The organism is Peribacillus sp. NPDC101481 (assembly GCF_044767165.1).
In the GTDB taxonomy this organism is placed as follows: domain Bacteria; phylum Bacillota; class Bacilli; order Bacillales; family DSM-1321; genus Peribacillus.
Map to the genome: position 1 here is coordinate 1955670 of NZ_JBIWNJ010000001.1, position 57671 is coordinate 2013340.

The following is a 57671-nucleotide window of genomic DNA, read 5'->3' on the forward strand; positions in this document are numbered from 1 at the left end:
CTGTTTTGTATATCTTCATTCAGCATGGCCTCCACTCCAGCAGTGTCTGAATGGACCCATTTAATATTTGGAGCTTTTTTTATAATGTTAAGATTATCATGAAGCCCCAGCGTATAAATGACATCAAACTTCGATAGATCAACTGTTGGTTGTGGTTCAGGTTCACCGAACTCCCATGGCTCGACAACAACTTCTGAACAAATCTCCTTAAACTGATTGATGTATTTTTCCGGTATATCGACCCTGATATAGAGTGAAGGTGCTGTTTTCTTAGAATCGGACATTATAAAACCTCCTCAAGAACCTACGATACCCTTTTCCCTCTTTTATGGGAAAACAATCCGTTGCAGATTAGACCATGCCTTGCTTTATGGTCACCTCAAGAAATCTGGCTGCTCTTTTCTGATTCTGTCCCAAAGAGGCTGAAAACTCAGCCATCCCTCATATTCCGTTCCCGTTTGTTCTGCCGTTAACTTTGCATACTCTTCTTCTATAAAAATAGGCTTACCTACAGACTCAGCCATTATCTGTGCTTGACATGAACGTTCCATCGTTATGAACCACCACGCAGCTGAATCTACAGACTGGCCTACAGTTAACAATCCATGGTTGCGGAGGATGACAGCTTTGCATTGACCTAAAGCCTTAGCAATGCGTTTCCCTTCTTCGGATGCGTAAACCACACCCGTAAAATCATCAAATAATGCATGATCTCTGTAAAATTGGCAGGCATCTTGCGTAATCGGATCTAACAATCTCCCTAAGGAAGACCATGTCTTTCCATAGACTGAATGAGCATGTGCCGCTGCAATGGCATCCGGTCGCGCTTTATGAATTTCAGAATGAATGGCAAAGGCAGCACCATTCACAGAATGTTCACCCTCTACAATATCACCTTTATGATTGACCAATATAAGATCCGAAACGGAAATTTGACTAAAATGCATCCCAAACGGATTAACCCAGAAATGGTCTGTAAATTTAGGATCACGGACCGTAATATGGCCGGCTATCCCTTCATCGAAACCAAACTTTGAAAAAAGACGGAAAGAAGCTGCCAACCGTTCCTTCCTGTGAATGCGTTCTTCTTCCAATGTATTGAATGTTGCGGGTTGCAGGGAAATTGTCTTTGTCATTTTTACTTTCCTCCTCAATTTTTCCGTTTTTTTGCCGGACCATCAATTAGCCATTGTGTCCATGTCCGCTTTGCCCTTTATATCTTGCTTCACTTCACTTTTGTTTCTGTGATCATTATTCGGACTTAGGAGAGTGATCGTAGTAATGACGACAAAACTAGTAGCGAGACCGTACAGGATTGGTTGAGTGGAGGAAGGTCCATTAATCACCAATCCGACAATAATAACGATCATGCTGGCCAGAATCGAGTAAAATGCCGCTGTAGCCGTGACCCTTTTCCAAAAGAAGCCAAGGATGATCGGAAAGAACACAGCACCGGATAAAATTGCGTAAGCTACATCCAATGCAACTAAAATATCTTGAATCCATATCGAAACGATTATGGTCAATACACCAATCGTTAAAGTTGTAATTCGGGATGTTTTTAAAAATTGACGTTCATTCATTCCCGGACCGATATATTTTTTAATAATGTCATTAACAACTAAAGTTGACGAAGCGAGCAAAGTTCCTGAAGCTGTGGACATTAGGGCCGAAACCACACTCGCAATGACAACCCCCAATAGGCCAGCAGGTAAAGTTTCCATCGCTATACTGGTAAATGCATTTTGGGGATCGCCTAAATCAGGAAGGATAATAAAAGCGCACATTCCAATGATACTGATTGCAATCGCATAAAAAACACTATATATTCCCGCTCCAACCGTTCCGCCACGAGAAACAGCTTTGGTTCGTGCGGTAAAAAGACGCTGCCAAATATCTTGGCCAACAACTACCCCTAGAGTAAATAGTAGGAAATATTGAAAAATTGTTTCTCCGCCAATGTTGCCTAACTCGAAATGTGAGGCAGGGAGATTTTCTTTAAGCGAGCCCCACCCTCCTGCCTTAGAGATGCTCATCGGAAGCATGACAAAGAAAATGCCGATCGTCATGATGACGAATTGCACGACATCAGTCATGGTGACTGACCACATACCTCCTAATATTGTATAAAATAATACGATCCCACCCCCGACTATCATGGAAACCGTTAAATTCCAGCCAGCCAAAACATGTAAAATCGTCCCCATCCCAATCACTTGCGTTACAGTCAGCATGAATGTATAGATAACAGAGACAAGTGCACTGATCAATCTTGTCTGAGAGTTGTAGCGCTTCTCAAGCATTTCACTGATCGTCAATACTTTTAAATTAAATATCTTATTTGTTAAAAATAACCCGATAGCGATTATGCCGAGGCCGATCATCACCACTAGCCAAATACCGGATATCCCAAACTGATAACCTAACTTTGCTGTTCCTAGAGTAGAAGCCCCCCCTAATATCACAGCAGCTAAACAGGATAAATACATAAAATGACCAAGATTACGTCCTGCCACAATGAAATCATCTGCTGTTTTTGCCCGTTTGGATCCGATTACTCCCACAATGATTAAAACAGAAAAATATAGAATCATGATCGATATATCCAAAATATGCATTTACACATCTCCTTTTGGGCTTGTATTGTTCTTTCGCTTTGTAAAGAGGGAAGAAAGGACTTCAACGATTCCTTCCTTCTTTACAGTTAGATGAAGGAACTAATTGTTAAGCTGGGTCTCCAAATCTCCGACTCTCTCTTTTTTCTCCAGTTTCCCTTTTTTTGCAAGAGCGATGAGTGTGATGAATTCATAGACAATATTAGCGGCTGCGGCAGCCGTGATTTGTCCGTGATCGTATGATGGTAAAACCTCAACAAGATCGAATCCAACAAAATCTATATTCGTCAAGCCTCTCACCAAAGCCAAGGCATCATCAATGCTGGCACCGGACACTTCAGGGGTCCCCGTTCCCGGAGCATAGACCGGATCTAAAAAATCAATGTCAAAAGATAAAAACACCGGACCATTCGCAACACGCTCATGAATGACCCCCAGCATCTTTTCAACCCCGAGACGTTTATAATCGTTTGTCGTATAAACGCCCAAACCTAAATCCCGGGCATCTTGAAGATCTTCCGGTCCGTACAGACCGCCCCTCATACCAATTTGAAGAGATCGCGATACATCGATGAGCCCCTCTTCTATTGCACGGCGAAAAACGGTTCCGTGATTATACTTTTGATCAAAATAACTATCCCAGGTATCAGAGTGAGCATCGAATTGAAGCAGGGCAACAGGTCCATGTTTTTTTACGATCGCACGTAACTCCCCTAGTGTAATGGAATGATCGCCTCCCAATGAAATGGGAATGATCCCTTTTTCAATGACGGGGGTAAGCTCTGCTTCGATTTTTTTATATGTTTCAGAAATATACCCCGGAATGATCGGGATATCCCCATAATCTATTCCTGATATATAGTCAAAAATATTAATATCTTGTTCTGGATTATAAGGACGTAAAAGGATTGAAAAATCGCGAATGGCCTCTGGTCCGAATCTCGCACCCGTTCTAAATGATTGCCCGGAATCAAAAGGAATCCCCGTAATGACAAAATCCATATGTTCATCTACCCGTTCAACAAATGGGAGCCGCATAAACGTACGCACTCCACAAAAACGGGGTGATTTGAATGAGTCTTTCGGTTGATACTTCATCATGTAACATCCTCCTAAATTCTAATTCTGCCATAATTTTTTTCACACCACTGCAATTGCAGCTGCCCTACAAACTTTCATCTTTTCTAATAGAATGGCTATGGAAATTCTATTTCTATCTATTACATAAGCAAGATTCAGGCCAACTATTTTGCTGTGGTATATAGGGCTTTTCGTCATTTTGTTTCATTCAACTGATTAAAAACTTAATCATTTTCTTGTTTTTTGATTTATTTTTTGATTATTTAGACTTTTTGATTTATATTTTAATTAAACAGCATCCCAAAACCCAAAGGAGCGGAACTTATGTACGATGATATGCTGGAGGAAGAACTAAATAAGATTATTGAAACATCGAATAATAACATTCTCATTACCGATCAAGATGGGATCATTTTATATTCCAACCCAAAGCTTTGGGAGATTTATGGTATGAAAAGTGACTCTTATATCGGTACCTCCGTCTATCAATTAGAAAGTGAAGGCCTTCTCACGCCTTCCATCAATGCGATCGTTTTAAAAGAAAAGAAAGCGAAGCGCATAATGCAAGAAACGAAAACGGGTCATGTTGTCATGTCGACTGGCTATCCCATTTTTAATAAGGAAGGACTTCTCGTTAGGGTAATCAGCTATGGTCAGGATCAAACCGAGATTTTGCAATTGCAGGATCAATTTGAGCAATTACAACGAAAAATAAAAGGCTATCAAACGGAAGTCGAGGATTTAAGAGAAAAGGAACTGGATTACCATTATTTGATTGCCAGAAGTAATGAAACGAAGCATATTTTAAAAACGATCCATAATGTTTCAAAAACCGATGCAACGATTCTCTTATTAGGACCTTCCGGTGTAGGGAAAAGCACTTTTGCCCGTGCTGTTCATGACCAAAGCAACCGAAAGAAAGAGCCTTTTATCGAAGTGAATTGCAGCACGATACCTGAAAGTTTGTTTGAATCAGAAATATTCGGCTATGAGCCGGGATCATTTACAGGGGCAAATAAACAAGGGAGGCAAGGCCTGATTGAGCAGGCTGACAGCGGGACGCTTTTCTTAGATGAAATCGGGGAACTCCCACTTGCCATGCAAGCTAAATTACTGAAAGTATTACAGGAAAAAAAGATAAAGCGCATCGGCGGAAAAAAAGAAAACCATATTAACTTCCGCCTGGTTGCAGCAACTAATCAAGATTTGAAGGAGATGGTAAGTCAAGGTAAGTTCAGATTGGACTTATTTTATCGTTTGAATGTTATTCCCATCCAAATACCGGCATTACATGAACGTAAAGAAGATATCCCTCTCTTAATTCAGCATTACTTACAGAAAACCAATGATAAATACCAGAAATTCAAAAAAATCCATCCATCGACTTATGAAATTTTGACTCATTATCATTGGCCCGGAAATATACGGGAATTAGAAAACTTAATTGAACGGCTAATCCTGACCATCGAAGAGCCCATTATATTTCCCGAACACCTTCCCCAATCCATCACAGGGCAAATAGAACAGCCTGAAGATTCCACCTTCCTGGCAATCGAACAGGAATGTGAAGAGAATTTCGATTTAAAGAAGACACTGGAAAAGGTTGAAATGCAACTGATTGCAAAAGCATGGAAACAATGTAAAACCACATACGAAATGGCAGAACATTTAGGCATCAGCCAGCCAACAGTCATCTATAAATTAAAGAAATACAAAGAGTATTTGTAAATGCATCTTACTAAAATCCCTGTAAACCATGAATGGCCCTTAGCTAATTAAAGCTAAGGGTGCATTTTGAAGCCTTATATGACAGCAATTCGAAGTGAAACTATGAAGATTATCGACAATAATACCAATAAAAAGCCCCTCAAAAAAAATCCACATTCAAGTTGAATGGGATTTAAAATATCACGTTTCCAAATTATTAAAGTTACCTCTCACATTAATTCAAACGGATGATCGTCAGTGAAGCCCCTTACCAACTGTTAGCGACCAGTCACAACGGTAAACACAGTGTTGGTTCCATTCACTGTGAATGACCTGAATTTTGGTTTCTTGGAAGCGTAAACCGATTGCCCCCACTTCACCTGTTGTACCGGTTGATCCAGTAGCTCATTATTCCCTTTGCTACGGTTGCACCTGTTACTTCCTGCTCCCTTTTCTTCACATTTCCATGATTGTCTCCATTTTAATGAAAATAAAAGATATTTTACTATATCAACAGAATTGGAATTACATATATCCTATTTTGAATTGAATAAAAAAAAGAGGCACCCATAATGGGAGCCTGAATTTTCAGTGAAGGTAAGCCATTATATGTAAACGGTAACCATTCCGCATCCTTATGCTAACACGATGATTGAGAAATGGGATATTCCACCCAGTAACTTAGGAAATATCTTTTCTATTGTACCGAAATTAAAACAGGCTAGCTTATAGTCGGTTATTTCACTGCCTTTTTTCTAGCTTTCACTTCATATAATGATCCTTCCGAACTGACGATATATTCAGGCTTTGGTTTCCCAAGGTTCGCTTTATGGCCTGCGATATGGGCTTCACTCTTTTCCCACTGCTTCCAATGCGCCTCCGACTCCCAATTGATCATAATGATGACCTCTTCATCCCCGCGACGCACTTTTTTCACCATCACACTTAAATCGATGAACCCTTCCTGCTTTTCTATGATCCCTTCCCCACTGAACCGTTTTACTACTTGTTCTGCATTACCTTCTTTTACCACCATTTTTCTCATCTGGACGAACAATCTGAACAACTCCAATCGATATACTTATAATGAATCATTTTATTCGATAACGATTCTCATTGTCAATTATTGAGACTTTGACTTAAGAGCACTACTTAAAACTACAAATCCAAAAACAAAATAAAAAATGGATCAGGAAGTTATGGCATATCTTCCTGATCCACTTTTTATTGTCATTCACCTTTTATCTTTAAGACTTTTGGGAACATAGTCATTCAGTTTATTAAATAAAGAAGTAATGTAGGAGCTGAGTTCGAAACGATCCTCCTGAACAAATTCAACTAACGACACTCCATTCTTTTTCATAACTTTTCCCCCTTTAGTTTTTATCCCGGTGCATAAACCTTTTCAGGGCACTAATACCAGTGAATTCTGCCATTTGCCGAAATCCATAACTTCTCTCCATTGTTTTCTTTATTTAATTATACAAGAAAGCGCTTACAATGTAAAATATTATAATACTAAAGATTGCTATTTAATTAGAATGTTCCAGTTATATAAAGCTACATATTTATATTTTTAATCTATGCTGGCCTTTTAGGTGCACTTTCTTAATCAATTACTACTTGTCTTGTTCACAGTGTATAAAATTTCATGAAATGCCCTTCAATATTTCAGTTAATCGCAGGAACTCTTCCTTATCACGATTTCTTAATGAGTGATCGATTTCTTTTTCGATTTGTGCTTTCCGGTAATCACTAAGGGCCTTTTTCAAAACCATTTCAGCCATCTCTTCAGGTTCAAGCGATGTTCCTGGCAATTGCTTCTCCATACGAAACCAACTCCTTAACCTTTTTTCTATTATACTAAATAACTTGGAGATTATTATTATTTATTAACTTCTCCTTTCCTCTTTTTTATTTCCTTATCCACATGATTTCCACTTTGCCACTCTTCCATACATAAAAAATACTAAATGATTTGAATTTAAAACTTTTCATTTTATCCGGGAATATCGAATCGTTTATTTCCATTACTTTAGAATTAATTATATTCCATAACAGGTGATTGGAGCTAAGTTATTCGCTTCATTTTTTCAGAAAAGTCAGAAATATATTGACCAGTATGGATAAGCCCTCTAAAATAATCTAAATAATCCAGTTTTTTACTTATATTCATTAACCATCATTTTTGTTCTTTTCGGCTTTATTATTGTTGAAAACAATTTTGATGAAAAACTTAGCATTAAAGGAGCATTTATCATGAAAAAAAGTCGAGTTCTTTTCGCAAGTTTAGCCGGTTCCGTTATTGAGTGGTATGATTTCTATTTATACGGGACAGCTACTGGCCTGGTTTTTACAACTTTATTCTTCCCCAATCATGACCCTGCCATTTCACTTCTTCTCGCCTTTGTCACTTTCGGGGCTGGTTACGCAGCCCGACCAATCGGGAGTATCCTATTCGGTCATATGGGTGATCGCATCGGACGGAAGGCAGCACTCATGTTCACCCTTATTGGTATGGGAGGGAGTTCAATGCTTATCGGTGTTCTGCCCACTTATGCCCAGGTTGGGTTGGCAGCCCCCGCCATCTTGGTGGTGCTGAGATTGATTCAAGGGATTTCCTTGGGAGGTGAATGGGGCGGAGCCATCCTATTGGCAACGGAATCTGCTCCAAAGGGTGTCCGTGGGTTATATGGATCAATTCCCCAATTAGGGGTCCCCATCGGTTTGGTTGCCGGTTCGTTCAGCCTGACCCTTATCAGTTCCTTGACAACCGATGCCCAATTTTTATCTTGGGGTTGGCGGATTCCATTCCTTTTAAGCGGTGTACTGATTGCATTGGCAATCTGGGTAAGGAGTGGCATTGAAGAAACGCCGGAATTCCAACAGCAGAAAGATAGCGGCGATCTTGCGAAAGTTCCCATTATTGAAACGTTGAAACACGATTGGAGAAGTGTGCTGCAAGTGATCGGACTAAAAATTGGGGATGGGTTCTTCAATGTATTCATCATGTCCTATGTTCTCGTCTTTACTACACTGTATTTTGGTTATTCCCAAGATTCAGCATTGACCGGTTTAACGATTGGCTGCGCTACAATGCTAGTAACCATTCCTGTCATTGGTTACATTTCTGATTTTATCAACCGAAAAATCATCTATTTTGGGGGCCTGATTCTCCTTTTCATCTTGGCCATCCCATATTTCACAATGATCGGGCAAGGAGCCGGCTGGTTCTACTTTATGCAGGCAGTTGTACTCGGCGTCATCTGGGGAGCCATTTTTTCTACACAAGGGACGTTATTCTCGGAGCTCTTTCCAGCCAAGGTGCGTTATACTGGATTATCTGTCGGTTATCAGGTCGCGGCAGCCATTGCAGGTTTCGGCCCGCTGATCTGGACCACGATGGCGGAATCATATGGCCCATCCCCTCTGGTATTTGGCGGATTCATGATGGCAGGTCTCGCAATTTCCCTGGCGCTTTGTATATTATCACCGCATTTCAGCAGAAGGATCAAAAGTGATCAAACACTCAATCCACAAGAGCTGGATTTGAACTGATTCTAAAATCCCAGGCATAAGTAATAACAGAGGCTGAACGTCCTTTCACTTGGACAACCGGCCTCTGTTTTTTAGAAAGCACATGCCTGTCTAAACTTCCTTAATTCCCACAATCTCCAAAAGATCGGTCAACGTCCGGATTTCATAGGTGGGGCTGATTCCCAGATTATTATCCTTTTGATGGGGATTGTACCAGCATGTATCCATTCCATAATTCAAGCCGCCCTGTATATCTGATGTCAAGGAGTCGCCCACTATCAACGCTTTCGATTTATCTGTAATCTTTAACTTCGTAAATGCATAATCAAAAATCCCTCTATCAGGCTTCTGAAACCCAGCCTCTTGGGAAACTATTAAAGTTTCAAAGGTATTGCAAAGGGGTGACCCATCGATTCTTGCTGTCTGCACTGTCGTGAAGCCATTAGTTATAATGGCCAGCCGGCATCCTCCAAGCTTCTCGCAAACCTCCAAAGCCCCGGGCAGAAGATGTATTTCCTTTCCCAAATGTTCTAGGTACCTACGGCTGAATGCATCCGCATCAATATCAAGCCCATGCTTCAGGAACAACCGCTTGAACCTTTCCATTCCCAGATTTGTTAAATCTATAAGCCCCTGTTCCAAATCTCTCCATAATACCTCACTGATTTCTTGATAGCATCCCGCATAATCCTCCGCCCCTGTAGGCAAACCGAACTCTAAGAAAGCTTCATGCAGTGCATTTTTTTCCGATATTCCAAAGTCTAGCAATGTATCATCAACATCAAATAAGATAATCTCGTATTTCATCGCTGCCTCCATTATCATTTTAGTCCAACTTAACACATTTCCTTTAATTACGTATAACTTATTAGATACATGCTAAATAAATACTGCAAGCTTGGAAAACTACAAAAAGGACAGCTTCAAAGGCTATCCTTTTTTGTATGGTTCTTTATGGAGGATGACTCCTAATGGCAAACTGTTATCATATTTACTCTGTCATGACCATGGCGTTTATTCTATGACGCACAGCTATCATTTTAAATACCAACAGAAAATAAGAGACTTCCCTTTGCGGGCAAGTCTCTTATTTTTATGAAGAGCCAACTATTTTCTCTCCTCTCGGCTTTGTACTATTTGAGTCTGGTTCTCTTGTGATGCCAATTTGATTGAATTTATCATTAATGGACAGTTTGTATGTCAATGATCCTGTGCCTGCATCATCAGGCTTGAAAGTTCCTGCATTAGTCCGCTTTCCATCTTTCAGCAACCAAACCTGATACACCTCGGACTCTTGAAGGCTAGGCAAATTCTGAATTTGCACGATTAACCGTCTTTCTTCTCCTTGCTGCAAAATGTATGCAGCACCGTCCGTATTCATATTTACAGCCGTCTTATCGACAGGCTGCAAAGATAGCGACGTTTTAACCTCCATTGGCAGATTGATGGCCGCAAGTTCTTTTTTCAGTTGAATATTGGAATATAACAGCACAAACGCCAAAACTAGCGCTGCCAACAAAAGACCTGAAGTTACTGGTGTAAACTGCTTAAAGAAAAAACGCCTCCAATTCTTTTCCCTTCTCACCGGAACTTCATCATCCGTCTCAAAGACAAAATTCATAACCTCTGATTTCAGGGAAGAAGAGGGTTCTTTTTCTTCGAAATCCCATTTCAATGACTTCCAGGCTTCCGTCATTTGTTCATACTCCCTAGTGCATTCAGAGCATTGTGTTAAGTGTTCCGCGAATGCTTTTTTTTCTTTTTCACCCAGTTCACCCGATAAAAATGAAAGCAGGTTAGCGCACTCTGTATTCATTTACAAACCACCTACTTCCAAATGCTTTTTCAATAATTTAAGCGACTGGTGAAGTCTGCTCTTGATGGTACCAATCGGTTCATTTTCAATTTTGGCAATTTCGGTTAACGAGTACCCTTTCCAATACAGTAAATCAATCAGTCTTTTTTGCGGCTTGCTTAACTTACTTTTTGCATTGGCAATTTCACTGTGTAATAGCCCATTTTCTATATCATTATTCGGATCTTCTATGTCAATTGGACGACTCATGTCCATGTGTTTATTATTCCGAATATGAACGCTGTCTTTACGGACATAATCCACACACACATTTCGTGTAACGGTCAAAAGCCAGCTTACAAAGTGCCCCTTTTCGGAATTGTAGCTGCTTTTTGTGGTCCAGAGCTTTAAAAAGACCAACTGCACAATCTCTTTGGTTTTATCAGGATTTCCATTTGTGAACTTAAAAATAAAACCATAGATTAATTTAATATGCCTGTCATAAAGCTCTTCCAGAGCAGGACGATGCTTTTTCATTACTAATGCCATCAATTCCTTATCAAGTTTTTCTTTCAATCGCACCTGCAACTCCTCACCAGTAAATTTGGAAAAAACGTGTAACAGGAACGACCATCAATGATCGTCCCTTTTTCTTATTTTGGAAAAACCGTCTTGTTATTTACAATATACCAAACATTTTTCACTCCTTCGCCATTGACATCTCCCGCTGCCTTATCATTCACAAAATAGTAGAGCGGAAAACCTTTGTACGTTACCTGCTCTTCCCCTGTATCTTCCCTTTCAATGGTTCCAAAGTCTTTTTCCTCAAATCCTTTTGGAACAGCAAAATCCCTTTCCATGAACGGTGGCCATTTTTTCAGACAATCACCGATGCAATTGCTTTTTCCTGATTTATCATTCTTGAAAAAGTAAAGTGACATTCCCCTCGAATCAGCCAAGTATTCGCCTGTTGTTTCACTTTCCATTAGTTTTAGGGTTTCTGCTTTTTCATCGGCAGTACCACTAACCACTTGATCATTTTGGGATGAATCATTAGCTTCATTTCCACATGCCGCCAAAGCTAGAACCATCATAAAAACTGAAAATACCATCCACTTTTTCATATACTCTCACTCCTCGTCAATTTACTTCCATCCCCATTTTTGAAATACTTGATGGGATTCTTCCGTTTTAAGATAATCAATGAATTGTTTTGCCTTTTTCTTGTTTTCACTCTTACTCGTTATGCTTATCGGGGTTCCTCTATAGAGCTTGTCTTCCTCAGGGAGCTGAACCAGGTCCGTCACATCCGCAAGACGGTAATGCCAGGATTCATATGTGATCCAAGCGTCCAATTTTGAATTTGCCTTCCATAGATCGATAGCTTCGGCACTGGACTTCACTGAAATGTCAATATTCCTGGTAATTCCAGGAATCAATCCTTTCCTTCCAGCCAAATCTTCCCATAGCCCCAGTTGCCCGGCTCCATTAACATCCACAATCTTTACGCCCTTCTTCGATAAATCCTCCAGGGATTGTATATTCTTTGGGTTTCCTTTTCTAACCAGGATGCCAGCTGACCGTGTATACAATTCAGTGCGGCTCTTTTCATTAATGATACCTGGATGATCATGCATAAAATCTGTTAGCATATACTCTGACCCTCCGTAAATGATATCCGCATCCCGTTTGGCTTGATCAATCCATTTTTCTTCGGGTCCCGCTGTTACTTCAACTTTTATCCCGGTTTCTTTGGTGAATTGTTCCGCCACTTCCTTGATTGGTCCAAGAGGTCCACCTGGTCCATATACTTTTACGACGTCGTTGACAGCTTGCCCCCGTTTCGCACCCATTTCCGATGAAAATCCTAACAGTACTAGCATCAATGATATCCACCCGACAATAAGAACCTTTTTCAAGTCTTTTCTCTCTCCCTTCTAAAAAGCCTTTGTACTATAGATAACGGGACAAACTTCAAAACGGTTTGAAAAAAATGTTAATTATTTATAACTTGCAGCAAAGCACACTGATGATTTCTAGTTTTTCACTTTTTCTCTCAACAAAAAAACCATTCGAAATCGGAATGGTTGCAGACTGTGGACAAACTCCTTAGTAATTGAGTTTGTCTACTATTTGGCTTATAAAAATTTGACGTTTTGGAATGTAGAGCCCTGCTTTCCACGGGCGATCCTCCCCACTCAGGTGTCTCGAACACCCGCTCAAATCACCTTTGTTTCAAAATTAAAATAGAGCTCTTTCTACCAGATTTCATGCACATACTCTTTCAAGTCTCTTAAAACAAGTGGCAGAAAAGGTTAGCTTGAATTGCTTCCCTTTCTCTGTCTTTTTCTTTTTCTTTTCCTTACAACAGCAATCACCAACAATAACAGAGGAATAATCGTTTGCATCAAAATTCCATGAAATGGGAAGGCGATGACATCATATCGACTGACAGCCATAGAGCTAGGATACGACCAAAAGCTGAATTCTACAATCAATATCCCTATCGGCCATACAACAGGACGATAGTCGGAGAGATTCAGCCACTGCGCGGTACCTAAAGCAGACGCATAATAAAACACGGAAATTTTGACAAACGCTCCTACTATCCATACAGCCATGATGGCGGACTCCAAATGTTCAAAAAAGTCGGCCAAACTGATGTACCGAGATACATTCATCACGGGATAATTCTTTGTTGATGTTGTTGCCCCGAGTATAAAAAGAACCATAAGATTCACCACAATTAACGTAATCATCACGGCAAAAACAGACATCATCCCGGATTTCATCCCTTTTTTCATATCGGTTAAAAAAGGGAGGAGAAAAATCATCAGAAAAAACTCGCTGAACCATCCACCCGGTACAATCGAGCCCTTGATTGGAGGCATAATTCCATTCCCCAAAATCGGGAATATATTCTTAAACTCAAGATCAGGGCCTAGGAGGACGATTAAAATTAGGATTGGAAAGATAAAAACGGGAACCAACAATTGGGCAGCTCTCCCCAACACTTCTATCCCTCCGCGTACGATAAAGGCACAAAGGAGTACCATCGATGCCATGATAACGCTAATCGGGGTTTTGACCAGAAAAGAGTCGACAATGAATTCTCCGTAACTTCTTAGGATTTGCCCTGTGATCGGGATATAAAAAAACAAGAATAAAAAACCGAGAATTTTCCCCGGAATCCGACCAATGATCTGTTCACTGAATTGGATAACCGTTTGTTTCGGATAAAGTTTGTGCAGTTTATAAGCGATATACACCGTCGCATACCCGATGAGAGACGCCAAAATGGGGGAAAGCCATAAATCAGTTTTAGCATATTTCGCTGTGATGCTTGGAACACCGAGAACAGCCGTTGCCACAATCGTTGGATACATCATGAATGCCATCTGTAAAGATGAAATTTTTCCTTTCTCCATCATCTTCCTCCTTTCCGTGATAGTATGAAAATTTGAAATCACAAAGCCCACTGATAGTTTTACTTTTTCATAAATTCTTCAATCGGCTTAAAAAAGAATTTCAATCCATTCGGCTGGTTTCGGTTCCTTTACGATTTCTTTTCCTTACAACAGCAATCACCAACAATAACAGAGGAATAATCGTTTGCATCAACATTCCTTGTAACGGAAAGACGTTGACATCATTACGACTGACTTCCATGGAGCTTGGCAACGACCACAAACTGAATATGACAATAAAAATCCCAACCGGCCATACAATAGGTCGATAGCCGGAGAGATTCAGCCACTGCGCTGTACCTAAAGCACATGCATAATAAAAAGCGGAAATTTTCACAAACGCCCCTACAATCCATACCGCCATGACGGCGGACTCTACATGTTCAAAAAAGTCGGCAAAACTGATGTATCGAGATACACTCATCAGTGGGTAAAGTTTTGTGGATGTGGTTGCCCCGAGTATAAAAAGAACCGTAAGATTCACCACAATCAACGTCATCATCACGGCAAACACAGTCAGCATCCCGGATTTCATCCCTTTTTTCATATCCTTCAAAAAAGGAAGAAGAAAAATGATCAGGAAAAACTCGCTGAACCATCCACCCGGTACAATCGCACCCTTGATTGGAGGGATTATACCATCCGCCAATACCGGGAATATATTCTTGAATTCAAGATCAGGAATCAGCAAGATGATTAAGATACAGATTGGAAAAATGAAAACAGGTACAAACAATTCAGCAGCTCTCCCCAACACTTCTATTCCCCCACGTACAATGAAAGCACACAGAAGCACCATCGATGCCATGATCACACCAATCGGGGTACGTACCAGAAAAGAGCCGACAAGAAAATCTGCGTAGCCTCTGACGAGTAGCCCCGTGTTCTGGATATAAAAAAACAAGAGTAAAAAACCGAGAATTTTACCCGGAATCCGACCAATGATCTTTTCAGTGAATTGGAAAACCGTTTGTTTTGGATAAAGCTGGTGCAGTTTATAAGCGATATACACCGTCAGATACCCTATGAGCGCAGCAAAAATGGGGGACAGCCATAAATCAGTTTTGGCATATTTCGCTGTGATGCTTGGAACCCCGAGAATGGCCGTTGCCACAATCGTCGGATACATCAAGAATGCCATCTGTAATGATGAAATTTTCCCTTTCTCCATCTGCTTCCTCCTTTCTGTGATAATTTGAAATCACGCAACCGACTGATAGACTCACTTTTCCATAAACTCTCCAAATGGCCTGAAAAGAACTTCAATCCATTCAGTGGGTCCTGACATCTGTGGGAGATTGAACATGGACATAGCCAAGCCAGTGAGGAGCAATGTAAGAAATGCCACTTTATCTTTTTTAGGATTTTGTTTCATTTTCGGCCATTCATACAAAATGATTAGCGTTACAATCGCAGCTGTAAACAAAAAGGCACCCCATCTCACTTGTCCTTCACCTCTTTCTCTGACAACCCCGCCGGTTTGTTTATATAGCCCTGTCTTCTAATATGGGCCGCAACATCAACTTCCACTTCCATTTTCGCGAATATCTCATCCCAGTGGTTATCTACCTTATTAAACTGTTTAGGATATTTCCTATAGAAATCTTTACCCAATCCTAAAATGTCCGCTTTCTTATCCTGAGTATGCATAAAGGCCATCTCGATGCGTTTTTCAATATCTGTTTGATATGCTCGTTCTGCAGCTTTTAGAGACTTTGGATTTGAAAGGTTCAAATTCGTTCCATTTTGTATAACAGCTCCATCTGTATTTATTTTAACCAGTAATTTCCATTTTTCGTTGATGATTTGCGGAATGATCTTGACTTTGGCTGACACTGGACTTAAAGATATTTTCCCTTTCACCCCTTTGGGTTGGAAGGTCACGGTGTATGATTCCACCTCATCCCTTAACCACAATAGCCCTCTGGTTTCCTTTTCAGTCATCGTCCCAGTCATTTTATCTTTTTTGAACACGGCTGTCCCAACAATGTAAGGAATTCCCTGTAATTTCGTTTGCCCTTTCCCCGGCGGCAATATTTTAACGATTGGAATTGCGGCCGCCTGAGGCCTACCGGTTAACATTTCATCTAAATCCTGCAGTGTGACCAGCATCCCAATATGTAAATCAGATAGTTCTCTCAGCACTTCCCCTGAATAATTTTCCAGGGGTGGCAAAGATTCAAGGATAGGCTTTGCATCCCCTTTGCTGACATACACATTTGCTTTCTCTCTTGGCTGCGGATGGCGCAGCAAAAAATCAAGCTGCTCTTGAATTCCTTCCTTCGCTAACTTTTCACCGAATACAAATACTTTACAATGTCCCCAAAATACTTTTCGCGGAAGCTTGCTTTGCAGCTTAGACAATGCATCTGAAATATTGGCGCCTTTTTCATATCTCACCATTGTCGTAGCCCCACTCCCCCCCTGACTGCTCCCTCCTTGACCGCCTCCACTAGTTATTGAACTTGGAATAAAGACTTGGACGGATAGTTCGATTTGATCATTACCCTTCTTATCGACGGCGGCGGCTGTGACAATCGCCAAGTCAGTGATTTCTATTCGATCCCAACAACCGCTTAGAAAAGTCGTGGTTCCACAAATAACGAGCAAAAGAAGGACGCTTTTCATGAAATGACGCCTCTTTCCTTTCTCTAATATGCTTTTTCGCCTCCAGCCATTATTCACTCCTCTTCACTCCCCCTTTTTGGATTTGGACTCTGTTCCGGGGCTTGACGGTATGCATTAGAATCCCCTGTTAGATGCGGGCGTGTATCCATCATCCACCAAGGAGCTCTCCACAGCACATCTTTCAGCTCTTTACCTTTTAACGGTGCCAGTGGCGTTAAGTAGGGAACGCCGAAAGAACGCAAGCTGCATAAGTGAATGACTATGGCGATGATCCCCATCATGATGCCAAGCAGTCCTAAAGTACCAGCAAGCAGCATCATCGGGAAACGCAGCATCCGGAAAGCAATTCCGGCAATATAGCGAGGCATCATAAAAGAAGCAATTCCCGTAATTGCAACCACAATGACCATTGGGGCTGACACCAAGCCCGCTTGTACGGAAGCTTGACCAATCACCAGCGCTCCAACAATGCTGACGGCAGAACCTACCTGCTTCGGCAAGCGAACCCCTGCCTCTCTTAGTGCTTCAAACGTAATTTCCATAGCCAATGCCTCTACTATTGCAGGAAAAGGGACCGATTCCCGGGATGCTGCTACGCTTAGCAGGAGTGCGGTCGGGACCGCCTCATGATGGAACGTCAAAATAGCAACATAAAGGGAAGGAAGCAAAAGAGATAATCCCATAAAAAAATATCGTAACCAACGGATAAAAGTGCCTGCCATAAAACGTTGAGCATAATCCTCTTGTGATTGAATCAAAGAAAAGAAGGATATTGGTGCAATTAAAGTAAAAGGGGTTCCTTCCACAAGAATGACAGCCCGTCCCTCCAGCAAGCTAGCACAGGCTACATCCGGCCGTTCTGTCGACATGATCTGAGGAAAAGGTGAAAACGGATTGTCCTCGATCATTTCCTCGATGTACTCGCTTTCTAAAATACCGTCTATTTCAATTCGTTCCAACCGAGTTTTAATCTCATCAATCAGTGTTTTATCCGCAAGTCCATCAATATAAGCAATTGAAACATTCGTCCTGGTAAGGGTTCCAATCTTCATCGATTGTATTTTAAGGGCAGGACTTTTAATAATACGTCGCAATTGGGACGTATTTACCTCTAGAGATTCAATAAATCCCTCTCGCGACCCCCTAACTCCCCCCTCTGCCACAGGTTCTTCAATGGCCCGCTTTTCCCATTTGGACAATCCTAAAGAAAATCCATCACTTTCCCCTTCATATAGAAGGATCGGGTTTCCAGAGGAAATCGATTCAATGCAATCCGCCAACATATTCACTTTCACCACTTTAGGAACAGGCATTTTATGTTCAATAAACTCATGTAATGGTTGTGGTTCTTTTGATGACTCCTGCATGAGTGGAGATAGCACATATTGCTCTATTGCCTCGATGTCCGAGAGTCCCGCAATGTAAATAAGCATCGCCCGCGTCTTTCCGAAAAGTAAGAACGAGCGGAACATGACATCCGAGGAATTATCATAAACTGAACGAAGTGTTTCTACATTTTGGCTGAAATTCACATCAAGTGCATCTGCAGGCTTGGAATCTAGGTAATTATTTTGCATCAGGGATTTTTTTACTTTCTTATTTTTTAATAATTTGCCTATATTACGAATCAAGCTGGTTACCCCCATTTTTTTGCAGGTCGCTCTAACTCCATTTTTCTATGTTTCTTCATTAAGGGTATTTTATACAGGAAATCCTGTTTCCGACATGAACTAATTTTCAAGGAAAAGCTATGTTATAAGTTGGCTTTGAATAAACCGTAAACTCTTGTGATATCCTGTTTGTAATTAATGACTAAGGGGTATATCAAAAACCGAGGCTATATATTAGTCGAAAACACTGTCTATGGCTAAGTATTGTATTTTGAATAAGTTACACAGGACCATAAAGTAGGGGTTACTTTTTAAAGGATGGATATTGCTTTTTAAACACCTCTGTTTTTTTATACATTGCATGGGCAATAGACTAAAACATTAGAAGATAAGGGAGATTCTATGTCATTCTTAATCACATTGCTCGGATTATTGGTGTCCACAATAATCGCTACAATATTAAATGCTATATGGCCTCGTATCCCACTTCCGATATATCAGATATCCATGGGAGCAGTGTTCTCATTATTACCATTTCAATTATCATTTGATTTTCATTCAGAATTATTTATGATCTGTGTCATTGCTCCGCTGCTTTTTACAGAAGGAAAAAATACGTCTCGTAAAGAAATGCTTGAATTGCGTAAGCCCATTCTGTTATTAGCCTTTGGGTTAGTCTTTGTGACGGTTTTTGCAGGAGGCTTTTTCATTCACTGGTTAATACCTGATATGCCGATGGCTGTGGCTTTTGCTTTAGCAGCAACCATTACCCCTACGGATGCGGTAGCGGTACAATCGATTACAAAAGGATTGAAATTGCCTGGAAACATGATGCCCATCCTTGAGGGTGAATCACTTTTCAATGATGCTGCTGGAATCGTCGCTTTTAAAGTTGCCCTGGCAGCTGCCTTAACTGGAGTGTTTTCTATAAAAGATGCTTCGCTTAATTTTATATTTGTAGCATTAGGCGGTATCTTTATAGGAATCCTATTGGGCTATTTAATCGTTAAATTACGATTATTTTTACGGGTTCAAGGACTTGAAGAAATCCCAATGTCCATTGTCATTGAACTAATTACGCCTTTTGCCATCTATATGGCAGCTGAAGAATTCCATGTTTCCGGAATCTTGGCAGTGGTTGCTGCAGGTGTCATTCATGGCATCGAGCGGGATCGCCTTCAGAGTTCCACGACTAAATTGCAAATTGTTTCAACTAATACATGGTCTGTATTAGGTTATGTCTTGAATGGACTTGTATTTGCTTTGTTAGGATTTATGTTGCCGAGTGTTTATCAGGAAATTGAGTCCAACTTAAATAGGGGCATTCTTTTTGGGATAAGTGTCTTGATCGTTCTTTTATTATTGGTGATCCGTTTTATATGGGTATACATCCTGCATGATACTTTTACGAAAAACAGAGTGAATCCATTAGAGCAATTCATTATGTCCAGGGTTCACCCAGAAGATAGCGAGGACACTGATGAGGAGAATGTTTCAAGACCACGATTTGCATTTTTGACATCCGTTAGCGGCATTCATGGAACCATTACATTAGCTACAGCTTTATCCATACCATATTTTATGCCAGATGACACTTTATTCCCGATGCGTAATACAGTCTTGTTCATCGCAGCTTGCGTTATATTGTTAAGCGTCACATTGGCTACGGTTCTCTTGCCATTACTGGTAAAGACACCGATTGAATTCAAAGATGAACGCCTAACCTCTGAGGAGGCTTATGAAATTGTTTTAAATAAAACGATCGATCAGCTAAGCAAAGAAGCAACCATGGATAATCAGAAAGCTATCAATCAAGTGATGGAAGATTTGAATGAACAACTGATTGATTTGGAACGGGGAATCACGAACAGACCCGATAATCGAACAATACGCGATTTAGTGGAGCAAGGGACCAACAAGGAATTGGAAGTCGTTTCTGGATTGGTCGAAAAAGGAACTATATCTGAAACAGCCTTAGAACTTTATAAAGTGTATCTTTCAAGAACCATAAATTATATGCAAAAATCTTCGCTGAAAAGGGCTTGGATCAATTTGCAGGCGATTCTTTTCAAGAAAAAGATCAATGTCAAATGGGATAAGAAATGGGAAGCGAAAGTAGAGGACTCCATCGTTAAAAATGCGGACCTGATCCGGGAGTTTCGTAAAGCCCAAAAAGAAGCTTCAAAGGAAGCCATTTCATTGCTCAAACAACAAACTACACCTGAAAACCGTCATGAAGTGATGCTTGTCATTCAAAGATATAATCGTTATTTGAATCCATTCGGAACATTAAGTGAAAAAGAAGCACATCGCTTTGAAGAGATGGTGAGTCATTTTCAGTTGATTGCAATGCAAATCGAACGTGATATCATTCAACAAATGGTTGAAGATGATCAAATATCCATGCAAACAGCAACTGAGCTTAGACAAAACTTAATCTATGATGAAATGATAATGATACAAAGTTAAGAAATGTTAGAGACACCGTTACGACAGGGAGCGGTGTCTCTTTATTTACATTCCAAAGCAAGGATGTATACCTCTGGAAAAATGAAATGACCGTAGATAGAGCAGGTATAAGGGCTTTCGTCGAAATTCCAGAGGATTCATGGCATCTGTTCCCATTATTCTTTATGGCTCTCAGTTTTGCAGCTTTTACAATTGAACCTAAATCAGTTAATACAAGTATCTTGAAGCTGGCAGGTCAATACAACGAACTCTTCCTTGAATTCAAGATACATCGTACATAACAAAGATAAAAAGCATGTTCGTTTCTGTGTATCACGAGTAATTGCTCCAAACTCACGAGTAAAAGCACCGAATTCACGAGTATTTGCCCAAACTCACTAGTAAAAGCGCCAAACTCACGAGTATTCGCTCTAAACTTGCCAGTAGAAGCCGAATTCCCCTTCCAATTTACTCTGATTGATCAATCCTCTGTGCCGATCCTTCTCAATTCCTTATTTTATCAATTCCTTCATTCAATATTTTCACTTGGAAGCGAAAATAGAGATAGAATGCGGTCCAGATGATCATATAGAATGGTATGAAAATCCAAACTCCTATAGCTAATCCTTTTAAGCTGAACGGAATCCAACCAATAAAGAAAGATAATAGGAAGTAAAGAATGCTGACGGTAAGGAAGTGCAGAATGGTTTGAGATAACAAACTCCATTTTTCATTTTCAAAGAAGATTGTTGCCGTGATGAAGAACCAGCCGCATACTAGGCAGCCACTGGCTGCTCTACCTCTCTCTTATTCGTCTTAATTTGCCCGGTCAAGAACCGTGGTCATAATCCATCTAATGAGTTCTTGAGTTTAATACTTGATTCATTTTTACAGGATCAGTTAAGTTTTCAGGATTAAGCAATTCAGCCGCTCCCGCCTCATTTAATAAACCTTTTGCTATCGCTACTTCTTTTACTGTAATATTTTTTTCGTAAGCTTCCAAGGCTATATTATTGGCTGTTTTATACCTGAATCTAGAAGAAATTACGACGGACAAAGATAACGAATTCTCTGCGTTCTTCAAACAAACCGCCTTATTCGCTTCAATACCGTTTAGGCACTTTTCAGTAAACATCGTAATACAATTTGTTAAAATAGAAAAAGAGTCAAAGATATTTTTCAAAATAATCGGTTCCCAGATGTTCAAATCCAGTTCACCTCGATCTACAGCGAAAGTAATCGTTTGATCATTTCCATATACATCAAAATAAACCTGGATCATCATTTCGGGTATACATGGATTGATTTTACCTGGCATAATGGAGGAACCCGGCTGTACCGCTGGCAAATTGATTTCAGCAAATCCTGCCCTTGTCCCTGACGAAAGTAATCTTAAATCGCTGGCCATTTTTGATAATCCACTCGATAATCCTTTTAAGCAAGAAGATATTTTTTAATAAAAATCTGCATTTTGCAGGGCATCAAAGAAATTATCCTCTTTGATAACAGCTAAATGTGATACCTCTGGCAAATATTCATACATCTTCTCTGTGTAACCAGGAGCAGCTACAATACCAGTCCCCACTGCCGTTGCACCAATTACGATAGACCAGCAATCTTTTTGAAGTTTCTTCATTTCTTCTATCTGTCTCTTGATAAAAGTATGATACCCGCTAAATTGTTGACCTAGAGTAATGGGTACAGCATCTTGAAGGCATGTTCTTGCCATTTTTTACAACGCTCGAAAATTCATTCGTTTTATTCGCCAATGAGCATTCAATTTTATTTAAACTGATTAATAAATCATCTATATAGGAAAAGCAAGCCATCTTCATTGCACTTTAAGCACATCGTTCGTAGATTGAGACATGTTAACATGTTCATTCGGATGGACGAAATTATACCCTTTATTACCAGTCAGTAATTCATTTGCCCGGTTAGCAATGACTTCGTTGACGTTCATATTAATGGAGACTCCGCCATCAGCTTGATAAATATCGACAGGAAATTGATTTTTCTTTCCCCATTCACTATTTCATCTACAGTTTTGCAAATTACGTCTTTCTTTTCTTGATCAAGGACCCCTACACTGTGATTAGAAATCGCTGCCGCTTTTTTTATATAAGCCATACTTCTAATTAAGTGGGGATATGATTCAATCGACCGACCAGAAATTGAGAAGTTTTGGCAAGCACGAACCGTTTGTATTCCATAATAAATATCCTCATCAATCTCCATTTCTCCCATTAAATCTTATTCTACACGCATTTTTCAACATCACCTCATTTTTCTTTTAGAAAAAAAGAAGGTTGTTTAAATTGATTCATGACAGCAATTTAAACAACCTTCACTTTTGTGAAATTAATTAAGGAGTTAAGTATTAAAATTAATCGTGAAACTCGATCACTGCTCTTCCCACATTGACACAACTGCAGTCATGGAAAGAGTCGAAAGCTTGATTGATATTTTCTAATTCAATACGATCTAACACAAGCTCATCCAATTTAAATTTCCCATCCAAATACATTTGTGCAATCAACGGGAAATCACGGAATGGCTGCGTGTCTCCATAAAAACTTCCTTTTAATATCTTCCCGACTCTATGAAAACCTCCCGCTGGAAGATTCAAAGTTTTTTCAGGATTAAATGCGCCAACGACAACGACAGTACCGCCTTTTCTCGTACTCTTCCAAGCACTTTCGGTCGCAGCAGTATGCCCCGAACAATCAATAGCATAATGAACCCCTAAACCTTTTGTCAGTTCTTTTAGCGCTGCTTCTACATCCACTTCAGCTGAATTGATCGTATGCGTAGCACCAAACTGTTTAGCAATTTCCAAATTGGCAGGTTTTACATCACAGGCTATAATCTTAGAGGCACCAGCTATATGCGCTCCTTGAATTGCATTTACCCCTACTCCGCCAATACCGAAGATGGCGACTGTAGAACCTGGTGTTACACGGGCTGCATTCACAGCGGCTCCATAACCTGTCGCCACTCCGCATCCGATTAAGGAGGCTTGTGCCAAAGGCATTTCATCCGGTAGCTTTACACATGCCATTTCGGGAACAACTGCATATTCTGCAAACGTTGACAATAAAGAGTTGTGGTATACTTGCTCACCATCTTTACTAAGCCTTGAAGTACCGTCAAGCAGCGTTCCTTCGAACATTGGGCCAAATGCCGACTCACATAAATGCACATCTCCTGTTACACAAAACTCACATTTCCCGCAATACGGAACCCAGCTCAAGGCTACTTTATCACCTGCTTTGACACTTGTAACATTAAACCCAACCGCTTCAACAATTCCTGAACCTTCATGCCCAAGTATAGTCGGTGTTGGGGTCGTATGATCATTTAGAGCATTTAAATCACTATGGCAAACCCCTGTTGCTTTTATTTTCACCAGAACTTCATTCGCTTTTGGTTCACTTAGATCTACTTGTTGAATCGATAATGGTTTGCCCACTTCAGTCATGATAGCTGCTTTAATTTTCATTGTCGTATCCCTCTTTTTGTGTATTTTTTAATATGCGAACCAAATAGCTTTTGTTTTTGTAAATGCTTGTAATGAATGAATGGCATATTCCTTGCCCCATCCACTTTGCTTCAACCCGCCAAATGGACTTGCAAAGTCATAGCATCCATATTTATTAACGAACACCATACCTGCTTCAAGCTGATTAGCTACACGATGCGCACGGGAAACATCACCTGTCCAGAGGCCTGCACCAAGTCCATAAATCGTATCATTTGCTTTCTTGACAACTTCTTCTTCTGTTTCAAATGGGATGATGCAAAGGACAGGTCCAAAAATCTCTTCCTGTGCAATTTTCATTTTATTATCAACATCAGCGAAAATAGTTGGTTTGATAAAATAGCCCTTCGCATTTGATCCGGTTGTATCCCTTTCTCCTCCAGCTACAATTCGTGCGCCTTGCTCCTTGCCGCTTTCAATGTAATTTAATATGGACTCCATATGCTGTTCGGACACTTGTGCACCTTGATCACTTGCTGGGTCGAAAGGATCGCCACATTTATAATTTTTAGCGTATTCGGCAATTTTCCCCACAACTTCATCATAGATTTCACGTTGGGCAAATAACCGGGTTGGTGCTGAACATTTCTCCCCTTTATGTGTAAATAGCCCATAAAAAGAACGCTCGATCGCTGCATCCAAATCTTGAAAATCACTAAAAATGATGTTTGGTGACTTACCGCCAAGTTCTAATGTCACTGGTTTTAAATTGCTATCCGCTGAGTCGTGGATTAACTTTTTCCCGATATTTGTGCTGCCGGTGAATGAAAGTTTATCAATATCCATATGACGGCTAATATATGAACCAACCTCACCATCTCCAAGGACTAGATTAATAACTCCTTTTGGTAATACGCCTGCTTCATCAATAATCTCAAACAAGCGAATAGCAGAATAAGAGGTTTTATCGGCTGGTTTTAAAATAACCGTATTACCCATCGATAAGGCAGGTGATAGTTTTAAGACAGCCATTTGAATTGGAAAGTTAAATGGTACAATTTGTCCGCATACACCGATTGGATCTCTCGTAGTGACGCTTAGGAAATTACCTTCTACTGGATTATTTTCACCATAATACTTATCAGTCCATCCTGCATAATACTCAAATAAATCCGCTGCTTCTTGCACATCATCGTTATAAGCTTCTGTATATAATTTTCCGTTATCAAGTGCTTCCAGTGTTGCAAGCTCTGCATGGTGCTCATGAATAAGCTTTGAGATTTTAAGTAAAGCCCTTCCTCTTTCCTTACTGCTCATTTCTTTCCATGAACCTTGTTCTAACGCTGCTTTAGCTGCTTGTATAGCTGTATCTACATCCTGTACTTCTGCTTGTTGAAAATTACCTAAAATTTCTCCATTAGCCGGGTTGATGGATTCAATCACTTTATTGCCTGAGCTATCCATCCATTTTCCATTGATATAAAGTTTTTTCGTTGTTTTAAGCCACTCATATGCCCACTCTAGTTTAGGCCCTTCAATTCCTTCAAACTGTTTGTTTTCTTGGATCATATGTCTAGACCTCCATTTTTTTTAGTAAGTTTTTAATAGATTCCCGATCATGCTCTAACATTAATTTAGAAACTGCCGAATATCCCAATCTCTCCTTCAATTCCGTGATGACGGGAATAAATGTATTTGAAAGCTCTGTACACCTTTCTTCATTAGACGCTATGTCCTTAAGGCATCGCTCCGTAAAGGAATGAGCAGATTTCGTCAGCATTTGTAACCCATTCAATATATTGGCACCGGCCATTCCTTCAAAAATATTTAAATCAAGCTCACCATGTTCCATTGCTGCTTGAACGACACGGTCGCACCCTAGGACTTGAAAACAGCTTTGAATCATCGTTTCAGGGATGACTGGATTCACTTTTCCTGGAAAAAAGGAAGAACCAGCCTGAACAGATGGTAAGGTAATTTCTGAAAATCCCGCTTCCGGGCCAGATGAAAGTAATCTTAAATCTTTGGCAACTTTAATTAGAGATGTTGCTAATAAACTTAATTGTTTCGACATGTGAGCCAAGTCATCGATGTTTTGCGCTGCATCAAATAGATTGTCACGCAGTTTTACATTCATATTTGTGACTTCATTCAATTTCCGGATTACCACTTCTTTATATTTCCCCGATGCTCCTACACCATTTCCAATAACCGTCGCTCCAAGGTTAACAGTGAGTAATGATAGGACGGATTCTTTCAAAGAATGGTGACGTCTTTTGAGGACAGATGCAAAACCACTGAAAACCTCGCCCAGCTGAACACGCATCGCATCCTGTAGGCAAGTTCGTGAAATGGTGGTAACCCCCATAAACTCTTTTGATTTTTTATCCATCGTAACGTGCATTTTTATTAATTCTTGATCCAACCGTTCAAATCCGCGTACGATTGCCAGCCGGATAGATGTATGACATATATCAGATGTAGACTGGGAAGCGTTTACATGTTCTATAGGGTGAACTGGCGTATATATACCTAAAGATCCTTCTAAAGATTGATTTGCTAGATTAGCTAATACTTCATTAACATTCATATTCGTACCAATCCCACCTCCTCCATGCAAAATATCTACAATAAAGTGGTCATGATAATCCCCTTGAATTAATTGATTACAAGCGTTTACAATTGCGCTTCCAATAGATGGAGCTAAAATGCCAGCCTCCAGATTAGCTAATGTTGCCGCTTTCTTTACCATGGCTAGTGACACAATATATTCAGGAAAATCCTTTAATAATTGACCCGAGAAAGACAGGTTCTTTACTGTTCTCATTGTTTGGATGCCGTATAAAGAATTTTTAGGAATATCTACCTTGCCGAAGTTATCTCTTTCTGTCCGTTTTTCAAACTTGTCACTCTGACTGATTGAAATCCCTCCTACAAAACTTCTTTTATTCTATAGGCGATGTCATCGCTGCAGCCTCTATTCTACAAGATGACTATAACCACCATTTATGTTCATATAACGAACATAAAATTCACATCGAGAACTTATAGCTATTATATGACCAGGTAATTTATCAGTCAATGACAATTAATGAATTTTTCTAAATATTTTTGATTAGGGTGAATTAAATGCCCTTCTTTTCAAATTGAAATGATTGACATTCCTTTGTTCTCTTACGCTATAATAAAAAGATGGAAAATAATAATCAGACCACAACTAAACAAACCAATAATAAAGAAAGTTCTTCTGTACAGGCCGTAGAACGTGCTTTATCGCTTTTGAAGTTTATCGGAGAAAGCCCCTCACCCATTTCAGTCGGTGATTTGGCCAAACAAGCTGACCTGAATCGTACCACGGCCTGGCGTTTGATTGGCACACTCGAAAATCAGGGCTTTGTAGAAAAGGATCCTGTTTCAAAAGGGTACCTGCTCGGATATGCCCTTTATCGTTTAACTTCACAAAATGATCCTTATGGTTCACTTATACGAAGAGCTAGAAGAACGCTGGAAGAATTGAAAAAAGAAGTGGGGGAAACTGTTCTACTTAGTGTCCCTAAGCATGATGGGACTCTTACCATTGATCAAATAGATACCGACCATAGCGTTAGATTAGTCGACTATACCCATACCATGTCACCTTTACATTGCACATCCAATGGAAAAATATTATTAAGTATGCTACCCAAGAAGGAGTTGAACATTTTTTTAGAGCAGACTCTTAAACCATTTTCCAAATATACAATTACGGATCCCGTAGAGCTGCGTAAAGAACTTGATAAGATTTCCGTTCAAATGGTTGGAACATCGATTGGTGAACTAGATGAAAATGAAAATGCCATTTCAGCTCCTATTTTTGACAGGAAAAAGAATCTAGTCGCTTTCATCACGCTAGGCGGTCCGAGTTTTCGCCTAACAGAAAAAGATCTCTTACTTTTAAGTGATCGAATGCTAGAAGCTGCTAAAAAAATTGAAGAGCAGTTAGATTGAGCTAAAAGGGGTTAAACAATCGCATTTGAAACAAAATAAACGATGCAGCCATTTACTGATTGTAAATGGCTGCATCGTTTTCTTTTTGTTCGGTTTTCTCATTTCAATCCTTAAACTGAAGATTTTTAATTTATTATAAAAGTTTGACAAAAACTCGAATACGCAATTATAATTCAAGTGTATTCATATAACGTACTTAGGGTTCATATTACGAACTTTTTATTCTCCATAATGAAAACGCTTCCCTCTATAAGCGGCTTCATATACACCTTTTTTACATCTACAAATAACCGTCGAGGTCTAGCATCATCAATCAGGAGGAGATTCAATGGAAAATAAGAATGTAGCAATTACTGATAATGCCGGTAGCCATACAATTAAACTAGATGATGCACCATTAAATAAATTCCATATTAAAATTGCAGGACTTACATTCGGGGCGCATTTCACTGACGGATATATTTTAGGGATAATTGCATTTGCGCTATCCCTCCTGACACCGCAAATGGATTTAACTCCATTTTGGATTGGGATAATCGGAAGTTCTGCTTTAATAGGGCTTTTTCTAGGCAGTTTGGTATTAGGATGGGTCTCTGATTATGTTGGAAGGCAAAAAATATTTGTCTTTAGTTTCATTGTCATTACTGCTGCATCCATTTTACAGTTTTTCGCAGACAGCCCTGCAGAGCTTGTATTATACAGAATTTTGCTTGGAATTGGCCTTGGAGGCGACTATAGCGTAGGACACACGATGTTAGCTGAATTTTCACCGCGTAAACATCGAGGTGTTTTATTAGGAGCGTTCAGTGTAGTCTGGACGTTTGGCTACGTAGTGGCAAACTTGATCGGTATTCTTGCGGTTGACTCCGCTCCAGACGCTTGGCGGTGGATGCTTGCTTCATCTGCGATTCCAGCTGTCATCATTTTGATTTTGCGAATGGGTACACCTGAGTCACCTAGATGGCTGATTAGTAAAGGCAGGATTAAAGAAGCCAGGGAAATTGTCAAGAAACATGTCGGTCCCAATATAGTGCTTGATGATGAAAAACCTGTACAAACGAATAGCAGTTTTGCCACTTTATTCCGTAAAGATATAAGAAAACGCACGGCTTTCAATTGTATATTTTTCGTTTGTCTCGTTATCCCTTACTTCGCCATTTACACCTTTTTGCCAAGCATTCTAGATGCAATTGGACTGAGTGAAGGTTATGGAACCGATTTTCTATTAAATGGGCTACTCATTATAGGTGCCCTTTTAGGTATTTGGTTTACGGTTAAATTTACTCGCCGAGGATTTTTGATCAGCTCATTCATGATATTGATCGTCACTCTTACTTTTTTAAGTGTTTTACCTAGCAGTGCAACAGTATTAATGATTCTTTCCTTTGCCATCTTCACCTTGATTATGTCTGCTGTCAGCAACTTGGTCGGCGTATTTCCAGCCGAAAGCTTTCCAACAGAGATTCGATCTTCCGGCGTTGGACTTGCGACAGCCATAAGCAGATTAGGATCAGCAATCGGTACGTTCCTACTTCCAATTGGTATTGCAAGTATTGGAATTCAATTTACCATGCTTTGTCTCACAGGTGTACTTATTATTGGAGCAATTGTATCAATGGCTTGGGCCCCTGAAACTAAATCACTATCGCTTAGTGAAGCAAGTAATAGTGGGAAGACCAATTCATAAGTAAATAAACATCCTTTCCAACCAGGCATCAGCTGATTTTTTCGCTGGGCCTGGTTCTTATTCTTTCTATTTAAGCTACTGCACCTTTCCTTCATTCTCTATTTTGAGGCATTTCGTTGAGAATATTTTCTATGCATTTGCCATCTGAAACGCTCTACTTCTCCTACCTAAAAACTTACTGGCCATTCTCCATCAATTCCTTCTTTTATCAAGTCCATCATTCAATATTTTCACTTGGAAGCGAAAGTAGAGATAGAATACGGTCCAGATGATCATATAGAAAGGTATGAAAATCCCAATTCCTATAGCCAATCCTTTTAAGCTGAATGGAATCCAACCAACAAAGAAAGATAATAGGAAGTAAAGAATGCTGACAGTAAGGAAGTGCAGAATGGTTTGAGATAACAAACTCCATTTTTCATTTTCAAAGAAGATTGTTGCCGTGCTGAAGAACCAGCCACATAATATGCAGCCTATCGCGTTTTTTACAAATATTCCACTGTCTAATGCAGTGACCTCCCCAAAAGCGATCACTCCAAAACACGTCAGCACCATCACGAGTGCCCCAAAGCAAATCCCAACAAAGCTACGGAATAATAGTGTTTTCATCATAATCCCTTCCTTTTCCATTGAAATGCTTTCTTGATTCCTTGAACATAGTGCCGAGAAACATATTCTTTTTCCCCTGATCGGAAATACACACATAAGGTCCCGTTGAAAGATGCCTCGAATCTGCTTAACTCATCTAAATTGGCAATCACTGACTTGGACAATCGCACGAATTGATTACCAGGAAGGTCCCTTTCCAGTTCATATAACCTTTATTTCATTTCGAAAGTCCCCTGTTTCGTCCGCACCATTATGGAATCTTGCTCTGTAAATAAACAGATAATTTCCTCTGCCCGAAATACGTGCTGCATTTCTTCTTTCCTGCCGACAAAATACGGTCTTTTCTTTTCCTTCAAACGCTCCATCAGTTCCTGGACTTCCTCATTCCATTCGTGATTTCTGATAAGCACCTCTATCGCCTTGATCTCCTTATCTATCTCTACGTTTATTTTCAACTCTGCGACCTCCCTTTGCTTATAATGTAAGTATATTGATATTTTTGACAATTCGCTTGTGATTTCCGGTTACATGTAACTTTACAGTGATAACATGCTTGAAATGGATACTCAGATACACTAAATAACCGTCCAAATAATTGGACGGCCCTTTAATACAAAAAATCTTGTTCTGCTTTTGAATCCGTTTTTATCAATCAGCTTACTATTGACCTGTTCCAAGGGTCCGGATCACTCTTTGCTTGTAAAAGTGCTTGGCATCACCACAGCGATTACCTCTCCACGAGCGCATAGTTTATCGATGGCAAATACCTCTGTTTCGATTCTCCATTTCTTTGGATGAACCTCATGAATGGTCCCAACGGCTGTTAATGGCACATCATTTGGGGTTGGCTTTACGAATTCCACTTTCAGTGATGCAGTCACAAACCTGGGAGGCTCCACTCCATCTCCAACTTCATGCCCATTTTTACGATGCATTGCCAATGCAGCGGAGCCTGTTCCATGACAATCAATTAAAGAAGCAATCAAGCCTCCATAAACAAATCCAGGAATTGCGATATGCTCTGGACGTGGTGTATAAATTGTCCTTGTTTGCTCGCCTTGCCAACCGGTTCGAAAGTGATGACCCTCTTCGTTTAAACGACCGCATCCATAACACCATGCAAATGCATCTGGATAATCATCTTGAATCGCTTTTATCACAATCTCCTCCATCATCTCTCCTCCTTTTTCAGAATATTATAACATCACTAAAGAGAATTCCCAGATAGTTTATTGAGCTTTCAGCTTTATACATACTGCAGAAATCGATAACATACATAAAAAGTTTGCAAGAATCCTTGCTCCTTTTCTCGATAAATGACAAAAGCCCCTGTTAGCAAGCAGCATTCAGGGGCTTTCATTTGAAAATATATATAGTTAAGAAGTGTATCTATTATTTTGTTGCAGGTTTACCTTCTTAAAAGTTAAGCCTTTTTCTTAAATCCCAATACTTGAATGTCATTTTACCCATTTTCGACTTCGAAAGTGAATTATATTTACGTTCAAGTGCCAGGTTTTGTTTTTCTAGCTTAGTAATTTGTTTCAGTTGAACCGTGTTCAGTTTTTTTAATTGCTTTACTTCTTTAGCTAATACTTTATTTTTCCCTTTCATATCATATTTTTCTTTATCAGCAGTAGCCTGTCCCTTCATTGAAATTTCCACATCTTTTGGCTTTAATTTAGGATTTCCATAGGTTTCAAATCCTATAGTTTTTAAATATGGCATGTTATTTTGAAAATTTTGTTCAAAGTTTCCATAACTTTTATGGATGTGGAGAAATGAATAACATCCGGCTTTTTCTGCTGAAATGATTTGCCCATATCCAGACAGTTTAAACAGTTTTTCGACTCGTTTTATTTCTTCAGGTATGTTTTTGACGATATAGGTGAAAACTTCGTCAGCACTTAACTCTGCAGGCAATTTTTTCACTTTATTTGATGGTGCATGCTTAGTCATTTCATCAAAGTCATCTACATCAACATAAAACATATTTGTGCTTTGCTCTACAAAATCTGTAATACGTTTGCTCCACAATAGTCCTTGCAGTTTTTTTATGGCTTCCGAAAATAAAAACTGCCTGCTGACCTGATACATTCGTTTTGCCGCAAACTCATATATATCCTTATTGCATAATGCTAATTTGACAGCGTCACGAAAATCCTTCTCTGTAACAGCATATAACGGGTAATCTTCGCCAAAAAGCTTTATATGCATTTTGGTTGGATTCATTATTACAGCCTTCCTTAAAATCCCATACTCTAATAGCTTTGTAGACAGTTCAAGACTGCTGTCCATTTCCTCGCTTCTCCAGGTTATCCCAATATCACTGTTCACGATTAATTGTTGGGCATTCTCCCTTGTCAATGCACCGTACCATGTAAGACCATCTGTATTTTTAAGAAGGTATGCCGCTTCTTCTTTAAACTGAGAATCATCCTTAACCCATTTGAATTTATCCCCCGCAACATCAAGTGAAAGATTCGGAATTTCGCGCTTTAATTCTTTAAAAGCAGTAATGATCGGAATGGTCTTCCAATCAGGGTCGAATTTTCCTGTATATACAAGTTTGTTTTTTAACCGGGCCTGCCCTTCTGCTGATTCAATGTTTGGTATCATCGGGGTAAGCAGGGAAACTTTGTTTTTTTCTTTATTCAAATTAAGAATCTCAATGACAAATTCGCACATCTCTTCTGTTTGACATAAGAAATACGCACACTGATCATATATATTTTTGATGCTCTCATATTTGTCTTCATCAACATCCTGGCCTATGTGAGTCAATCCTGTAGCATAAACTAAAGTATTCTTTATGATATGCTTATGCTTTGCTATTTTTTCAACAGTCTCAATGCTTCTAACAAATAGCCAATCATATCCCTTTTGACTCCAATAGTGAGTAATGAGCATTTCAGCTATATCAAAATCAATGACACCTTTTTTTACCCATTCATCATCGGTGGCACTGAAAAAAGGATCAACAAAAGGATTGAGAATGGTTATATTATCAAATTTCTCAAGAGGCCGAATTAAGATATCACGTTTGACCGGGCTAGCTAGAAGTAAGTCAACTTCGATGTTGGAATCTAGCGCAATGGTCGACGCTAAGGAAGATAAAAATACTGCAGATCCATCCATTGAATTCATGTCAATAAAGCCAAATAGAAGTACCTTCATTTTTCTGTTTTCAACTAGTTCATGTGAATTCAAAGTTTTCACTCCAATGACTGAAATCTGATATGAATCTTTATTTTTTTATTTGTTCTTTAATAGATGATTTAAGCGCAAGATATTTTAACGTGAATTTTCCTGCATATGTAACGTTGAATTTGTGTTCTAATAGCTTAAGTCTTCGTATTTCTTTGTTAAGCTTAATATTTTCTTTTTGGGCGATCTTACTTTTTTCTAATTCTTCTCGCAGCATATTATTTTCTTTTGTAATGTTCTCAATGATTTTTTGTTTTTCAGTGCCATTGCCCTCTATGAGCTCCAATGTCATGGACATCATGTCTTTCATTTGTAATTCGAGTTCCTCGTACATAGTTTTCCAATATTCGTTTCGTTCTTCCATATTGAAAAAACTCCCTTCGATTAACCTTGGATAATCTCCAATTCTCTTTTAATAACAACATCTACCGCGCATTTTTCTCGAATCGACTGAGAAGCTTGTTTTGACACTCTTAAAAATACGTCCGGATTGTAATATAAGCGCTCTATTGCATCGGCAATTTCGATAGGAGACTCAGGTTTTGTTAGAAGGCCAGAAACGTCATGTTTAACGAATTCCGGGATTGCCGTAATATCTGTTGAAATCGGCACTAGCCCGCTCGACATTGCCTCACACATTGAAACCCCTTGAGAATCCAAACGGGTCGGGCAAAGGAAAATTCCATACTCCTTATGTAATGCAGCGATTTGATCCTGAGATAGGAAACCTTTATGAATCGTTACATTCTCAAAATCCCTGATTGGCTCAACGGTTTGATCGAATAATTTTCCATCACCATAAAATGCAAATTCCAACTTATCGAAGTATGGTCGCTTCGATAGTTCAATAACTGCTTTCACCGATAAATCATTGGCGTATTTTCGCGAAGCGTATGGCCTGATTGAAAGGACTTTTGTCCGCATTTCAACTGGCTTTTCAATAAAGGTAAAGAGATTGTCATCTATTACATTAGGAATGATTACTGAATTTTTCGATTCTGCTCTTGCATCACATTCCGCTATATGTTCTTTGAACCATTTGGAAATATGAACAAAGGTTGTATTCAACTCATTCGTTTGATAAAACCAATTCATGAAAGAAAGCTGAGCTACATAATAGTCGTCCGACATTTCAAGTATCTTCCGCAAGCTTTCAGGGCTCTCAAGAAAATTAAACCACCTTCTATGCCATGCCTCCGTTTCAAATCCATGTATCCAGGTAATAATCGGTAAATCTGTGTTCGTTTCTTTTATCGCTTGTACCATTTTTGGATTAACAAAATGAATGAGCGCTTTTTTATGTACTTTATGATTTAAGAAAATGCGCAGATGCTGTTCAGTTCCACGATAAACAGGCACATCTTCATACGTATACTTTTCTGCTTTTTTATAGGCAGGATGCAAAACAAAAACATCAACTTTCAAACCCTCATCCAGATAGGCCTTGACTCTTCGGTGGATAAACCCATTCCGATATAACTGATCTTCATGTGGATAAGCATTTGTAATGATTACATATCTATCTTTTTCACTAAATGTAAGCTCATATAGATTTATAGATTCCTCCATTTTTGTTCACTCCTACTATTCAGTCATCTTCAATCGGCCTGCTACTTATCTGTAAATGAAGGATTTTTAAGAGGCTCTTTTCCAATCACCTTTAAAACCGTCAACCGATTATAACAAACATGTATTACTGAATATTGACATCAATATGAGAATTCTGTAAATAAAAGTAAAGTTTTCATGAACTTTTATAGGCTATTGTAAAGTTTCATTAATCTCATGACTGGGAGCATCAGTAATAGCATGAAGGTGGATGGTAAATAAACAGCAACATAGAGAAGGAGGGCGTTCCATTTAGCGGAAACGCCCTCCTGCATTAATCAGTTATAAAGTGTCCACTATTCCCCCCATAACTTGTCTACACCATTACAATAAAAATTCATATTATATAAGAAAAGGAATTGTCTAAAAAAGAGGTGCGATCTTACATGATACCCATAGATGATTGTAAATTATTGATTTCATGCTGCAATCATAAAGGCGGTCTATATTTAGTCCAATTTAAACAACAACAACATGAAATAAAAAAGATTTTAAATGTTGGATGCACAGGCATTACAAAATACGGCAGCTCTTTTGTCGTAATTTCCAATTCTCATGGAATCTTCATTTTGGATGAAAGCTTAAAGGTTATAAAGAATAAGGCTTTATCTACAGAATTAGATTTACATGGTGTAGCAGTAGATAAAGATAAAGCTTATATTATTGAAACCAAAACTAACTCAATTGGTGTTTATGATTTGGAAAACGATTTGGAAAGAATTGATGAAATTAGATTTTCACCTAAAAATGACGATGTTTGCCACGTCAACGATTTGTATATAGCAAATGATAAGTTATATGTATCGATGTTTTCATATCCTCCAAGGAAAAGTTTCCTCTCTTTAGCAAGTTATTTCCCTAATAAAACAATCCACAAAGGTGTGATCCTTGAATATTCTTTACAGGAAAGAAAAGTGGTTAAGATTTGTCATGATAAATTACTTCAACCTCACAGCGTACTTCATTATGATAATAAGATGTATTATTGTGTTTCAGGTGAATTCCTAGTAAAAAGAAATGAGGAAGATATTTTTAAATGTCTTGGTTATACTCGCGGTTTAGCAGTTAGAAATCAAACGATGTTCATTGGTCAAAGTGAGAGTAGGCACATACCGGTTTTACTAAAAAAACATACGAACATAATACTGGATTGCGGGATTTATGTTCATGACATCTCTACGAAACTTTCATCTTTCATCCATATACCTTCTGAAGAAATTTATGGAATATTGGTTATTTAAAAACAGTGAAATCGTATTTTTCAGTTGTTGAAATTTTTTTATCCTTAATGTAAGTTATTCGTTTAGTTACCAGATCATAAGGATTTCTTTCTTTATTCACTTGAACAGTCAGTGAACTTTTTTCTATCTTCAAGAATTATTCAAGCATGTTTTTGTAAGAATAGAATAGAATCGAAAAAAGACCAATTTGCTGAAGAGAGTGATATAGATGGAACCAATTACCTTTAAAGCATTTGCAATCACTAATGAAATCGATTTGAATAAAATCGCCATTCATTGCGGCATACCGAAAAAATTCACCTGGGAAGAGCCTTTAATCCTTAAAGGCGATTTTCTAAGTTCCATCCTAAATAAAAATGTGGACGAATCGCAGCAGGTGCTGGTTTTTTCCTTTGGCAGCATTGTCTTCATCAATTACTCACACGCAAATGAGATTAAGGAATTTTCATCCTTTATCCATTCTTTCGAGCCGGTTATTGATCTCGACAATTTAGATAGATATACAGACGATTACAGCCTTCACTTCAGTGAAACCGGAAGCATCAATTTGACAGACGAATATGTAGTTGTACCTAAATATGAATTTTTCTACCCTGAATTAATTTCCACCATTCTCGCAAAATCGGTGGCACTTGAAAAAACTGAGGAACAGCTCGGAAAAATCCACGACAAGCTCGAAGCCATGATAGACCGACTGGAAAAAGGCAAACTGAGAATCGGTAATAAGGAACTAGCGAGGACGACTGCCAAAATCGTACGTCACGAGTATAATACCCTAGCGTACATCATGATTCTGGACAAACCTGATATTACATGGACAAGCAGCATTGCCGGCGAATTTTATGACAGAATGCTTGATTTTTTTGAATTGAATGATCGGTATAAAATCCTGAAAAGTAAAACCGAAATTTTATATAACATTATGGATGGGTTTTCTAACATCAGCCATTCGATCAGGGGACTATTCGTTGAATGGATCATTGTAATCCTCATTGTCTTTGAGATCGTTCTGACGTTATTAGAAATTGCAGGATGGATTCCATGAATTCTGAATCATATCGTATGGAATACCTTCCAAAAAAATAAGCATCGTTTAAGTGCTTCAGACTGTAGACAAATTCGAAAAACGGGTTTGCCTACAGTTTTTTCTTTGAAAAACGTTCCCATTGATTTCAATAATCCGCTCCCTTTCCGTGGACTGTCCATTTCCTAAGTTTTCTGATGGTCGTCTCATAGGTGCCTGTTTTTCTTTTATCTTACTTTCCCAAAGTATTTCATTTGTTTAATCCAGGGCAAAGTGGAAAATTAATTCCTCCCCTTCCTCCCCACTGAATCTATATCCTTTATCAATGAATCCTGCTTTTTTATATAAATTTATCGCTGGAACATTCGTATGATGCACTGTTAAAATAATCTCATCTTTATCTGGATGACTTAGTTTGATCATATCAGGCAACACTTTTAAAGTCTCAAAAGCTAGACCCTTTTTTTGATGGCGCAAATCCAAGGAGAATGATTTTAGAAGAATCGCATTCTCATTACTTGTATATTGATTTCCCGCTTTATCCGTATATAAGGCAAAACAACCAATCAAATCCTTATCTAAATAAATGACCATGGGGAAGTTATATTTATCCTTCCTGAAGTCTTCAATAACTTTCAAAGGTAAGGAAGTATAGATTGCTTGTTCTATAGGTAAACAATAATTGCTCAGCGCCTCATAGTCATTTTCCATAAAAGGTCTGATAGTTAATCCAGTCATCATACTTGCACCCCATTTTTACATTTCTATAAATCCATATTAACAGATACTAAAGTTTTACAATTCACTGCAAAATAAAAAAAGGAATGGTTTGTTTACCATTCCTTCAGACTGTAGACGAACTTGAGATAAAGCGGCGAGAATCCACTCCCTTTCCGCTGACAGTCTGCCAGCCTCATCAAAGGAAGCGGCTATGGGGTACTGGCAGACCAGTTATTCGGCAGGTGTATCGCAAATTTCTTCAACCTATTAAGAGTTTCATAACCATGAAGATGTTAAATCATTCAGACGCTGATAATTCACTTTCCGTTACCCATTTATGATTCTTCACTTTTTCTCCTCCCGCAGTCGGTGTGAAGTCGACCATATAAACAGTCGTTTTTTCAGCAGATTCAACTTCAGCGACAGCCCCGTTCATTCCTTCCATATGAGAAGCATTTACTGTGACCTCCGCTCCGGGTTCATATGCTTTCTCACCTGCATCTTTGATTTCTTCGTGAATGATCCATTTATGATTTTCAACTTTTTCTCCGCCAGTTGCAGGCGTATACGAAATTGCATAAGCAGTCGTATCAAAGGCACCCACTATTGTTGCTTCCGCCCCCTTCATGCTTTCCATATGACCTGATTCGATAATCGCTTGACTTCCAACTTCATAGGTTGGATTTTCTGCAGCTTTTAATCCTTCTGGAACTTCACCCGTGCTAGAATGGTTCATGTCCATTTCACTATGTTCCTTTTCTTTTTTTTCTTCTTTGTTTTTATCATCGCTGTTGGAACATGCGCCAAGGACTAAAAACAGGGCTGCTAATAATGATAAGATGATAGGCAATTTTGTTCTTTTTTTCATATTAATAAAACCTCCCTTATGATTACATCCATCTTACCAATTAAATATGCAGAAAATATGGAGTTCACTCGTGGCAAAAGAAATGAAGCCTCATACTTTTTTAGGAATAGTCCTGCCTCAATTTAAGCGTTCATTAGCCACCACAATCGCTACTTTTATTGCTATTCGATTTTTCTTGAAGAAACTTTTTGAATTGCTCTTTTGTAACATCCGATGTCATTGCCAATATTACTAGTTCCAGCCATTCGTCAGGAAGGTTTTCATCAAAATCCTTCATTTCATCATCTCTTTCTTTTTATCTTTAGTTATTTTAAATGGGGTAAGGTTCAATATTGAGGCTATTTTTCCACGTGAAACTATATTCGGAATATCATTATAAATTATCTCAAGCGTCCATAGCTGGATTTTAGTGTAAATTTAATAAGTCTTTACATTTACATATAAGGCCTCAATGTTTGTTTGTTATCTAATCAAGGAATTCCCCATTCTTCTATATACCTTTAATTATAAAAGTGAACAGCATGCTATCGGGAGTGTTTTAACAGAAGTAAAAAGAGATGGTTTATTGATAGAGGTTATATGAGGGGTATTCAATCCAAACGGATATTGCTTGGAAACCAAGCAAGAAGGACTTTGGTAAAAGTCCTTCTTATGTTTACTCTCCCAAAGCTGATTGTTCGATTTTTTGCATGATATGTGAAAGGTTCATGGAGGCATGTCTTTTATAATCCCTGCCTATGGATTTGAATAATCCTTTTGCTATTCCTCTTAACATGATTTTGGTATGACCATCCGAAATAATGGACTTATTAGGGAAACTTGATTCAGCTTGTGCACCGCCAATCTTATTAGCTGTTTCCTTAATAAAATCAATGATTTTAATTTCCTGTATTTTACCTTCGATATCGGTTTTATAGATAATTTGATTTCTCCAAAGCTTTAACTCAATCCTCTGTTTAGTATAATCGAAGATGTCTTCCGTAATATGAACATTGCTCATTTGAATGGAGTCCTTAATAGGATACAATCTTGGGTTAGGATTGATTTTCTTTATTAAGGATTGATCAATCGTGACCTTTTCCCGCTTTATGCGCGTATTCTTCGTTTCACATAAAATCAGCCTTAACTGTCCGGCAATTATATTATTGAACTCTTCTAATCCAAAGATCTCAACGAGCATTACGCTATATTCCAAAATGGTGATAGCTTCATCGAATTTTCGTTTAGCAGCAGCATTCGATCTAGTGAAAACCAATCGATTCTTCCTCTCCATATCCTTCTCACCCCACTGAATTCATATCTATTTAGTGAATAGTAAAAACATCCAGTTGATTTCATCCGGAGCCTTTTTTGGCCGTTCTCGATTTTTTTCGTCCTTAACAGCACTTTATCCGGCCATTCTCGGACTTATTCGACCTTCAACGCACTTTATTCGACCGTTCTCGGACTTATTCGACCTTCAACGCACTTTATTCGACCGTTCTCGGACTTATTCAACCTTCAACGCACTTTATTCGACCGTTCTCAATTGTTTCTTCCTTCACCTCAGTATACCTGCGCGGTCTCGACAATCATTTTATTCATAAAAAGTCTGTCAAGAATGGACAGTCTTTCGGTATGGACGCCTTTGATATTCAGTCCTTTTCCACTATCTATCGAAGTGCTGTTTCATTAACTCTTTAAATCGTGTTCCATCTATTTCTTCTTTCGTCACTTCCCCATCTTCCCACCGGGTAAAGGATGTATCAGTTAAAGTGATGTTCCCGCTGTTTGTCAAACGGGTGATTAATGGATGCTTATTGAATGGCGATTGGGGATGTTCCCTGATGATCGTTTGGACCTCATTAAGTTCCGCTACATTTCCTACGGGTTTTGAAGAATCGAAAGCATACCCAATTCTCCAATCGCGATCTTTATGTTTCAGTTTTAATTCAAGGACATGATCTCCATGGTCGGTACTTTCTTTTTTTATTCGGAATTCACCATTTTGGGAAACGACCGTTTCTCCGTTCAGCGGAACTGGTTTTAAAGGCAGATTCCCGCCAAAACCCGTATCGATCAGATAGGTTTGGCCCACATGGTTCAATAGAATGGTAACATGGGTCCTTCCTATGGTCATCCACCCCTGATTATAGATGACACCTCGAACCAAGAATACATCAAAGTCATTTTCCTTCAGGAAAAAATAAAGAGCTGCATTCAATTCATAGCATAATCCACCCTCATTCCTCACGAGGACTTTGTTCATGATATTGGCTTTATTGATATCACTTAGATGGGAGGCCATGATTGATAAGTTTTCAAACGGAATGGTTTTCGCAGTTTTATCCAGAATTTCATCTAATTTTCCAAATGTCAGTTTCACATCTTCCTGGAGCCCTATTCTTTTCCTGAATAATGCATTCAGTTCATTCATTACTATTCCCCCATTTTAACAGATACCAATGAAGAGCATCTTGACTTTGTATATATTCATTATACTTTGCCCATATTTCATTCTTCAACGATATGCCATTAACAAAACCCACATTCCACCTATTCCTTATCAAGCACCATGAAAAATAGGCCGCCAAATAATGTCGTAATTTTGGGTAACTGTCTCCAAACTTGCTTCAAAGCTGCTTTAGTCATTCATTTACTTGTAAAATGATTTTACCCAAATTCTTATTTGCTTCCATATGTTCATGCGCCCTTTGTACCTCTTCAAAAGGGAAGACATGATCGACGATTGCCTTGATTTCATGTTGGAGGAACAACGGCATGGCTTTTGTAATGAATTCTTCCGTTAACTCTTTTTTATATTCATCACTCCGAGGAGTTAAAAGAGTTCCTTTTAATTGAACTCTTTTTAAGAGAAGTTCCATCAAGTTCACCTTCTCGACTACTGTTCCTCCTAAAATCCCTATCAGTACCCAGCGTCCATCAGTTTTTATGCTTTTAAGGTTTTTCTCCCAGTAAGAAGCACCGATGAAATCCAGGATAACATCCACTCCTTGATTATTTGTAGCTTTCATTACTTCCTCATCAAAAGATTGTTCTTTATAATTGATACAGATATCCGCCCCTAATGAGTGACAGAAATCCAATTTTTCCTTTGAGCCGGCTGTAGTGATGATCTTCGCTTTTGTCAGTTTTTTTGCCAGTTGGATAGCTGCTGTGCCTACACCGCTTCCGCCAGCATGAATCAATACCGTATCTTGATCCGTCAATTCACCTAACCAAAACAAGGTTTGGTACGCCGTCAAGAATACTTCAGGAATCGCAGCCGCTTCTTCAAATGACAAGTTATCCGGGATCTTCATTGCTCTATCAGCCGGCATCAAGGCATATTGAGCATAACCGCCGCCGTTTACAAGTCCCATCACCCTTGTCCCTAATTGTAAATTTGCACCTTCCCCTGTTTCCACAACTTCCCCAGAAACTTCAATCCCCAATATTGGATTGGCCATATAACCGGATTTCCCTTCTCGTGAAACAATATCCGTTCTATTTATAGCAGAGGCTTTCACCTTAATTAATATTTCCCCTTTTCCGGGGATGGGCTTGGAAAAATCCTTAAATAGTAATTGTTCTGCTCCACCCGGTTCTTTAACTACCACTGCTTTCATTTGTCCCACTCCTTACTATTAAATTAGTGACCACACTTTTAAAATGTTTTGTCTTGAAGATGGAAACTATGCTACTCCAAAAAATATCCACAAGCAAATAATTAGGTTTTGTAAACATGTTGATAGAATAAAAAAGGCCGATGTCCCATTAGGGGCCATCGAGCTTTTTTTGAAAAGTTTCCTATTATTATCTTTTATTAAGCGTTTCACTTCTATCCAGGTCATGATGCAATTGCGCTGCCGGAACCTTAGGGTTAGGAATCTGCCCTTTTGCAACTGGTTCAGCTACATAAACAAAATCTCCTGTACCATCTGGGGCGCTTCCTGTTGCCCATAGTCCGTCTGCTGATTCATTACCTTCTGACAAGTTCCAGAATTCGTACGCTTCCGGTTGAGATTCCATTTCCGCTTCCGGTGGGAATGACGCGGGAACGACAACGCCATTTTTTTCTTCAAGTTCTGCAATGGCCGCCATCCATTGATATTGGTGGTAACGATCACGGGCTAACATTTTACGGAAGGTGGCACGTACCCCCTCATCTTTGGTCATATGATATAAACGGGCCACTTGAAGGCGTCCTTGGCTTTCAGCATGAAGATTCGATCGCATGTCCGCTAATAGATTTCCGCTGGCTACAATATAAGATCCGTTCCAAGGCACCCCATTCGAGTTGGTTGGCAGTCCCCCAAGACCGCTTACGAGCAAATGCTGGGGATTGATTCCACCCATGATGGCTGCTGTAGCAGGATCTTTTGCGGCTTCTGCTTGATCTTCCGGAGAAGCGCCATCAAGCAATTGACTAATGAGCGAACAAAGCATCTCTACATGTCCAATTTCCTCTGTACCAATATCCATCAGCATATCTTTGTATTTTTCTTCTCCACGGCAGTTAAAACCCTGAAAAAGATATTGCATCATGACAGTCATTTCCCCAAACTGTCCACCTAACACTTCCTGAATTTGACGGGCAAGCATCGGATCTGGTCGATCTACCTTAACTTCAAATTGCAATTCTTTTTGATGGCGAAACATATTAACTCCTCCTTTTTTTATATGATGTACGGTTTTTTATTACCCGCCTGTCCATGCTTGAAACCTGAATTCAGTTATAACGAACAGTAATTAGAAAAAATTTACATGCCATTAACAATGATTACTGAACTAAAAAGCCAAGGACTATCTTTGGGCTATGTATCGCTCAATAAATAAGATTTATAAAAGGTCCATTTACTGTCTATAACTTTACAATACAGGGTAAAGTAGAAAGAACCATATATAGGAAATTTAAAAAGGAGGATGGAAAATGGATTTCAAGCCCCGAAATCAAAAAGATCAATCTATTTCACAATTACGTTATACTTATTCCGCTCGTAATCTATGGTCCGGTTTTCTATTCGGGATCGGATTGGTGGCATTCATCGATGAGTCCATCTTTCATCAACTATTGCATTGGCACCATTTCTATGACAAGTCCACATCCAATATTGGGCTTATCTCGGATGGTTTATTTCATGCCCTTAGCTGGTTCGCAACGGTCGGGTCGTTATTCATGTACGCTGACCTTCGCCGTCGAAAGGGATTATGGCTGAAAAGGTGGATAGGGGGAGTTTTGCTCGGGGCAGGTTCTTTCCAGCTATATGACGGGATCATCCAGCACAAGCTCATGCGTCTCCATCAAATCCGCTACGATGTCGATATTCTCCCATACGACTTGATTTGGAACATTGCAGCCACAATTATGATCTTGATCGGCATTATCCTTATCATTCAAACAAGGCGCAGCGTACTTAAAATGAAAGAAGATACCAGCAATGCACAGTAATGGACATATTCATGATAATGGGGCTGGTTTTGAACCGATTTTATTGATTCTTCTGGCGCTTGTGATAGTGATTTATATCGCAGCTGCCGTAATTTCAAACCGCCGCTATAAAAAATGGCCCTTATACCGTACGCTCTTTTGGATTCTTGGCACCATCTGTGCAGCCTCTGCAATTATAGGTCCCATAGCCAATCGCGCGAATATGGATTTCACGGCGCATATGGTTGGTCATTTACTGCTTGGAATGATTGCACCCATCCTACTCGTGTTTACCGCACCTATTACTCTTGCACTGCGAACACTTGATGTACAATCAGCAAGACGCCTTTCAAAGGTGTTGAAAAGTTGGCCGCTGCGCATTATAAGCAATCCAATCACTGCTTCTGTGCTTAATATTGGGGGGCTTTGGATTCTTTATACGACTGAGTTATATGGGTTGATGCATCAGAATGCCCTTCTACATGCATTAGTGCATTTTCACGTGTTCATGGCGGGCTATCTATTCACTGCGTCTATGATTTATATGGACCCGACGCCCCACAGGTTCAGCTTCATGTTTCGTGCTGTCGTATTTACAATTTCACTGGCCGGCCATGATATCCTTTCTAAGTATATTTTTGCCCATCCTCCAAGCGGAGTCACAAAGGAACAAGCGGAAAATGGAGGAATGTTAATGTACTATGCCGGCGATGCCATTGACGTTGCACTTATTTTCATCCTTTGCTATCAATGGTTCAAAGCCACCCGGCCTAAGGAATCACTTGCCTTGTAGGAAGGAAGGCTACTTATTACTTAGTTAAACTCCTATGTTTCTGTTTAATCGTCCAACATTTAGCTCATACTAATTTTTGATGAAAAAAATTTAGGATGGAGCTGAATGGAAAATGGAATTTGAAGCTAACAATTCTACTGAAAATGCTCTTCGTGATTATAAAGCTGGAATCGGTGCCTTTACGCATAAAATGCCTGTTCTCGCAGAGAAATTCAATTCGTTTACGGAAGAGTGCTTTAAAGAAGGTCAATTATCCCAGAAAGAAAAACAGCTTATCGCATTAGGAATAAGCTTATATTCACAAGATGAATACTGTATTATCTACCATACAAAAGGATGTCTTGATCAAGGCTGTTCCGAACAGGAAATTCTTGAAGCCATTGGTGTGACCGCAGCATTTGGCGGAGGAGCCGCCATGAGTCAGGCTGTAACACTCGTCCAGGAATGCATCCAAGATATAAATCAGATGAAACAGTAAGAAAGAAGGGATAGGACAAATAGTCCTATCCCTTCTTTCTGTTGTTGACAAATGCTTTTAATGACTCATGTTGTTGTTATTGTTATTTCCTTGTGCTGGTGCATATGAATTCAACATTTGCTGCATATCCTGCTGTGCAAGCTGCGGAACTTGATAGTAATGATGTTTGTTTTGATATATCGAAATCTCATATGCCATTTCAATGCAGTTCGGAACGGAATCTGCAAATACGCGGCGAACCACCGGATTCGTTATTTCAAGCGCTGCCATCGCTTTCATGGATGCAGCAGACTTAACAGCTCCAAGCATCAAACCTGAAATGCATTCATCCGTAATTTCCGATACGGATTGCAAAGGTTTCTTTGGCTGAGTTGGTGTCAATCCATATATAAAATCGTTACCTTGATTCATTTTGTAGCTCTCAGTCCGTTTAGAAGGATCCTGGCCCGATTGGAAGCACTCCAGTGAAATATTATATTCATCTTGGATGAACTGATATTGACGATCCAGAATATCAAGTAATTCCTGATCCTGAATATGCTGACGCAAAAGAGTATACGTGTTTAAAGTACCAATCGTTCCCGACAACACTTCATGTACATCGAATACTTCGTGACCACCGTGATTCATTTGTGGGGGAATGGCACCCGTTTGCATGTTCTGGTGTACTTGACCTTGTTGATATTGGTTTTGCATTGTATTTCCCTCCTCGTTTTATCAATGATGCGAACAAGTTTAGTATGTTAAACCCCAACTGGATTATTCAATCTAAACTCTTCCAAGAAGACCAATAAGCTGCTGCATCATGTTTTCTGTATAAAAAAAACGTGGCGTTTTAAACTATAGACACTTTATATGTATGGGAGGATTTCCAATGACACATCAATGCTTCTATTGTAGTGATGTTACGGAAGAAAAAAAAATCCATGTGGTAACGTTTCAAGTTTCTGACACGGATAGAAATGAAATGCTCTGTGATGAATGTTATCAAGAATGGCTACAAGGAATAAAAGGTTAAGCGTTAAAGCCCTCTAACATTTCACAAACATCAACAATGCATACTTGGATGAACTCAGGGTAACTTAAATCCGTTAAATAGTGAATTTCAAGGAGGATGGTTATGGGAATTTTAAGCGGTAATCCGAAAGAAGAGCCAATGCATTACGGAGAGGTATTTGGAACATGGGCATTTCTAACAACTACAAAAGGACTGATTGCCTGTCATCAAACTATGCTTAATCATGCTGGCTACAAGGGCCAGCATAAATTACTTGTTGAAGTGATCAATCAAGGGAAACAGGAACATGACCAACTTGAATCATTATTAAAAGAAAATAACGTAGGACTGCCTCCGTCACCACCTGAAACGCCTAAAGCTAATTTGGAGGATATTCCAGTCGGGGCACGTTTTCAAGATCCTGAAATCTCTGCTTCAGTATCAATCGATATTAATGCAGGATTAGTTGCTTGCAGCCAAATCATGGGTCAATGCATCAGAGAAGATATTGCACAGATGTTCGCACAATTCCATACGAATAAAGCTGCATTGGGTGCTGACTTCCTAAGATTGAATAAGGAAAGGACTGGCTTGTCCCTCCTCCTCTTCATATTAATAAAACAAGAATGTAAATATAATGAAATATCCCCTAATCATGTTGACATCGTGATTGGATGCCCAACATGATTAAGGGATTAATTCCGATAATGAAAGGACGATTAAGGAATCATTACCATTGCAGACTTTCGATTAAGTGGCACTTTGTGCATTGTTGACTATAATCAGTTTTTACAAATTCATGATTACACTTCTCGCGAAAAATGTTCAGCTCCCTTTTCAGCTGTTCCAATTGAGTTTCCAACTGTTTCATTTCAACTTTTATTTGGATTACCCGATTCATCGAATTCTCCCTCTCATCGGAATCATAAATAGATTTCCCCGTCCGTTTTCCTAAATTCATTCGCTTTTTCTTTAAGACCTTCATCGATTACCGACTCAAAGCCCAGACCCTTTTCCTTCGCCAAATCACGGATGTCTTGAGAAATCCTCATACTGCAGAATTTGGGTCCGCACATTGAACAGAAATGGGCTGTCTTGGCACCTTCAGCCGGTAGTGTTTCATCGTGATATTCAACTGCCCTTTCAGGATCGAGGGAAAGATTGAATTGATCTCTCCAACGGAATTCGAATCTAGCCTTCGAAAGGGCATCATCCCGTTTTCGTGCCTGGGGATGGCCTTTAGCAAGATCAGCTGCGTGGGCTGCAATTTTATAAGTAATGACCCCTACACGAACATCCTCTTTATTCGGAAGCCCCAAATGCTCTTTCGGTGTCACATAACAAAGCATGGCCGTTCCAAACCATCCAATCATGGCAGCACCAATCGCAGAAGTGATATGATCGTATCCAGGAGCTATATCCGTTGTCAATGGTCCCAGGGTATAGAATGGTGCTTCTTGACAGACTTCCAGCTGCTTATCCATATTTTCTTTAATCAAATGCATCGGTACGTGACCGGGTCCCTCCACCATGACTTGAACATCGTGCTTCCAAGCAATCTTCGTCAGTTCCCCAAGTGTTTCCAATTCAGCAAATTGAGCCTCATCGTTTGCATCTGCAATGGAGCCAGGACGGAGGCCGTCACCTAATGAGAAAGAGACATCATACGCCTTCATGATTTCACAAATCTCTTCAAAGTGAGTATAGAGAAAACTTTCTTGGTGGTGGGCCAAGCACCATTGTGCCATGATGGAGCCCCCCCGGGAAACGATTCCCGTAACTCGCTTTGCTGTCATGGGAATGTATCGCAAAAGCACTCCGGCGTGTATCGTGAAGTAATCCACACCTTGCTCAGCCTGCTCGATTAATGTATCCCGGAAAACTTCCCAATTTAAATCTTCCGCGACTCCATTCACTTTTTCCAATGCTTGATATATCGGAACCGTCCCAACTGGCACAGGAGAATTCCTGATAATCCATTCCCGGGTCGTGTGAATATTCTTACCGGTGGAAAGATCCATTATGTTGTCTGCACCCCAACGTGTAGCCCAAGTCATTTTCTCCACTTCTGCTTCAATCGATGAACTAACAGCGGAATTTCCAATATTCGCATTTATTTTCACATGAAAATTACGTCCAATGATCATGGGCTCACTTTCAGGATGGTTAATATTTGCCGGAATGATCGCCCTCCCGCTAGCTACCTCATCTCTTACAAAATCAGGGGCTACATTTTCCCTGATCGAGATGAATTCCATCTCAGGAGTTATGATACCTTTTCGGGCATAATGGAGCTGGGTTACGTTTTGCCCTTTCGCTGCACGCAATGGTTTTCTTTTCAATCCCGGAAAAATTTCTGCTTTCGTTTGTGACTCTTTTTTATACCCGTTATCTTCGGGCTTTATTTCACGCCCTTCATACTCTTCAACATCTTCCCTTTCCAGAACCCAGCTGCGTCTAATCGGGGCAAGACCTTTATGAATATCAATGGGATATTCTGAATCCGTATAAAAGCCGCTTGTGTCATATACTCGTAAAGGCGGATTCTCCTCTTCGCCGAAAGAACCTGTAGTCGGACTTAGCTTAATTTCACGCATGGGCACCCTAATATCGGGTCTAGATCCCTCAACATACACTTTTTTACTCCCGGCAAAACTGGACATAATTGAAACGTTCATGTCATTTACTGAATTACTCATCATGATTTCATTTCTCCTTTTTAAGTTCATTTAAAAAGGACAAAATCCAATCCATTTCGCACGAAAAAGCCAGATCTCATATTTAAGACCTGGCTAACGTTAGTATGGCTACAGAAATGACCAATTGAAATGTCATTGTTTAGTAGATTCTAACTTCCCCACGCTGGTATGAACCAGATCAGGTCCTGAGGGTTAAGAAGCTTAAGCGCTTCTCTCTCAGCCCAACTTTTATTGGACACCCCTAGTCTGAATAATTTAATTGATTACAGGGTAACTATATCTCACCCTTTTCATTCTGTAAATAATTTGAAAGACCTAATATTTTCATTACAACTATCAAAATTTATTATTTGAAGAAGAGCCGTTAATTAATTTCCAAGGCTCTCAAGGATAGGGTAAAGCTCCTCTAAATGCTTGATTTCATAGGTTGGAATCACTTCATTCCGTTCCTTATCATGGCGATTTATCCAAACCGACTTTATGCCTACCCGTGATGCTCCAAGGATATCCGTCATTAAATTATCGCCGACCATCAATACTTCATCCTTATCAAGCTCCATGATCCCCAAAGCATGCTCAAAAATGGAGGCATCCGGTTTACCTCTTCCAAATGCGCCTGAAATCACGATTTGGTCGAAATAAGGAACCAGTTCAGGCGTAATTTCAAGTTTGGTATTTTGCAGCTCAGGAGATCCGTTCGTAAGCAATAGCAACTTATACTTCCCTTTTAATTCATCCAGAACACGGAATGTTTCTTCATAGATAAATGGCTTTTTGCGTCTCTCCGCAGGGAAACGTTCTGCCAGTTCAAGTCCAAATTCCGGGTCATCGATCCCTAATGCCAATAACCCTCTCGTCCACGCTTCTTTCCGATAAGCCGGTGCAATCCCGGCCATCTTCCTGAATTCATCATGATCATCCTGAAAATTTCCCCATAGCCCCTCAAATGGGTTGATTCCGATCATTTGGGTGAATGCATATGTATCGTAAGAAGAATAAAGCTCACGCGCTTCCTTTCGCACAGCTTCTTCAAAATCCTCGACATTCAGATCATATTTCTCCTTGGCCACTTCACATGTGGCCACAAAAGCCTCTTTTACACTTTTCTGATCCCATAGTAATGTATCATCTAAATCAAAAAAAACTGCCTTCAGCAAAATGTCCACCCCTCTTTCCCTATTATTGAATTCGTAAAAATTACACTATTACAATAATAAACCACAACCAATAAAAAAAGAATAACTATTCGGAAAATGACTTACCTTTTCTAGTGGGAAACTCTTATCCACTTATCATCTTTCAAATACATACAGCTTTCCATTACTGGCAATCTTGAATTTGGGACCGGTGAACCCCCGTCGGATCAGCTCTTTCCTCATATATACCATGAGGGCGGCATGACTCACGATCAAAACATCTCTTTCCCCCTTTGCAAAGACTTCATCCAATACTTTATTGATCCTTCGCTCTGCGATCTTAATTTCCGCCCTTGTCTGCTTGTTTAACACCGAGCAGCAGCGAATCCAGATAGCCCAAAGGATGAATGGCAGCTTTACCCTTCCTTTAAGAGGCGGGGAAGGTATTTCCCGCAGCTCCTCCATCCGGTGAACCGGACCTGGATAGATATGTTCCGCTGTCTTGACAGCTCTCGACATATCACTGCAATAACACTCCTCCCATTCCTCCGCGCCAAATAAAGTCGTTCCATAAATAATATCCGCTGCATCATAGTCCTTAAACCATTGCTTCATATCATCCGCCGTCACTGATCTCCCAGTAGGAAATTCATGTGCCACCTTAAAATGCCGTACCAAACCAATTTTCATATCTTCTCCTTTTTATCTTTTAAAATATACGTTTCTTTTTCTTGTAAACAGCCCTTATCAATATATTACCCTATGTAAAACTATAAAAAAAAGTATGTTAAAACCATTAAAACCTTACTGAACTCTCCTTGACACTGTGTATATATTTAAAAGTTTTTAAAGATCCAGCGTTTAATTATGATAGCATCGAAAAAAGAGAAAGCATCTCGCCTTCTCCATTTATCGTTTAATCTATGAATTGTAGTTCTGTTATCGTACATCTTTTCCTGAATTTATATTTCCCGCTCAAATCACTGAATTGATAATCATTGAGAGATTTCCCCAGTTGTTCCCTAAGCTTCTCTACAGTGATGGATTCCTCAACTGTCTCTTTCCAATTTTCATTTCCGATCAACTCATCGAACGGAATGGTAGTCAGGACTTCATCATATATCTGGATGCTTTGATCGATGCCGAAGCTGCCATAGATACTGCCATTTTCATCAGCAAAGATATGATCCGATTCCAATTCCTCCACCAATACTTCCAGATATTCCTTTGACTTAACAGGCTTGATGGCAATCTCTGCTTCCGCCTTTACAGGTCCCAATCTCTTATCGACGATCTCTATCGTCAATTTAACATGAACAGGCGGATACCCAAACCCTTCACAAAGTTCTGTTGCCGAATTATATACCATCTGTACGTCCTCCTTTTGACACTATCATTATATAATAAAAATAGTACATTTCATTACCAAAAACCCTTATTCAAGTTCACTTGCATCTTATTTTTATAGCGACTCTTTTTCAATTCATACGCTCCTTCAACACTGAAGGGTCAATCGTCATATTTCGAGGATTTCCCTGATACGAAAGCCACGAATCCTGATTTTCTCAGTTCACGGGCATAATTATAAATTCATATTTCATACCTCATTTATACGTTTATCGATAATACACCATTAATTTTGATCGATTTATGAACTCAACTAAAAAGTCCAATGCCGCTCAGGACATTGGACTTTTTATAAGCTTCACATTATGGCTTTAGCACCACCTTAATACATTCATCCTCGTGATCGTTAAAGATTTGATAAGCCTCACTCGCTTTTTCTAGAGGGACTTTATGGGATATGATTTCCGTGGGGTCGAACTCTCCAGCCGTGATCTTATCAAAAAGCTTGGGCATGTAGTGAATGACCGGTGCTTGTCCCATTTTAAGATTAATGTTCCGCTCAAATAAATTGCCTAATGGGAACATATTATATTTGGATCCGTATACGCCAGTCAGTTGGATCGTGCCGAATTTACGTACGGCGTTAAGTGCAATCTCGATCGCACTTAACGTTCCACCCTGAAGTTTCAGCTTTTGCTCAATCGCTTCTATCGTTGATTTCTTGCCGTCCATTCCTACACAATCTATGACCACATCTGCCCCGCCAGAAGTGATTTCCTTAATGTAGCTGCCCATATCGTTATATTCATCGAAGTTATACGCCTCAACCTTATTCATCTGTTTAGCCTTATTGAGTCTATAAGGAAGATTGTCGATGGCAATGACCCTTTTTGCTCCTTTCATCCAAGCGAACTTCTGAGCCATCAACCCAATCGGCCCACAGCCCAATACCACTACCGTATCATCTTTCTTGACGCCAGCGTTCTCTACACTCCAATATGCGGTTGGCAGCACATCGGACATGAACAAAAGCGCTTCATCTTCAAGTTCACATGACTCTGGGATGACAAACGGCATGAAGTTTCCATATGGGACCCTTAAATATTCTGCCTGCCCGCCTGGATAGTTCCCATATCGTTTCGTAAAACCAAAGTACCCGCCTGTATCCACCGCTTCATTGGGGTTGGAATTATCACATTGACTCTCCATATCATGTTCACAGTAATAACAGTGCCCACAAGAAATGTTGAAAGGCAGGACAACCCTGTCCCCTTTTTTCACCTTTGTTACTTCCGGACCCACTTCTTCGACGATGCCCATCGGTTCATGGCCAATGACATAATCTTTATGCGTCGGCAAAGCACCCTGATATATATGGAGGTCGGACCCGCAAATAGCCGTTGAAGTCACTCGGACGATGATATCATCCTTTTGCTGAAGTTTCGGATCTTCAACTTGTTTTACCTGTATATCTTTTGCTCCTTGAAAAGTTACAGCCTTCATATTCAACCTCCTAAAATATTCTTTATACATTTGATATACCCGTCAAAAAAGGCTACTAAGCCTATGAACATCTAATTTCCCAAGAATCTCTTCATCATGCTGCACCAGGATGACAAAAAAAGCCCCGGAAACCGGGACTCACCTATGAAACCATTATTTAGGAACATTATTATTGTGCTTATACTCACTTAGTACCTCGTTGAATACATCGGGATAATTCGTAAACAGCCCCGTTGCACCCCATTCAAGAGCCTTTTTCATATCCGCTCTTTCATTTACTGTATATGGATGGAATTGGAGGTCATGGTCGCGAACCATCTTCACATATTGTCCGTCCACCTTATTGAAGTTCGGCCCAACGCCAATTGCATATTCCTTAATGGACTCCAATTCTTCATCGGAAATGGTTGCTGGGTTCTTATAAGAAAAAAGTTGCACAAGAGGTAACTTTGGATTCATGTCATGAACCTTCATAAGGCTTTCTTTACTGAACGATTGAATTAATACATTCTTGGTTCGGCCTTTTGAATCCACCATTTTATATTCTTCCAGAACCTGCAGAAGTTCTTCTTCCATTCCCGGATATACTTCAGGAGACTTTGTTTCGATATAGTAATTGGCCTGCTTTCCGAACTTCTTAAAGACTTCTTCAAGAGTGGGAACCGTTAACCCTTCATATACCTCTTTTGCCAATTGCGGATATTTTTCATTGAACCATGTACCGGCATCCAGTTTCTTGATTTCTGTCAGCGTTAAATCCTTCACCAGACCAGTACCATTCGTTGTACGATCCACCTTTTCATCATGCATTGCTATCAATCTACCATCCTTGGTCATTTGAAGATCGATTTCTATGTAGTCGCCTTTCATTTGTTCTCCCATTTGATAAGCTGGAATGGTATGTTCAGGTGCATAACCAGAAGCTCCCCGATGTGCAATATTCACGATTTTCTTCTCATAAATAGATGAATTGGTATGATTTCCATTTGCAGCTAGGGTCCCGATGGAAGTAGCCTGCAATATAAAAGCCGCACTCATCATACAAAAACTGAATTTCTTTATATTCGTTTTCATTTTCCCTCTCTCCCTCCTACTATTACCATCATTTTAGAAGGGGATTGTGAACTTACAGCAAATATAATGTAAAGAAATAATATATTATCTAAAATGGTTAAAATAACCTATCAAATACAAGGCATTCATGTAGTTTTTTCTACCTGATTAACCGTTTCATTGACACTTTAAGCCTTCCAGACCCATATTAAATCAAACTCAAAGCCGATAAATTCCAGATATTAGATCGGATATTCCAATGTTGACATACCAAGAGGACCTGTACAGAATTGCCCCTTAACTCCTTGCCCTGACCTTCAGGTACTGAATTCCACCCGACCCATGCCTGGAGTATGGTCTTTTCTAAAATATAGATACAAAGACTATCAATACAAAATCTATCTTTTTCTGATTTACAAAAAACTAGTATCATATTACTATTAAACAAACAGAATATTAATCCTAAGGGGAATTATGTTAAAAAATTATCAATATTATCAAAACAAACACCGATTTATACTGAAAGCATTCATGGCAATGATATCCTTTTTACTATTAGTTGGGATTTCTGTATCACCTATAAGTTGGAAAGATAATCCCTACGAGATGACATTACAGGTCATTTTAATATCGGGGATGATAATTTCTCTGTTATTTTTCTTAAAAACAGAAGTCAATTTTTATAAGACCCTATTCATTTTCTTAATTACTGTTTATTTATATAGCAAATTTTTGATATTTCCAGATACAGCAATCATGCTTTCTTTATTTGCTATAGCACCCTTGTTTCCCATTTTTCTCTTTGATAAAATCGGGTTTTATGTTGTGGCCACTTTAAATATCATATTAGGTCCCGCTTCCATCATGATCATTTCAAAAACGGATCTTCAATACACTTATGAATATGTCGCTTTGGATAGTTTCGGCAACACGCTTAATTTCATCGCCATTCAAATCATATTGGTATTCGTGTTCATAGGCACCAATAATAGGATGGAATCCACTAATGCATTCCACAAGGAAATACAGCAGGCCAAACAATTGAACTCAGTCGGACAGCTAGCTGCCACCATTGCACATGAGATACGTAATCCGATTACAGTCGTTAAAGGGTTTGCCCAGTTATTAGATCAAGAGAAGGAACTGAATGAAACGGAAAAATTTTATGTACAGACCATGCTTACGGAACTTGAATATACACAAGTGATAATCAATGACTATTTGTCTTTGGCAAAACCGCATACGGATAATGTACAGGTCATACCTTTAAATTATGAAATCCAAAAGATTTCCGATTTATTAACCAGTTTCGCCAATAATCGTAACATAGGCTTTCTCCTGGACTTCCGTGACGACCTGCACATTAACATGAATCCCATCGAACTTAAACAGATACTGGTCAATATCATGAAAAATGGAATTGAGTCAATGAACAAACCTGGATTCATCAAGGTGGAAACAGAGCAGGAACGCACTATGGCAAAAATACGAATAACGGATACAGGAATAGGTCTCTCAAAAGAACAGCTTGAAATTCTAGGTACCCCATTTTATTCACTTAAAGATAGGGGAACCGGTATCGGCCTGACCGTTTGTTATTCCATCGTTCAAAAATACAAAGGGAAAATCGTGGTACAGAGCGAAGTGAACAGAGGAACATCGTTCACCATTTATTTGCCCTTATATAAAAAAATAGATTAAATATATATCCCTAATAAGAAAAAGGATGACCACCCATCACCGGGCGGTCATCCTTTTTCAATTAGGCTTTAAAACTATCTTGCCATTTCAGCAAATGATTTTCTAAAAAGCGGACAAACGAGTCTGAGATTTTACCAGCGAGGGCAAAAATGATGATGCCTACGAATACGACGTCCGTTTGCATGAATGAACGGGCATCCTGGATCATGAAGCCCACCCCTCTATCCGCACCCAGCAATTCAGCCACGACCAGGCACATCCAAGCCGCACTTAAGGCTAAACGGATACCAAGTAATATGTTTGGCAAAGCTGCAGGAATCATGAGCTTCGTTATTTGTTCCCGTCGGCTAAACTCCAATATTAGGGCAACATCGTACAGTTTTTTATCCACATTCCGAAGTCCCAAAAAAGTTTGTAAATATAAAGGAAAAAAAGCACCTAAAGCGATAAGCAGCACTTTGGATAGTTCACCAAATCCGAACCACATAATAAATAAAGGGGTAATAGCAAGTAAAGGGACCGTTCGTAACATTTGAATGCTCGGGTTTAAATATTCCTCGGATTTTTTTTGCATGCCAACGATGACTCCAAACAATAATCCTAAAAAACCACCTAATGCAAAGCCTAGAATAGCCCGCGTTAAACTGATTTGTAAATGCATGCCCATTTCCCCCGACTGAACGAGATCAATGAGAGTCGTGACGATCAATAAAGGTGATGAGAATAATTGGGCAGGCAGGATGCCAACCGATCCTAATGTTTGCCATGCAATCAACACGACAACGGGAAGGACCGAACCCCGCAATGCCGATTTGGCGAGTTTGGATTGTTTTGTCGTTTCCCTAATGACAAGCGGCTTGTTTTGAGCAACGGTCTGTGTAGACATAATTTTCATCCTTCCTTTTTTCAAAAATTTAATTAAATGCTCCAGTCTTCCACTTCTACTGGATGATGATCAAGTTGGGTTAATATGACGGACCTGAATTCCTGAAACGCTTTGCTTGTTCGAGTTCTTGGATATGGCAAATCAATTGGAACGATAGCTTTAATCCGTCCAGGCTTTGCATCCATGACGACCACTTTCCTCGATAAAAAGATGGATTCATCTATATCATGGGTAACAAGCACCATCGTTGTCTTATTCCTCTCCCATATTTCTAGTAAAGCCTCTTGAAGATGCGTTCGCGTGAATGCATCCAACGCCCCGAATGGCTCATCCAGTAATAATACTTCCGGAT

Annotated in this window: 57 protein-coding genes, 3 pseudogenes and 1 riboswitch (2 of these 61 cut by a window edge); of the genes and pseudogenes, 14 read left to right on the forward strand and 46 right to left on the reverse strand. The window is 39.5% G+C overall.

What is annotated here, in order from left to right; translation table 11 throughout:
• From ACIROD_RS09425 to speB, 4 genes are all read right to left on the reverse strand, one after another.
• Positions 1–284, reverse strand: partial view of a D-2-hydroxyacid dehydrogenase gene (locus ACIROD_RS09425; protein ID WP_402939898.1) — the start only. Its footprint begins 706 nt before the window's first position; the window shows 284 of its 990 coding nt (coding positions 1–284); the start codon lies at positions 282–284; its stop codon lies off the left edge, out of view.
• Between the two features lie 90 nt (positions 285–374).
• Positions 375–1154 carry a class II aldolase/adducin family protein gene (locus ACIROD_RS09430; protein WP_402939901.1) on the reverse strand — a complete coding sequence of 260 codons (780 nt, stop codon included), beginning with the start codon at positions 1152–1154 and terminating at the stop codon, positions 375–377.
• Between the two features lie 24 nt (positions 1155–1178).
• Positions 1179–2618, reverse strand: a complete 1440-nt coding sequence (locus ACIROD_RS09435; protein WP_402939904.1) for a sodium:solute symporter family protein — start codon at positions 2616–2618, stop codon at positions 1179–1181.
• A gap of 99 nt (positions 2619–2717) precedes the next feature.
• Positions 2718–3716, reverse strand: coding sequence for an agmatinase (speB, locus tag ACIROD_RS09440; RefSeq protein WP_101223388.1), 999 nt, complete (start codon positions 3714–3716; stop codon positions 2718–2720).
• 303 nt (positions 3717–4019) lie between these two features.
• On the opposite strand from speB, the gene ACIROD_RS09445 reads away from it, so the two are divergent.
• The gene (locus ACIROD_RS09445; RefSeq protein ID WP_230178038.1) at positions 4020–5423 is read left to right on the forward strand and encodes a sigma-54 interaction domain-containing protein; all 1404 of its coding nucleotides are present in this window, start codon (positions 4020–4022) and stop codon (positions 5421–5423) included.
• A gap of 715 nt (positions 5424–6138) precedes the next feature.
• Here the strand turns inward: ACIROD_RS09445 and ACIROD_RS09450 are convergent.
• Together ACIROD_RS09450 and ACIROD_RS09455 are read right to left on the reverse strand one after the other, a co-directional pair.
• Positions 6139–6459, reverse strand: coding sequence for an antibiotic biosynthesis monooxygenase family protein (locus tag ACIROD_RS09450; RefSeq protein ID WP_402939908.1), 321 nt, complete (start codon positions 6457–6459; stop codon positions 6139–6141).
• 592 nt (positions 6460–7051) lie between these two features.
• A complete protein-coding gene (locus tag ACIROD_RS09455) occupies positions 7052–7231 on the reverse strand; it encodes an IDEAL domain-containing protein (protein ID WP_137019900.1) in 180 nt (59 codons plus the stop codon).
• A gap of 430 nt (positions 7232–7661) precedes the next feature.
• Between ACIROD_RS09455 and ACIROD_RS09460 the strand changes: the two genes are divergently transcribed.
• Positions 7662–8960 carry an MFS transporter gene (locus ACIROD_RS09460; RefSeq protein WP_402939911.1) on the forward strand — a complete coding sequence of 433 codons (1299 nt, stop codon included), beginning with the start codon at positions 7662–7664 and terminating at the stop codon, positions 8958–8960.
• Between the two features lie 90 nt (positions 8961–9050).
• Here the strand turns inward: ACIROD_RS09460 and ACIROD_RS09465 are convergent, their stop codons facing one another.
• The 10 genes from ACIROD_RS09465 to ACIROD_RS09510 form a co-directional block, all read right to left on the reverse strand.
• Positions 9051–9746 (reverse strand): YjjG family noncanonical pyrimidine nucleotidase, encoded by a 696-nt coding sequence (locus ACIROD_RS09465; protein ID WP_402939913.1) that lies wholly within the window; start codon positions 9744–9746, stop codon positions 9051–9053.
• Between the two features lie 286 nt (positions 9747–10032).
• Positions 10033–10755 carry an anti-sigma factor domain-containing protein gene (locus ACIROD_RS09470; RefSeq protein WP_402939916.1) on the reverse strand — a complete coding sequence of 241 codons (723 nt, stop codon included), beginning with the start codon at positions 10753–10755 and terminating at the stop codon, positions 10033–10035.
• Positions 10756–11310, reverse strand: a complete 555-nt coding sequence (locus ACIROD_RS09475) for an RNA polymerase sigma factor (RefSeq protein WP_101223393.1) — start codon at positions 11308–11310, stop codon at positions 10756–10758.
• Positions 11311–11387: 77 nt separating this feature from the next.
• Entirely contained in the window at positions 11388–11858 is a 471-nt protein-coding gene (locus ACIROD_RS09480; RefSeq protein ID WP_402939919.1) for a COG4315 family predicted lipoprotein, read from the reverse strand.
• A gap of 21 nt (positions 11859–11879) precedes the next feature.
• Positions 11880–12587, reverse strand: a complete 708-nt coding sequence (locus tag ACIROD_RS09485) for an extracellular solute-binding protein (RefSeq protein ID WP_402940171.1) — start codon at positions 12585–12587, stop codon at positions 11880–11882.
• 462 nt (positions 12588–13049) lie between these two features.
• Positions 13050–14162: a GerAB/ArcD/ProY family transporter gene (locus ACIROD_RS09490; protein ID WP_402939922.1), complete on the reverse strand. Its 1113-nt coding sequence runs from the start codon at positions 14160–14162 to the stop codon at positions 13050–13052.
• Positions 14163–14262: 100 nt separating this feature from the next.
• Positions 14263–15372, reverse strand: coding sequence for a GerAB/ArcD/ProY family transporter (locus ACIROD_RS09495; protein ID WP_402939925.1), 1110 nt, complete (start codon positions 15370–15372; stop codon positions 14263–14265).
• A gap of 51 nt (positions 15373–15423) precedes the next feature.
• Positions 15424–15645 (reverse strand): hypothetical protein, encoded by a 222-nt coding sequence (locus ACIROD_RS09500; protein WP_402939928.1) that lies wholly within the window; start codon positions 15643–15645, stop codon positions 15424–15426.
• The gene (locus ACIROD_RS09505; protein ID WP_402939931.1) at positions 15642–16829 is read right to left on the reverse strand and encodes a Ger(x)C family spore germination protein; all 1188 of its coding nucleotides are present in this window, start codon (positions 16827–16829) and stop codon (positions 15642–15644) included. The genes ACIROD_RS09500 and ACIROD_RS09505 overlap by 4 nt, the downstream gene beginning before the upstream one ends.
• Positions 16830–16882: 53 nt before the next feature.
• Positions 16883–18406 (reverse strand): spore germination protein, encoded by a 1524-nt coding sequence (locus ACIROD_RS09510; RefSeq protein WP_402940174.1) that lies wholly within the window; start codon positions 18404–18406, stop codon positions 16883–16885.
• 435 nt (positions 18407–18841) lie between these two features.
• On the opposite strand from ACIROD_RS09510, the gene ACIROD_RS09515 reads away from it, so the two are divergent.
• Positions 18842–20908 (forward strand): Na+/H+ antiporter, encoded by a 2067-nt coding sequence (locus tag ACIROD_RS09515; protein ID WP_402939934.1) that lies wholly within the window; start codon positions 18842–18844, stop codon positions 20906–20908.
• Between the two features lie 86 nt (positions 20909–20994).
• The gene (locus tag ACIROD_RS09520) at positions 20995–21189 is read left to right on the forward strand and encodes a hypothetical protein (protein ID WP_402939937.1); all 195 of its coding nucleotides are present in this window, start codon (positions 20995–20997) and stop codon (positions 21187–21189) included.
• Between the two features lie 202 nt (positions 21190–21391).
• Here ACIROD_RS09520 and ACIROD_RS09525 read toward each other — a convergent pair.
• The 7 genes and pseudogenes from ACIROD_RS09525 to ACIROD_RS09555 form a co-directional block, all read right to left on the reverse strand.
• Positions 21392–21658 (reverse strand): annotated as a pseudogene (locus ACIROD_RS09525) (DUF3021 domain-containing protein); the annotation flags it as partial.
• Positions 21659–21740: 82 nt separating this feature from the next.
• Positions 21741–22205, reverse strand: a complete 465-nt coding sequence (locus ACIROD_RS09530; protein WP_402940177.1) for a hypothetical protein — start codon at positions 22203–22205, stop codon at positions 21741–21743.
• Positions 22200–22883: pseudogene (locus ACIROD_RS09535) on the reverse strand (lyase family protein); the annotation flags it as partial. The gene ACIROD_RS09530 and the pseudogene ACIROD_RS09535, both read right to left, overlap by 6 nt.
• Positions 22847–23125 (reverse strand): hypothetical protein, encoded by a 279-nt coding sequence (locus ACIROD_RS09540; protein ID WP_402939940.1) that lies wholly within the window; start codon positions 23123–23125, stop codon positions 22847–22849. The pseudogene ACIROD_RS09535 and the gene ACIROD_RS09540, both read right to left, overlap by 37 nt.
• Positions 23126–23273: 148 nt before the next feature.
• A complete protein-coding gene (locus ACIROD_RS09545; RefSeq protein ID WP_402939943.1) occupies positions 23274–24389 on the reverse strand; it encodes a Zn-dependent alcohol dehydrogenase in 1116 nt (371 codons plus the stop codon).
• Positions 24390–24416: 27 nt separating this feature from the next.
• The gene (locus ACIROD_RS09550) at positions 24417–25937 is read right to left on the reverse strand and encodes an aldehyde dehydrogenase family protein (RefSeq protein ID WP_402939946.1); all 1521 of its coding nucleotides are present in this window, start codon (positions 25935–25937) and stop codon (positions 24417–24419) included.
• 4 nt (positions 25938–25941) lie between these two features.
• The gene (locus tag ACIROD_RS09555; RefSeq protein WP_402940180.1) at positions 25942–27294 is read right to left on the reverse strand and encodes a lyase family protein; all 1353 of its coding nucleotides are present in this window, start codon (positions 27292–27294) and stop codon (positions 25942–25944) included.
• Positions 27295–27560: 266 nt separating this feature from the next.
• Between ACIROD_RS09555 and ACIROD_RS09560 the strand changes: the two genes are divergently transcribed.
• Both ACIROD_RS09560 and ACIROD_RS09565 read left to right on the forward strand, forming a co-directional pair.
• A complete protein-coding gene (locus ACIROD_RS09560) occupies positions 27561–28355 on the forward strand; it encodes an IclR family transcriptional regulator (RefSeq protein WP_402939949.1) in 795 nt (264 codons plus the stop codon).
• 328 nt (positions 28356–28683) lie between these two features.
• Complete coding sequence (locus tag ACIROD_RS09565) at positions 28684–30042, forward strand: MFS transporter (RefSeq protein ID WP_402939952.1); 1359 nt, start codon at positions 28684–28686, stop codon at positions 30040–30042.
• Between the two features lie 192 nt (positions 30043–30234).
• Here the strand turns inward: ACIROD_RS09565 and ACIROD_RS09570 are convergent, their stop codons facing one another.
• The 7 genes from ACIROD_RS09570 to ACIROD_RS09600 all read right to left on the reverse strand — a co-directional run bounded on the left by ACIROD_RS09570 (position 30235) and on the right by ACIROD_RS09600 (position 35424).
• Entirely contained in the window at positions 30235–30651 is a 417-nt protein-coding gene (locus ACIROD_RS09570) for a DUF3021 domain-containing protein (protein ID WP_402939955.1), read from the reverse strand.
• Positions 30651–30851: a LytTR family DNA-binding domain-containing protein gene (locus ACIROD_RS09575; protein ID WP_402940183.1), complete on the reverse strand. Its 201-nt coding sequence runs from the start codon at positions 30849–30851 to the stop codon at positions 30651–30653. Before ACIROD_RS09575 ends, ACIROD_RS09570 begins: the two co-directional genes overlap by 1 nt.
• Before the next feature lie 12 nt (positions 30852–30863).
• Complete coding sequence (locus ACIROD_RS09580) at positions 30864–31106, reverse strand: hypothetical protein (protein WP_402939958.1); 243 nt, start codon at positions 31104–31106, stop codon at positions 30864–30866.
• 231 nt (positions 31107–31337) lie between these two features.
• Entirely contained in the window at positions 31338–31823 is a 486-nt protein-coding gene (locus ACIROD_RS09585) for a PaaI family thioesterase (RefSeq protein ID WP_101223403.1), read from the reverse strand.
• Between the two features lie 244 nt (positions 31824–32067).
• Positions 32068–33858 carry a glycosyltransferase family protein gene (locus ACIROD_RS09590; protein ID WP_402939962.1) on the reverse strand — a complete coding sequence of 597 codons (1791 nt, stop codon included), beginning with the start codon at positions 33856–33858 and terminating at the stop codon, positions 32068–32070.
• Between the two features lie 37 nt (positions 33859–33895).
• Positions 33896–34219 (reverse strand): hypothetical protein, encoded by a 324-nt coding sequence (locus tag ACIROD_RS09595; protein ID WP_101223405.1) that lies wholly within the window; start codon positions 34217–34219, stop codon positions 33896–33898.
• Positions 34220–34239: 20 nt separating this feature from the next.
• Positions 34240–35424, reverse strand: coding sequence for a glycosyltransferase family 4 protein (locus ACIROD_RS09600; protein ID WP_402939965.1), 1185 nt, complete (start codon positions 35422–35424; stop codon positions 34240–34242).
• Between the two features lie 425 nt (positions 35425–35849).
• On the opposite strand from ACIROD_RS09600, the gene ACIROD_RS09605 reads away from it, so the two are divergent.
• On the forward strand, positions 35850–36704 hold the full coding sequence (locus tag ACIROD_RS09605; RefSeq protein ID WP_402939968.1) for a DUF4915 domain-containing protein: 855 nt from the start codon (positions 35850–35852) through the stop codon (positions 36702–36704).
• 208 nt (positions 36705–36912) lie between these two features.
• A complete protein-coding gene (locus tag ACIROD_RS09610) occupies positions 36913–37749 on the forward strand; it encodes an RMD1 family protein (RefSeq protein ID WP_101223408.1) in 837 nt (278 codons plus the stop codon).
• Between the two features lie 237 nt (positions 37750–37986).
• Here the strand turns inward: ACIROD_RS09610 and ACIROD_RS09615 are convergent, their stop codons facing one another.
• The 7 genes from ACIROD_RS09615 to ACIROD_RS09645 form a co-directional block, all read right to left on the reverse strand.
• Positions 37987–38466, reverse strand: coding sequence for a GNAT family N-acetyltransferase (locus tag ACIROD_RS09615; RefSeq protein ID WP_402939971.1), 480 nt, complete (start codon positions 38464–38466; stop codon positions 37987–37989).
• Positions 38467–38746: 280 nt separating this feature from the next.
• Positions 38747–39316: a YdhK family protein gene (locus ACIROD_RS09620; RefSeq protein WP_230178020.1), complete on the reverse strand. Its 570-nt coding sequence runs from the start codon at positions 39314–39316 to the stop codon at positions 38747–38749.
• Positions 39317–39449: 133 nt separating this feature from the next.
• Complete coding sequence (locus tag ACIROD_RS09625) at positions 39450–39593, reverse strand: hypothetical protein (RefSeq protein WP_402939975.1); 144 nt, start codon at positions 39591–39593, stop codon at positions 39450–39452.
• Positions 39594–39971: 378 nt separating this feature from the next.
• Positions 39972–40589 carry a hypothetical protein gene (locus tag ACIROD_RS09630; RefSeq protein ID WP_402939978.1) on the reverse strand — a complete coding sequence of 206 codons (618 nt, stop codon included), beginning with the start codon at positions 40587–40589 and terminating at the stop codon, positions 39972–39974.
• Positions 40590–40964: 375 nt separating this feature from the next.
• Positions 40965–41732 (reverse strand): arylamine N-acetyltransferase family protein, encoded by a 768-nt coding sequence (locus tag ACIROD_RS09635; RefSeq protein ID WP_230178016.1) that lies wholly within the window; start codon positions 41730–41732, stop codon positions 40965–40967.
• A 211-nt stretch (positions 41733–41943) separates the two neighbouring features.
• Complete coding sequence (locus ACIROD_RS09640) at positions 41944–42924, reverse strand: NAD(P)H-quinone oxidoreductase (RefSeq protein ID WP_402939982.1); 981 nt, start codon at positions 42922–42924, stop codon at positions 41944–41946.
• Positions 42925–43111: 187 nt separating this feature from the next.
• Positions 43112–43957 carry a manganese catalase gene (locus tag ACIROD_RS09645; protein WP_402939985.1) on the reverse strand — a complete coding sequence of 282 codons (846 nt, stop codon included), beginning with the start codon at positions 43955–43957 and terminating at the stop codon, positions 43112–43114.
• Between the two features lie 271 nt (positions 43958–44228).
• Between ACIROD_RS09645 and ACIROD_RS09650 the strand changes: the two genes are divergently transcribed.
• The 3 genes from ACIROD_RS09650 to ACIROD_RS09660 all read left to right on the forward strand — a co-directional run bounded on the left by ACIROD_RS09650 (position 44229) and on the right by ACIROD_RS09660 (position 45997).
• Positions 44229–44747, forward strand: coding sequence for a DUF2243 domain-containing protein (locus tag ACIROD_RS09650; RefSeq protein ID WP_402939988.1), 519 nt, complete (start codon positions 44229–44231; stop codon positions 44745–44747).
• Complete coding sequence (locus ACIROD_RS09655; protein ID WP_230178011.1) at positions 44737–45519, forward strand: cytochrome c oxidase assembly protein; 783 nt, start codon at positions 44737–44739, stop codon at positions 45517–45519. The genes ACIROD_RS09650 and ACIROD_RS09655 overlap by 11 nt, the downstream gene beginning before the upstream one ends.
• A 112-nt stretch (positions 45520–45631) precedes the next feature.
• Entirely contained in the window at positions 45632–45997 is a 366-nt protein-coding gene (locus tag ACIROD_RS09660; RefSeq protein ID WP_101223416.1) for a carboxymuconolactone decarboxylase family protein, read from the forward strand.
• A 57-nt stretch (positions 45998–46054) separates the two neighbouring features.
• On the opposite strand, the gene ACIROD_RS09665 is transcribed toward ACIROD_RS09660, so the two are convergent.
• Positions 46055–46693: a spore coat protein gene (locus tag ACIROD_RS09665; RefSeq protein WP_101223417.1), complete on the reverse strand. Its 639-nt coding sequence runs from the start codon at positions 46691–46693 to the stop codon at positions 46055–46057.
• A 178-nt stretch (positions 46694–46871) separates the two neighbouring features.
• Between ACIROD_RS09665 and ACIROD_RS09670 the strand changes: the two genes are divergently transcribed.
• Entirely contained in the window at positions 46872–47015 is a 144-nt protein-coding gene (locus tag ACIROD_RS09670) for a hypothetical protein (protein ID WP_260359199.1), read from the forward strand.
• Between the two features lie 102 nt (positions 47016–47117).
• Positions 47118–47626, forward strand: a pseudogene (locus tag ACIROD_RS09675) (DUF3231 family protein).
• 291 nt (positions 47627–47917) lie between these two features.
• Here ACIROD_RS09675 and thiC read toward each other — a convergent pair.
• From thiC to ACIROD_RS09705, 6 genes are all read right to left on the reverse strand, one after another.
• Positions 47918–49696 (reverse strand): phosphomethylpyrimidine synthase ThiC, encoded by a 1779-nt coding sequence (gene thiC, locus ACIROD_RS09680; protein ID WP_101223418.1) that lies wholly within the window; start codon positions 49694–49696, stop codon positions 47918–47920.
• Positions 49697–49831: 135 nt separating this feature from the next.
• A riboswitch (TPP riboswitch) is annotated at positions 49832–49946 on the reverse strand.
• Positions 49947–50061: 115 nt separating this feature from the next.
• The gene (locus ACIROD_RS09685) at positions 50062–50850 is read right to left on the reverse strand and encodes an HAD family hydrolase (RefSeq protein ID WP_402939993.1); all 789 of its coding nucleotides are present in this window, start codon (positions 50848–50850) and stop codon (positions 50062–50064) included.
• A gap of 135 nt (positions 50851–50985) precedes the next feature.
• On the reverse strand, positions 50986–51519 hold the full coding sequence (locus ACIROD_RS09690) for a histidine phosphatase family protein (protein WP_101223420.1): 534 nt from the start codon (positions 51517–51519) through the stop codon (positions 50986–50988).
• 226 nt (positions 51520–51745) lie between these two features.
• Positions 51746–52198 (reverse strand): hypothetical protein, encoded by a 453-nt coding sequence (locus ACIROD_RS09695; protein ID WP_101223421.1) that lies wholly within the window; start codon positions 52196–52198, stop codon positions 51746–51748.
• 341 nt (positions 52199–52539) lie between these two features.
• Complete coding sequence (locus tag ACIROD_RS09700; RefSeq protein ID WP_402939998.1) at positions 52540–53679, reverse strand: zinc-dependent alcohol dehydrogenase; 1140 nt, start codon at positions 53677–53679, stop codon at positions 52540–52542.
• Between the two features lie 153 nt (positions 53680–53832).
• Positions 53833–54753 (reverse strand): glycerophosphodiester phosphodiesterase, encoded by a 921-nt coding sequence (locus ACIROD_RS09705; RefSeq protein WP_402940001.1) that lies wholly within the window; start codon positions 54751–54753, stop codon positions 53833–53835.
• A gap of 453 nt (positions 54754–55206) precedes the next feature.
• On the opposite strand from ACIROD_RS09705, the gene ACIROD_RS09710 reads away from it, so the two are divergent.
• Positions 55207–56433, forward strand: a complete 1227-nt coding sequence (locus tag ACIROD_RS09710) for a sensor histidine kinase (RefSeq protein ID WP_101223424.1) — start codon at positions 55207–55209, stop codon at positions 56431–56433.
• Positions 56434–56494: 61 nt separating this feature from the next.
• Here the strand turns inward: ACIROD_RS09710 and ACIROD_RS09715 are convergent, their stop codons facing one another.
• Positions 56495–57328, reverse strand: a complete 834-nt coding sequence (locus tag ACIROD_RS09715; protein ID WP_402940004.1) for an ABC transporter permease — start codon at positions 57326–57328, stop codon at positions 56495–56497.
• Positions 57329–57351: 23 nt separating this feature from the next.
• On the reverse strand, positions 57352–57671 hold the end of the coding sequence (locus ACIROD_RS09720) for an ABC transporter ATP-binding protein (protein WP_101223425.1). Its footprint extends 448 nt past the window's final position; 320 of the gene's 768 nt are visible here — the last part of the coding sequence; the start codon falls outside the window, past its right edge; it ends in the stop codon at positions 57352–57354.

Coding starts and splice junctions, on each gene's coding strand:
- ACIROD_RS09510 (WP_402940174.1), bottom strand. CDS start 18,406: ATGCAAAATAATTACCTAGATTCCAAGCCTGCAGATGCACTTGATGTG.
- ACIROD_RS09620 (WP_230178020.1), bottom strand. CDS start 39,316: ATGAAAAAAAGAACAAAATTGCCTATCATCTTATCATTATTAGCAGCC.
- ACIROD_RS09505 (WP_402939931.1), bottom strand. CDS start 16,829: ATGAAAAGCGTCCTTCTTTTGCTCGTTATTTGTGGAACCACGACTTTT.
- ACIROD_RS09515 (WP_402939934.1), top strand. CDS start 18,842: ATGTCATTCTTAATCACATTGCTCGGATTATTGGTGTCCACAATAATC.
- ACIROD_RS09670 (WP_260359199.1), top strand. CDS start 46,872: ATGACACATCAATGCTTCTATTGTAGTGATGTTACGGAAGAAAAAAAA.
- ACIROD_RS09635 (WP_230178016.1), bottom strand. CDS start 41,732: ATGAATGAACTGAATGCATTATTCAGGAAAAGAATAGGGCTCCAGGAA.
- ACIROD_RS09550 (WP_402939946.1), bottom strand. CDS start 25,937: ATGATCCAAGAAAACAAACAGTTTGAAGGAATTGAAGGGCCTAAACTA.
- ACIROD_RS09470 (WP_402939916.1), bottom strand. CDS start 10,755: ATGAATACAGAGTGCGCTAACCTGCTTTCATTTTTATCGGGTGAACTG.
- ACIROD_RS09570 (WP_402939955.1), bottom strand. CDS start 30,651: ATGAAAACACTATTATTCCGTAGCTTTGTTGGGATTTGCTTTGGGGCA.
- thiC (WP_101223418.1), bottom strand. CDS start 49,696: ATGATGAGTAATTCAGTAAATGACATGAACGTTTCAATTATGTCCAGT.
- ACIROD_RS09560 (WP_402939949.1), top strand. CDS start 27,561: ATGGAAAATAATAATCAGACCACAACTAAACAAACCAATAATAAAGAA.
- ACIROD_RS09715 (WP_402940004.1), bottom strand. CDS start 57,328: ATGAAAATTATGTCTACACAGACCGTTGCTCAAAACAAGCCGCTTGTC.
- ACIROD_RS09465 (WP_402939913.1), bottom strand. CDS start 9,746: ATGAAATACGAGATTATCTTATTTGATGTTGATGATACATTGCTAGAC.
- ACIROD_RS09445 (WP_230178038.1), top strand. CDS start 4,020: ATGTACGATGATATGCTGGAGGAAGAACTAAATAAGATTATTGAAACA.
- ACIROD_RS09520 (WP_402939937.1), top strand. CDS start 20,995: ATGACCGTAGATAGAGCAGGTATAAGGGCTTTCGTCGAAATTCCAGAG.
- ACIROD_RS09650 (WP_402939988.1), top strand. CDS start 44,229: ATGGATTTCAAGCCCCGAAATCAAAAAGATCAATCTATTTCACAATTA.
- ACIROD_RS09625 (WP_402939975.1), bottom strand. CDS start 39,593: ATGAAGGATTTTGATGAAAACCTTCCTGACGAATGGCTGGAACTAGTA.
- ACIROD_RS09605 (WP_402939968.1), top strand. CDS start 35,850: ATGATACCCATAGATGATTGTAAATTATTGATTTCATGCTGCAATCAT.
- ACIROD_RS09630 (WP_402939978.1), bottom strand. CDS start 40,589: ATGGAGAGGAAGAATCGATTGGTTTTCACTAGATCGAATGCTGCTGCT.
- ACIROD_RS09610 (WP_101223408.1), top strand. CDS start 36,913: ATGGAACCAATTACCTTTAAAGCATTTGCAATCACTAATGAAATCGAT.
- ACIROD_RS09435 (WP_402939904.1), bottom strand. CDS start 2,618: ATGCATATTTTGGATATATCGATCATGATTCTATATTTTTCTGTTTTA.
- ACIROD_RS09600 (WP_402939965.1), bottom strand. CDS start 35,424: ATGGAGGAATCTATAAATCTATATGAGCTTACATTTAGTGAAAAAGAT.
- ACIROD_RS09460 (WP_402939911.1), top strand. CDS start 7,662: ATGAAAAAAAGTCGAGTTCTTTTCGCAAGTTTAGCCGGTTCCGTTATT.
- ACIROD_RS09705 (WP_402940001.1), bottom strand. CDS start 54,753: ATGAAAACGAATATAAAGAAATTCAGTTTTTGTATGATGAGTGCGGCT.
- ACIROD_RS09490 (WP_402939922.1), bottom strand. CDS start 14,162: ATGGAGAAAGGAAAAATTTCATCTTTACAGATGGCATTCATGATGTAT.
- ACIROD_RS09615 (WP_402939971.1), bottom strand. CDS start 38,466: ATGACTGGATTAACTATCAGACCTTTTATGGAAAATGACTATGAGGCG.
- ACIROD_RS09455 (WP_137019900.1), bottom strand. CDS start 7,231: ATGGAGAAGCAATTGCCAGGAACATCGCTTGAACCTGAAGAGATGGCT.
- ACIROD_RS09700 (WP_402939998.1), bottom strand. CDS start 53,679: ATGAAGGCTGTAACTTTTCAAGGAGCAAAAGATATACAGGTAAAACAA.
- ACIROD_RS09495 (WP_402939925.1), bottom strand. CDS start 15,372: ATGGAGAAAGGGAAAATTTCATCATTACAGATGGCATTCTTGATGTAT.
- ACIROD_RS09665 (WP_101223417.1), bottom strand. CDS start 46,693: ATGCAAAACCAATATCAACAAGGTCAAGTACACCAGAACATGCAAACG.
- ACIROD_RS09545 (WP_402939943.1), bottom strand. CDS start 24,389: ATGAAAATTAAAGCAGCTATCATGACTGAAGTGGGCAAACCATTATCG.
- speB (WP_101223388.1), bottom strand. CDS start 3,716: ATGATGAAGTATCAACCGAAAGACTCATTCAAATCACCCCGTTTTTGT.
- ACIROD_RS09585 (WP_101223403.1), bottom strand. CDS start 31,823: ATGGAGGAGATTGTGATAAAAGCGATTCAAGATGATTATCCAGATGCA.
- ACIROD_RS09595 (WP_101223405.1), bottom strand. CDS start 34,219: ATGGAAGAACGAAACGAATATTGGAAAACTATGTACGAGGAACTCGAA.
- ACIROD_RS09695 (WP_101223421.1), bottom strand. CDS start 52,198: ATGGTATATAATTCGGCAACAGAACTTTGTGAAGGGTTTGGGTATCCG.
- ACIROD_RS09710 (WP_101223424.1), top strand. CDS start 55,207: ATGTTAAAAAATTATCAATATTATCAAAACAAACACCGATTTATACTG.
- ACIROD_RS09690 (WP_101223420.1), bottom strand. CDS start 51,519: ATGAAAATTGGTTTGGTACGGCATTTTAAGGTGGCACATGAATTTCCT.
- ACIROD_RS09660 (WP_101223416.1), top strand. CDS start 45,632: ATGGAATTTGAAGCTAACAATTCTACTGAAAATGCTCTTCGTGATTAT.
- ACIROD_RS09645 (WP_402939985.1), bottom strand. CDS start 43,957: ATGTTTCGCCATCAAAAAGAATTGCAATTTGAAGTTAAGGTAGATCGA.
- ACIROD_RS09540 (WP_402939940.1), bottom strand. CDS start 23,125: ATGGAGATTGATGAGGATATTTATTATGGAATACAAACGGTTCGTGCT.
- ACIROD_RS09485 (WP_402940171.1), bottom strand. CDS start 12,587: ATGGGTGCGAAACGGGGGCAAGCTGTCAACGACGTCGTAAAAGTATAT.
- ACIROD_RS09640 (WP_402939982.1), bottom strand. CDS start 42,924: ATGAAAGCAGTGGTAGTTAAAGAACCGGGTGGAGCAGAACAATTACTA.
- ACIROD_RS09655 (WP_230178011.1), top strand. CDS start 44,737: ATGCACAGTAATGGACATATTCATGATAATGGGGCTGGTTTTGAACCG.
- ACIROD_RS09565 (WP_402939952.1), top strand. CDS start 28,684: ATGGAAAATAAGAATGTAGCAATTACTGATAATGCCGGTAGCCATACA.
- ACIROD_RS09530 (WP_402940177.1), bottom strand. CDS start 22,205: ATGCCAGGTAAAATCAATCCATGTATACCCGAAATGATGATCCAGGTT.
- ACIROD_RS09480 (WP_402939919.1), bottom strand. CDS start 11,858: ATGAAAAAGTGGATGGTATTTTCAGTTTTTATGATGGTTCTAGCTTTG.